The sequence below is a fragment of the Microbacterium sp. BK668 genome, from assembly GCF_004362195.1.
Lineage (GTDB): Bacteria > Actinomycetota > Actinomycetes > Actinomycetales > Microbacteriaceae > Microbacterium.
This window is the reverse complement of sequence record NZ_SNWG01000003.1, coordinates 50,244-106,789: the sequence shown is the minus strand read 5'-3', so window position 1 is coordinate 106,789 and position 56,546 is coordinate 50,244. Positions and strand designations below refer to the sequence as shown.

At 70.8% G+C, this 56,546-nt stretch carries 51 protein-coding genes (1 of these 51 only partly in view); 35 read left to right on the top strand and 16 right to left on the bottom strand.

What is annotated here, in order from left to right; all coding sequences use genetic code 11:
* Together EV279_RS15920 and EV279_RS15915 are read left to right on the top strand one after the other, a co-directional pair.
* On the top strand, positions 1-79 hold the final stretch of the coding sequence (locus EV279_RS15920; RefSeq protein WP_133545776.1) for an AsnC family protein. The gene continues 134 nt to the left of window position 1, outside the view; only the last 79 of its 213 coding nucleotides appear in the window; its start codon lies off the left edge, out of view; its stop codon occupies positions 77-79.
* Positions 80-119: 40 nt separating this feature from the next.
* Positions 120-2,066 carry an ABC transporter ATP-binding protein gene (locus EV279_RS15915; RefSeq protein WP_133545774.1) on the top strand — a complete coding sequence of 649 codons (1,947 nt, stop codon included), beginning with the start codon at positions 120-122 and terminating at the stop codon, positions 2,064-2,066.
* 45 nt (positions 2,067-2,111) lie between these two features.
* Here the strand turns inward: EV279_RS15915 and EV279_RS16885 are convergent, their stop codons facing one another.
* The 3 genes from EV279_RS16885 to EV279_RS15905 are packed head-to-tail and all read right to left on the bottom strand — an operon-like array spanning position 2,112 to position 4,981.
* On the bottom strand, positions 2,112-2,264 hold the full coding sequence (locus tag EV279_RS16885; protein WP_166644544.1) for a hypothetical protein: 153 nt from the start codon (positions 2,262-2,264) through the stop codon (positions 2,112-2,114).
* 42 nt (positions 2,265-2,306) lie between these two features.
* Complete coding sequence (locus EV279_RS15910; protein WP_133545772.1) at positions 2,307-4,049, bottom strand: Dyp-type peroxidase; 1,743 nt, start codon at positions 4,047-4,049, stop codon at positions 2,307-2,309.
* Entirely contained in the window at positions 4,046-4,981 is a 936-nt protein-coding gene (locus tag EV279_RS15905; protein ID WP_133545770.1) for a hypothetical protein, read from the bottom strand. Before EV279_RS15905 ends, EV279_RS15910 begins: the two co-directional genes overlap by 4 nt.
* 111 nt (positions 4,982-5,092) lie before the next feature.
* Between EV279_RS15905 and EV279_RS15900 the strand changes: the two genes are divergently transcribed.
* Positions 5,093-5,386, top strand: a complete 294-nt coding sequence (locus EV279_RS15900) for a DUF3072 domain-containing protein (protein WP_133545768.1) — start codon at positions 5,093-5,095, stop codon at positions 5,384-5,386.
* A 62-nt stretch (positions 5,387-5,448) separates the two neighbouring features.
* Here the strand turns inward: EV279_RS15900 and EV279_RS15895 are convergent, their stop codons facing one another.
* Positions 5,449-7,344 (bottom strand): phosphoenolpyruvate carboxykinase (GTP), encoded by a 1,896-nt coding sequence (locus EV279_RS15895; RefSeq protein WP_133545766.1) that lies wholly within the window; start codon positions 7,342-7,344, stop codon positions 5,449-5,451.
* A gap of 121 nt (positions 7,345-7,465) precedes the next feature.
* Here EV279_RS15895 and EV279_RS15890 point away from each other — a divergent pair, with 121 nt between their 5' ends.
* Entirely contained in the window at positions 7,466-8,908 is a 1,443-nt protein-coding gene (locus EV279_RS15890) for an XRE family transcriptional regulator (protein ID WP_133545764.1), read from the top strand.
* A gap of 183 nt (positions 8,909-9,091) precedes the next feature.
* On the opposite strand, the gene EV279_RS15885 is transcribed toward EV279_RS15890, so the two are convergent.
* The 3 genes from EV279_RS15885 to EV279_RS15875 all read right to left on the bottom strand — a co-directional run bounded on the left by EV279_RS15885 (position 9,092) and on the right by EV279_RS15875 (position 14,000).
* A complete protein-coding gene (locus tag EV279_RS15885) occupies positions 9,092-10,171 on the bottom strand; it encodes a winged helix DNA-binding domain-containing protein (RefSeq protein WP_133545762.1) in 1,080 nt (359 codons plus the stop codon).
* 297 nt (positions 10,172-10,468) lie between these two features.
* Positions 10,469-11,941 carry an NAD-dependent succinate-semialdehyde dehydrogenase gene (locus EV279_RS15880; protein ID WP_133545760.1) on the bottom strand — a complete coding sequence of 491 codons (1,473 nt, stop codon included), beginning with the start codon at positions 11,939-11,941 and terminating at the stop codon, positions 10,469-10,471.
* A 145-nt stretch (positions 11,942-12,086) separates the two neighbouring features.
* Positions 12,087-14,000, bottom strand: coding sequence for an FAD-dependent monooxygenase (locus EV279_RS15875; protein WP_133545758.1), 1,914 nt, complete (start codon positions 13,998-14,000; stop codon positions 12,087-12,089).
* Positions 14,001-14,135: 135 nt separating this feature from the next.
* Here EV279_RS15875 and EV279_RS15870 point away from each other — a divergent pair, with 135 nt between their 5' ends.
* Complete coding sequence (locus tag EV279_RS15870; protein WP_133545756.1) at positions 14,136-14,849, top strand: IclR family transcriptional regulator; 714 nt, start codon at positions 14,136-14,138, stop codon at positions 14,847-14,849.
* Positions 14,850-15,002: 153 nt separating this feature from the next.
* Positions 15,003-16,670, top strand: coding sequence for a thiamine pyrophosphate-binding protein (locus tag EV279_RS15865; RefSeq protein WP_133545754.1), 1,668 nt, complete (start codon positions 15,003-15,005; stop codon positions 16,668-16,670).
* Positions 16,671-16,799: 129 nt separating this feature from the next.
* Here EV279_RS15865 and EV279_RS15860 read toward each other — a convergent pair whose 3' ends face one another.
* Both EV279_RS15860 and EV279_RS15855 read right to left on the bottom strand, forming a co-directional pair.
* On the bottom strand, positions 16,800-17,825 hold the full coding sequence (locus EV279_RS15860) for a class I mannose-6-phosphate isomerase (protein ID WP_133545752.1): 1,026 nt from the start codon (positions 17,823-17,825) through the stop codon (positions 16,800-16,802).
* 92 nt (positions 17,826-17,917) lie between these two features.
* Positions 17,918-19,303 (bottom strand): MFS transporter, encoded by a 1,386-nt coding sequence (locus EV279_RS15855; RefSeq protein ID WP_133545933.1) that lies wholly within the window; start codon positions 19,301-19,303, stop codon positions 17,918-17,920.
* A 116-nt stretch (positions 19,304-19,419) separates the two neighbouring features.
* Here EV279_RS15855 and EV279_RS15850 point away from each other — a divergent pair, with 116 nt between their 5' ends.
* The 6 genes from EV279_RS15850 to EV279_RS15825 all read left to right on the top strand — a co-directional run bounded on the left by EV279_RS15850 (position 19,420) and on the right by EV279_RS15825 (position 26,245).
* Positions 19,420-20,970: a fumarylacetoacetate hydrolase family protein gene (locus tag EV279_RS15850; protein ID WP_133545750.1), complete on the top strand. Its 1,551-nt coding sequence runs from the start codon at positions 19,420-19,422 to the stop codon at positions 20,968-20,970.
* Positions 20,952-21,647, top strand: coding sequence for a GntR family transcriptional regulator (locus EV279_RS15845; protein ID WP_133545748.1), 696 nt, complete (start codon positions 20,952-20,954; stop codon positions 21,645-21,647). The genes EV279_RS15850 and EV279_RS15845 overlap by 19 nt, the downstream gene beginning before the upstream one ends.
* A 26-nt stretch (positions 21,648-21,673) precedes the next feature.
* Positions 21,674-23,209, top strand: a complete 1,536-nt coding sequence (gene hpaE / locus EV279_RS15840; protein ID WP_133545746.1) for a 5-carboxymethyl-2-hydroxymuconate semialdehyde dehydrogenase — start codon at positions 21,674-21,676, stop codon at positions 23,207-23,209.
* Positions 23,210-23,329: 120 nt separating this feature from the next.
* A complete protein-coding gene (gene hpaD / locus EV279_RS15835) occupies positions 23,330-24,490 on the top strand; it encodes a 3,4-dihydroxyphenylacetate 2,3-dioxygenase (RefSeq protein WP_133545744.1) in 1,161 nt (386 codons plus the stop codon).
* A 181-nt stretch (positions 24,491-24,671) separates the two neighbouring features.
* Positions 24,672-25,457: a fumarylacetoacetate hydrolase family protein gene (locus tag EV279_RS15830; protein ID WP_133545742.1), complete on the top strand. Its 786-nt coding sequence runs from the start codon at positions 24,672-24,674 to the stop codon at positions 25,455-25,457.
* Entirely contained in the window at positions 25,442-26,245 is an 804-nt protein-coding gene (locus EV279_RS15825; RefSeq protein WP_133545740.1) for an aldolase/citrate lyase family protein, read from the top strand. Before EV279_RS15830 ends, EV279_RS15825 begins: the two co-directional genes overlap by 16 nt.
* Positions 26,246-26,291: 46 nt before the next feature.
* Here the strand turns inward: EV279_RS15825 and EV279_RS15820 are convergent, their stop codons facing one another.
* A complete protein-coding gene (locus tag EV279_RS15820; RefSeq protein ID WP_243728654.1) occupies positions 26,292-27,305 on the bottom strand; it encodes a helix-turn-helix domain-containing protein in 1,014 nt (337 codons plus the stop codon).
* 75 nt (positions 27,306-27,380) lie between these two features.
* On the opposite strand from EV279_RS15820, the gene EV279_RS15815 reads away from it, so the two are divergent.
* The 10 genes from EV279_RS15815 (at position 27,381) to EV279_RS15770 (ending at position 38,078) form a co-directional block, all read left to right on the top strand.
* Positions 27,381-31,232, top strand: coding sequence for a S8 family serine peptidase (locus EV279_RS15815; protein ID WP_133545738.1), 3,852 nt, complete (start codon positions 27,381-27,383; stop codon positions 31,230-31,232).
* Positions 31,233-31,373: 141 nt separating this feature from the next.
* On the top strand, positions 31,374-32,171 hold the full coding sequence (locus EV279_RS15810; RefSeq protein WP_133545736.1) for a transglutaminase family protein: 798 nt from the start codon (positions 31,374-31,376) through the stop codon (positions 32,169-32,171).
* A 58-nt stretch (positions 32,172-32,229) separates the two neighbouring features.
* A complete protein-coding gene (locus tag EV279_RS15805; protein WP_133545734.1) occupies positions 32,230-32,784 on the top strand; it encodes a hypothetical protein in 555 nt (184 codons plus the stop codon).
* Positions 32,785-32,910: 126 nt separating this feature from the next.
* Positions 32,911-33,294, top strand: a complete 384-nt coding sequence (locus tag EV279_RS15800) for a YciI family protein (RefSeq protein ID WP_133545732.1) — start codon at positions 32,911-32,913, stop codon at positions 33,292-33,294.
* Positions 33,291-34,334, top strand: a complete 1,044-nt coding sequence (locus EV279_RS15795; protein WP_133545730.1) for a DUF6596 domain-containing protein — start codon at positions 33,291-33,293, stop codon at positions 34,332-34,334. The genes EV279_RS15800 and EV279_RS15795 overlap by 4 nt, the downstream gene beginning before the upstream one ends.
* A 77-nt stretch (positions 34,335-34,411) precedes the next feature.
* A complete protein-coding gene (locus EV279_RS15790) occupies positions 34,412-34,741 on the top strand; it encodes a DUF3140 domain-containing protein (protein ID WP_133545728.1) in 330 nt (109 codons plus the stop codon).
* Positions 34,742-34,818: 77 nt separating this feature from the next.
* Positions 34,819-35,448: a LysE family translocator gene (locus EV279_RS15785; protein WP_133545726.1), complete on the top strand. Its 630-nt coding sequence runs from the start codon at positions 34,819-34,821 to the stop codon at positions 35,446-35,448.
* A 119-nt stretch (positions 35,449-35,567) separates the two neighbouring features.
* Complete coding sequence (locus EV279_RS15780; RefSeq protein ID WP_243728653.1) at positions 35,568-36,419, top strand: ABC transporter substrate-binding protein; 852 nt, start codon at positions 35,568-35,570, stop codon at positions 36,417-36,419.
* Between the two features lie 52 nt (positions 36,420-36,471).
* Positions 36,472-37,347, top strand: coding sequence for an amino acid ABC transporter permease (locus tag EV279_RS15775; RefSeq protein WP_133545721.1), 876 nt, complete (start codon positions 36,472-36,474; stop codon positions 37,345-37,347).
* Entirely contained in the window at positions 37,344-38,078 is a 735-nt protein-coding gene (locus EV279_RS15770) for an amino acid ABC transporter ATP-binding protein (protein ID WP_133545719.1), read from the top strand. The genes EV279_RS15775 and EV279_RS15770 overlap by 4 nt, the downstream gene beginning before the upstream one ends.
* 18 nt (positions 38,079-38,096) lie before the next feature.
* Here the strand turns inward: EV279_RS15770 and EV279_RS15765 are convergent, their stop codons facing one another.
* Complete coding sequence (locus EV279_RS15765) at positions 38,097-38,324, bottom strand: DUF1232 domain-containing protein (protein WP_133545717.1); 228 nt, start codon at positions 38,322-38,324, stop codon at positions 38,097-38,099.
* 102 nt (positions 38,325-38,426) lie between these two features.
* Positions 38,427-38,696 carry a hypothetical protein gene (locus EV279_RS15760; RefSeq protein ID WP_133545715.1) on the bottom strand — a complete coding sequence of 90 codons (270 nt, stop codon included), beginning with the start codon at positions 38,694-38,696 and terminating at the stop codon, positions 38,427-38,429.
* 243 nt (positions 38,697-38,939) lie between these two features.
* On the opposite strand from EV279_RS15760, the gene EV279_RS15755 reads away from it, so the two are divergent.
* From EV279_RS15755 to EV279_RS15730, 6 genes are all read left to right on the top strand, one after another.
* The gene (locus tag EV279_RS15755; protein WP_133545713.1) at positions 38,940-39,815 is read left to right on the top strand and encodes a hypothetical protein; all 876 of its coding nucleotides are present in this window, start codon (positions 38,940-38,942) and stop codon (positions 39,813-39,815) included.
* A gap of 10 nt (positions 39,816-39,825) precedes the next feature.
* Positions 39,826-40,671, top strand: a complete 846-nt coding sequence (locus EV279_RS15750) for a MerR family transcriptional regulator (protein WP_243728652.1) — start codon at positions 39,826-39,828, stop codon at positions 40,669-40,671.
* A 180-nt stretch (positions 40,672-40,851) separates the two neighbouring features.
* On the top strand, positions 40,852-42,483 hold the full coding sequence (locus tag EV279_RS15745) for a molybdopterin-dependent oxidoreductase (RefSeq protein WP_243728651.1): 1,632 nt from the start codon (positions 40,852-40,854) through the stop codon (positions 42,481-42,483).
* Between the two features lie 37 nt (positions 42,484-42,520).
* Complete coding sequence (locus tag EV279_RS15740; RefSeq protein ID WP_133545709.1) at positions 42,521-43,201, top strand: DUF2461 domain-containing protein; 681 nt, start codon at positions 42,521-42,523, stop codon at positions 43,199-43,201.
* Between the two features lie 169 nt (positions 43,202-43,370).
* Positions 43,371-43,757 carry a YciI family protein gene (locus EV279_RS15735; protein ID WP_133545707.1) on the top strand — a complete coding sequence of 129 codons (387 nt, stop codon included), beginning with the start codon at positions 43,371-43,373 and terminating at the stop codon, positions 43,755-43,757.
* A gap of 9 nt (positions 43,758-43,766) precedes the next feature.
* Positions 43,767-45,008, top strand: coding sequence for a sigma-70 family RNA polymerase sigma factor (locus EV279_RS15730; protein WP_133545705.1), 1,242 nt, complete (start codon positions 43,767-43,769; stop codon positions 45,006-45,008).
* A 271-nt stretch (positions 45,009-45,279) separates the two neighbouring features.
* Here the strand turns inward: EV279_RS15730 and EV279_RS15725 are convergent, their stop codons facing one another.
* On the bottom strand, positions 45,280-45,663 hold the full coding sequence (locus EV279_RS15725; protein WP_133545927.1) for a hypothetical protein: 384 nt from the start codon (positions 45,661-45,663) through the stop codon (positions 45,280-45,282).
* Between the two features lie 121 nt (positions 45,664-45,784).
* Between EV279_RS15725 and merB the strand changes: the two genes are divergently transcribed.
* On the top strand, positions 45,785-46,450 hold the full coding sequence (merB, locus tag EV279_RS15720) for an organomercurial lyase (protein ID WP_133545703.1): 666 nt from the start codon (positions 45,785-45,787) through the stop codon (positions 46,448-46,450).
* A gap of 68 nt (positions 46,451-46,518) precedes the next feature.
* Here the strand turns inward: merB and EV279_RS15715 are convergent, their stop codons facing one another.
* Positions 46,519-47,604, bottom strand: coding sequence for an alpha-hydroxy acid oxidase (locus tag EV279_RS15715; protein ID WP_133545701.1), 1,086 nt, complete (start codon positions 47,602-47,604; stop codon positions 46,519-46,521).
* A gap of 99 nt (positions 47,605-47,703) precedes the next feature.
* Complete coding sequence (locus EV279_RS15710; RefSeq protein WP_133545699.1) at positions 47,704-48,180, bottom strand: DNA alkylation repair protein; 477 nt, start codon at positions 48,178-48,180, stop codon at positions 47,704-47,706.
* Between the two features lie 634 nt (positions 48,181-48,814).
* Between EV279_RS15710 and EV279_RS15705 the strand changes: the two genes are divergently transcribed.
* On the top strand, positions 48,815-50,512 hold the full coding sequence (locus tag EV279_RS15705; protein ID WP_133545697.1) for a hypothetical protein: 1,698 nt from the start codon (positions 48,815-48,817) through the stop codon (positions 50,510-50,512).
* A 74-nt stretch (positions 50,513-50,586) separates the two neighbouring features.
* On the opposite strand, the gene EV279_RS15700 is transcribed toward EV279_RS15705, so the two are convergent.
* Positions 50,587-51,219, bottom strand: coding sequence for an MBL fold metallo-hydrolase (locus EV279_RS15700; protein ID WP_133545695.1), 633 nt, complete (start codon positions 51,217-51,219; stop codon positions 50,587-50,589).
* 150 nt (positions 51,220-51,369) lie between these two features.
* On the opposite strand from EV279_RS15700, the gene EV279_RS17175 reads away from it, so the two are divergent.
* The 5 genes from EV279_RS17175 to EV279_RS15675 all read left to right on the top strand — a co-directional run.
* A complete protein-coding gene (locus tag EV279_RS17175; RefSeq protein WP_347876865.1) occupies positions 51,370-51,957 on the top strand; it encodes a VOC family protein in 588 nt (195 codons plus the stop codon).
* A gap of 66 nt (positions 51,958-52,023) precedes the next feature.
* The gene (locus EV279_RS15690) at positions 52,024-52,431 is read left to right on the top strand and encodes a nuclear transport factor 2 family protein (RefSeq protein WP_347876864.1); all 408 of its coding nucleotides are present in this window, start codon (positions 52,024-52,026) and stop codon (positions 52,429-52,431) included.
* A 228-nt stretch (positions 52,432-52,659) separates the two neighbouring features.
* Complete coding sequence (locus EV279_RS15685; protein ID WP_133545692.1) at positions 52,660-54,489, top strand: hypothetical protein; 1,830 nt, start codon at positions 52,660-52,662, stop codon at positions 54,487-54,489.
* Positions 54,490-54,511: 22 nt separating this feature from the next.
* Positions 54,512-55,489, top strand: coding sequence for a hypothetical protein (locus EV279_RS15680; protein ID WP_133545691.1), 978 nt, complete (start codon positions 54,512-54,514; stop codon positions 55,487-55,489).
* 169 nt (positions 55,490-55,658) lie between these two features.
* A partial coding sequence (locus EV279_RS15675) for a cell wall-binding repeat-containing protein (protein WP_133545690.1) occupies positions 55,659-56,546 on the top strand: 888 nt, incomplete at its 3' end.

The window sequence follows — 56,546 nt, the reverse complement described above, 5'->3', positions numbered from 1 at the left end:
GGGCTATTCGTGGCTCGCGATCGCCGATGCCCTCGGCGTGAGCAAGCAGGCTGTCCACAAGAAGTACGGTCGAAGATAGGGCGTTCGCCCGCTCCCGAATCAGAACCCAGGGATCCCGCATGTCCACCACGACGTCCCCCGCTCGAGCGCGGAGGGGCCGGCGCGCGCCTCAGGAGGGCCCGCGCGCGAGCCTCGCGCAGCTGCTTCCCTTCCTCTTCGAGCACAAGCGAGTGCTCATCGTCGTCGCGATCCTGAGCATCATCGCCGCCGCGGCCACCCTTGCGCAGCCCCTCTTCGTGGGAGTGCTCATCGGTCGCGTCGAAGCCGGCGAGCCCCTCGGCCTGCTCGTGTGGGGCATCGTCGCGCTCGTCATCATCGCGTCGCTCATCTCCGGCTATCAGCACTACCTCCTGCAGCGCACGGGCACCGCGGTGGTCTACTCGTCGCGCCGCAAGCTCATCTCGCGCATCCTGCACCTCCCGATCAGCGAGTTCGACGCGCGCCGGACGGGCGATCTCGTCTCCCGCGTCGGCACCGACACGACCCTCCTGTACGCCGTGCTGACTCAGGGGCTCGCCGACGCCGTGGGCAACTCGCTCGTCTTCGTCGGCGCGCTCGTCGCGATGGCCCTCATCGACCCCGTCCTCCTCGGGCTCATCGTCGTCGTCATCGGCGTGTCGATCGCGGTCGTGGGACTGCTCAGCGGACGCATCCGCCGCGCGACGAAGGACCAGCAGGAGAGGGTCGGCGAACTGGCCTCCGGCGTGGAGCGGGCGATCGGGTCGATCCGCACGGTGCGCGCCTCGGGCGCCAGCGACCGCGAGGAGGTCGCGATCGCCGGACTCGCCGGCGAAGCATACGGTCAGGGCGTGCGCATCGCGAAGGTGTCGGCGCTCATCGTCCCCGTCGCGGGAATCGCACTGCAGGTCTCGCTCCTCGTCGTGCTCGGCGTCGGCGGTCTGCGCGTCGCCTCGGGCGCCATCACGATTGCGGCGCTGGTGACGTTCGTCATGTTCCTCTTCCTCCTCATCGCCCCGCTCGGCACCTTCTTCGGAGCGATCACGTCGGTCAACCAGGCGCTCGGAGCCCTGGGCCGGATCCAGGAGATCCTCGACCTGCCGACCGAGACGCAGCAGGATGCCGCGATCGCGGCGTCAGTCCGCGCGCGCGAGCCCGAGGCCGCCGCCCCCTCCCCGACGCCCGCGATCGAGTTCCGCGACGTGCACTTCCGCTACCCGGAGGCCGTTGTCGCGGCGCGCCGCCGGGCCGAGGACGCCGCGCTCGCCGCGCTGGACGACGCCCACGTCGACAAGTCCGTCGCCGACGACCTCCGCCGTCTCGCGGAGGGCGACGAGGCGCCTGCGGCCCCGAAGACGCACTCGTCGGCCGACGTCCTCCGGGGTGTGTCGTTCTCCGTTCCGCGCGGCGCCCGCGTCGCGCTCGTCGGTCCGTCGGGTGCGGGCAAGAGCACGACGCTCGCGCTCGTCGAGCGGTTCTACGACCCCACGTCGGGCGCCGTGCTCCTCGGCGGCGAAGACGTCCGCACGCTCGACCGCGAGGCGCTGCGCGCCCAGCTCGGCTACGTCGAGCAGGATGCCCCGACCCTCGCCGGCACGATCGGCGAGAACCTCCGGCTGGCCTCCCCCGAGGCCTCGGATGCGGAGTGCGAGCGCGTGCTGCGCGCGGTCAATCTCGGCGAGGTGCTCGAGCGCAGTCCCCTCGGCGTCGATGCGCCGGTCGGCGAGAGCGGCGTCATGCTCTCGGGCGGCGAGCGCCAGCGTCTCGCGATCGCCCGGGCCCTGCTCCTGGCTCCGCCGATCCTGCTGCTGGACGAGTCCACGTCGTCACTCGACGGGCTCAACGAGCAGCGGATGCGCGATGCGATCGACGCCGTCGCCTCGGGGCGGACCCTCGTGGTGATCGCGCACCGCCTGTCGACCGTCGTCGACAGCGACCACATCGTCGTGATGGACCACGGCCGGGTCGTGGGTCAGGGCACGCACTCGGAGCTCGTCGAGACGACGCCGCTGTATCGCGACCTCGCGCGACACCAGCTCCTGGTCTGACGCCGACCAGCGGGCAACACCGCCCCCGGACGCCGCTGCCGCGGGTCAGCCGTGCCGGGTGTGGTCGGCGGTATCGGGCTTCGCCCGCAGGCGGTCGGCGATCTCCTCCTCGGGGCGCGGCGCGACGGTCTCGTCCTCTTCGAGCTCGGGAACCGTCGGCTCATCGGGCGCCGGAACGTGATCGTGGGGGGACGACATGGCAGCTCCTTCGACGTTGTCCCCACACGTTACCCGTGACGGTCAGCCGGGTGGGGACGCGCCGAGCACGTCCCGCACCGCCGAGATGCCGGGCGCGAAGAAGTAGCCGCCGCCGGTCACCGTCACGAACTCGGAGGGGATCTCCACCCGGCGCATCTCGCCCGCACTCGTCGGCACCTCGACATGCCGCGTGCGGTCGCCGTACACGTCCGCCTGACCGATGATCGGGTCGTGGCCGCCGACGTTCGGCTGCACGGGCGAGTTCGCCCACCGCCGCACGACGAACTCGAACTGATCCTCGATCGAGGTCATGTAGGCGGCGAACAGCAGGCCGCGCTCGGTCTCGACGAGCTCCGCCGACGGATCGTCGACGCCCGCCAGCGGGGGTCCGAAGGGGATGCCGCGGCGGAGCAGCAGGCGCAGGAACGTGTCCGCCGGCGCGCCGAAGTCCGTGCCGCCGTCCCGCGGGTTCATCTTGCGGATGTGACCGGCCAGCGGGCACACCTGCCCGAAGAGGTCCGACCGCGCGCGAGGGTGGCTGTCGCCGGAGTAGCCCGCCTCGGCGAGGGCGGGACTCGGCATCCATTGCCTGGTGTCGTCGTCGAACTGGAAGTGATTGTGGGCGAACTCGTCGCCGGCGAGGGCCAGGTCGTCGCTGTCGGCGGTTCGCGAGACCGGCGCCCCGCTCGGCCAGCGGCCGACGAGCATCGAGGCGAACCGGACGGGGTCGGTGCCGTGGGCCCGTGCGGCGCGGCCGACGAAGTCCCAGAAGGCGAGCACGTCCTGCGTGAGCCGGCGGAAGACGAGGTACGAGCCGTTGCGCGCCCAGGCGGGGAACGCGTCGGCACTCCCGTCCGGCGCGACCGGGTCGGCCGGGCTCTGCCGGGGCCAGCCCGCGACGAACTGACCGGGCCACACGAGCGGCTGCCCCGGCTTGCCGAAGATCCGGGAGTGCGGGTGACGGGGGTCGAGGTACCGCGGGCTCACGTGCTCGCCATCGGCCGTCGTGCCGCGGATGCCCGGCTGCGATACGCCGTCCTTGAAGCCGAAATGCTCGTGCCCCGCGAGATTGCCGGGGAGGTTCTCGCCGGGCTGGTCGAACACGAGGGCGACGCCGTGTCCGGTGGCTTCGAGGATGAGATCGGATGCCGCGTCCTCGAGGTCCGCGGCGGCGTCCGACGCGACGATCACGAGGAACTCGGGCTCAGCGCCCGGTGCGCCGACGCGCCAGCCTTCCCGGTGCCCGGGCACCCCGGGGTCGGCGGGATCGCCGAGGTACGTCGACCGGGCCGCCATCCCCTGCCGGAACGCCTGGTCGCCCATCTGCCGAAGCGCATCCTCGCCGAGCAGCCTGCGCACCGCCGACCCCGACAGCGCGAACGCCGTCCACGTCGCGGTTCTCGTCGGCTCACCGCTTCCCGACGCCAGCCGCTCCCGGCGGAACTCCCGCCGGAAGTCGAGCACCTCCTGCATGCTCGACAGTCGGCCCGCCAGCTGGCGCAGCCACGCGCGGGCGCGGTCGACGTCGGTCGCCGTGAAGAAGAGGAACCGCTGGTGGTCCTTGTTGAACCCCGGGATGACGTTGCCCTGGATGTCGGACGCGGCCGCCGCATCGAAGAGCGGCTCGGCCGAGGCATCCGTCGTCGTCGGGACATCGGGCTCGCCGTCGCCGAGCAGTCCCGACGACGCGCGCTCGGCCGACGGCGGCTCCGGCAGCGTGATCCCCGAGAGGCGCGCCACGGGGGAAGCGCCGAGCCCCGCGAGCGCCTCCGCTCCTCCGCTCATGACCGCCCTCCCGCGACGACGTGGGCGGCCACGGTGATGTGCTCGGCGATCTGCGCGCCGAACTCGACGGGCCGGCCACCGATCGAGAGATCGCCCACCACGAATCCTTCGCTCGCGGGAACGCGATAGACGACGCGAAGGGCGGCACCGCGAACGCCCCGGACGATCGTCCAGTAGTCGCCGACCGGGCGTCCGTCGGGCCGCGTCCAGCCCGAGTCGTCCCAGCCGATCATCGATATCCCCGGCGGGTCGTCGGTGGCGATGCGCAGCCCCTGTCGCGACATCGCCCAGAGGTCGAAGTCGATCCGCGCATCCGCTCCGGTCTTGCGGGAGTACGGCAGGGCGTCGTACCCGTCGTCCGCGTGCTGCGACGGCTCGATCTCCTGCGAGACCCCCAGCAGGTCTCGCATGGAGTTGATGGGCATGACGTAGTGGACGGCCCCGTCGGTGGTGTTCCACCGGTTGCCGGGGTCGTACTCGCCGCCGGGATACAGCTCCTCCCGCCGGACGTCGGGCGACACGAGCTGCCGGTACCGCTCGAGCACCACGTCGGGGTGGATCTCGGCGAGCAGCCGCCAGTACTCCGGTGTCTCGCACGTGAACGTGACGGCCGAGATCTTCCCGTCCCGGCGCTCGACGTGCCACTCGAGGTACTCGATCTGCACCGCCCGGTCCTCGGCGGCCGCGTACGCCGCGCGCCGATGGTCGCGGTGCTCGACGAGCAGTGGCCGCGACAGGCCCGTCCAGGTGAGGGCCCGCTGTCGCTCGCGAGGAATCTCGCCGAGCGCGGGGTTCACGTACGCGCCTCGCCCGCTGAGCTCGGTGCTCGCGGCGATGAGCCCGCTCACCAGCTCGTCCCAGCGTCCCAGGAATTCCGGGTCGCCGCCCGAGTCGTCGATGCCGCCCGGCGGCGAGAACCGTGCGAGTGCCATGCTCGGAAGCTAGCAGCGGCGGCCGGCTTCGCGCGATGACCGGCGGGCGACGGATGCCGCGGCCTGTCAACCCCGCGCCTTCTGTCCGACCCTCCACCTAGCGTCGACGGCATGAGCGATCAGCAGAACAAGCAGGGCGTTCCCGACCAGGACGCAGGAAGCGGCGCGGCGCCCGAGGCATCGGACGAGGTGCTCGGCGCGACCGCGCCGGCCGACGATCCGGCGGTCAAGGACCCATCGGAGTGGGTCACCGGCGACGAGCCCATCACGGCACCTCAGCGCAGCTACCTCGACACCCTCGCGCGCGAAGCGGGCGAGACCATCCCCGCCGACATCACGAAGGCCGAGGCCTCCGAGCACGTCGAGCGCCTGCAGCAGAAGACCGGCCGCGGGCCGTCCTCCTGACGACCGGACGACGGATGCCTCGGCCCGCTGCACAGGCCGGGCCGAGGCATCCGTGAATCAGGTCAGGAGCCCTGCGCGACCTTGAGGCGGTAGCGCAGCGCCGCGAGCTCCGCCTGCAGCGCGGCCGGCACGCGGCCGCCGAACTCCGCGTAGAACTCCTCCGTCAGGTCCGCCTCGCGGCCCCACGAGACGGGGTCGATCGCGAAGAGCTCGGACAGGTCGTCGGACGTGACCTCGGTGCCCTCGAGGTTGAGGTCCTCCGGACGGGGAAGGCGCCCGACCGGGCTGTCGACGGCCGGGACCTCGCCCTCGATACGGCGGATGATCCAGTCGATGACGCGCGAGTTGTCGCCGAAGCCCGGCCACAGGAAGCGGCCGTCGGAGCCCTTGCGGAACCAGTTGACCTGGAAGATGCGCGGCGCCCGGTCGAAGCGGAGCTTCTGTCCCACCTGAAGCCAGTGGCCGAAGTAGTCGGCCATGTTGTAGCCGCAGAACGGGAGCATCGCGAAAGGATCGCGGCGCAGTTCGCCCACCGTGCCTTCGGCCGCCGCCGTCCGCTCCGACGAGATGTTCGAGCCGAGGAAGACGCCGTGCGTCCAGTCCGTCGCCTCGACCACGAGCGGCACGTTCGTCGCGCGGCGGCCGCCGAAGAGGATGGCGTCGAGCGGCACGCCCTGCGGCGCGTCCCAGTCGTCCGCGATCTGCGGGCACTGCGCCGCACTCACCGTGAAGCGCGAGTTCGGGTGCGCGGCCGGCCGCCCCGAGGCGGGCGTCCAGGGGTTGCCCTCCCAGTCGGTGAGCTGAGCTGGCGGCTCGTCGGTGAGCCCCTCCCACCACACATCACCGTCGGGACGGAGGGCGACGTTCGTGAAGATGGTGTTGCCCCACAGCGTCTCGACCGCCGTGACGTTGGTCGACTCGCCCGTGCCCGGAGCGACGCCGAAGAATCCGGCCTCGGGGTTGATCGCCCACAGGCGCCCGTCGTCGCCGGGACGGAGCCACGCGATGTCGTCGCCGAGCGTCTCGACGCGCCATCCCGGAATCGTCGGCCGCAGCATGGCGAGGTTCGTCTTGCCGCACGCCGACGGGAAGGCGGCCGCGATGTGGTACGCCTTGCCCTGCGGGTCGATGACGCGGATGAGGAGCATGTGCTCGGCGAGCCAGCCCTCCTCGCGGCCGAGGACGGAGGCGATGCGCAGCGCGAAGCACTTCTTCGCGAGGATGGCGTTCCCGCCGTACCCGGAGCCGAACGACCAGACCTCGAGCGTGTCGGGGAAGTGGACGATGTACTTCTCGTCGTTGCACGGCCACGCGACATCCTGCTCGCCCGGCGCGAGCGGCGCGCCGACCGAGTGCACCGTCTTGACCCAGTGCGCTCCGGCGGCGATCTCGCGCAGCACCGATGCCCCCACTCGCGTCATGATCCCGATGGAGGTGACGGCGTAGGCGCTGTCGGTGACCTGGACGCCGATGTGCGAGAGAGGGCCGCCGACCGGACCCATCGAGAACGGCACGACGTACATCGTGCGTCCGCGCATGCTGCCGCGGAAGAGGGGGGTGAGGATGCCGCGGATCTCGCTCGGCGCGATCCAGTTGTTGGTGGGACCCGCGTCCTCTTCGTTCTCGGACGCGATGAAGGTGCGGCCCTCGGTGCGCGCGACGTCGCTCGGGTGCGAGCGGGCGAGGTAGGAGCCGGGCCGCCACTCGGGGTTGAGCTTGATGAGCTTGCCCTCGTCGACCTGCTCGCGCAGCAGCGCCTCGTTCTCGGCGCGCGAGCCGTCGACCCAGTGGACGGCGTCCGGCTGCGTGAGGGCGGCGATCTCGTCGACCCACTCGATCAGCGCCTGCATCCCCTCGCCCGCCATCTGCGGGCGAGCGCCGAAGGTCCGCGGGGTGGAGGCCGGCTGTGCGGCGGAGGCGTGAGTCGCGGGGCGGGTGAAGATGTCGGCGAGAGCCATGTCGGGGTTCCTCCTGGACGTCTGGTGCGCTGCTGTGCTCTCTTCCACTTTGCGACCATCCGCGCGAGGTTTCGAGGCTCTCAGTGCTCAAGAACTCGGATTCTTTCGCTATTCTCAAGGAATGCCCCCCACCTCGCTCCAGCTCACGACTCTGGGCCACCGCATCCGTCACCAGCGCGTGTCGCACGGCTTCACCCTGGACGAGCTCGGTGAGCGGGTGGGCGTGGCCGGCAGTCAGCTGAGCCTCATCGAGAACGGCAAGCGCGAGCCCAAGCTCTCCCTCCTGCAGGCGATCGCGCAGGTGACCGGCGTCGAGGTGGGCGACCTGCTTTCCAGTGAGCCGCCCAACCGCCGGGCCGCCTTGGAGATCGAGCTCGACCACGCCCAGTCGAGCCCGGTGTTCCGGCAGCTCGGGATCCCGCCCGTGAAGGTGACGAAGGGCATGAGCGACGACACGCTCGAGGCGATCCTCGGGCTGCATCGCGAACTGCAGCGGCGGGAGCGCGAGGCGATCGCGACCCCCGAGGAGGCCCGGCGCGCCAACACCGACCTGCGGCTGCGCATGCGCGCGCACGACAACTACCTGCCCGACATCGAGAAGCTCGCCGAGAAGCAGCTGAAGTCGGCCGGCCACGTCTCCGGCGCCCTCACCCACCGCACGGTGAGCATCATGGCCGAGCAGCTCGGGTTCGAGCTGATCTACGTCAATGACCTGCCGCACTCGGCGCGGTCGGTGACCGACCTCGAGCACGGCCGGATCTACCTGCCGCCGGCATCGATTCCGGGCGGGCACGGCCTGCGCTCGATGGCGCTGCAGGCGATGGCGCACCGCCTGCTCGGCCACAAGCCGCCCACCGACTACGCGGACTTCCTGCAGCAGCGTCTCGAGATCAACTACTACGCGGCGTGCTGCCTCATGCCCGAGACCAACTCCGTCGCCTTCCTCCAGCAGGCGAAGAAGGATCGCAATCTCGCGGTCGAGGATTTCCGCGACGCCTTCGGCGTGACGCACGAAGCCGCCGGCATGCGCATGACCAACCTGCTGACGAAGCACCTGGGCATCGCCCTGCACTTCCTCCGCGTCGACGGATCGGGGGCGATCTCGCGCGTCTACGAGAACGACGACCTCCCCGTGCCGATGGACGTCACGGGATCCGTCGAAGGGCAGATCGTGTGCCGCCGGTTCCTCGCGCGCTCGGCCTTCGAGGAGCAGAACCGAACGACCGAGCACTACCAGTACACCGACACCCCGGCGGGCACCTTCTGGTGCTCGACGCAGACGGGCACGACGTCGGCCGGGGAGTTCTCGATCACCGTCGGCGTGCCTTTCGACGACGCGAAGTGGTTCCGTGGGCGCGAGACGCAGAAGCGCGACGTCTCGCGCTGCCCCGACGAGTCGTGCTGTCGGCGCCCCCCGGGGGATGTCGCCGAGCGGTGGGGCGGCAAGGCCTGGCCGAGCGCCCGCGTGCACATGCAGATGTTCTCGCCGCTCCCCCGTGGCGCGTTCCCCGGCGTCGACGACAACGAGGTGTACGCCTTCCTCGAGCGGCACGCCGCCGGCTGAGCCGACCGGGCGCGCGTACTCCACGGCCCCGCTCCGCGGCCCCGCTCCGCGGCCCGGCTCCGCGGCGAGCACGCACATCCCCGGCCGAGACTCCACTCCCGCGCACCTTGAGTGTGGGGTCTCGCGCGCGGATGTGCGTGCTCGACTGCCGGACGGGCGACTCCGGGGGACGGATGCCGCGGCTCAGCCCGTGATGAAGCGCTTGTAGCGGTCGAGCGCGGCCGCGACCTCGTCATCCGTCGCCGCGCCCGGGGTGAAGAGCTCCGGCACGGGGTCGTCGGCGTGCCGGCCGACGGCGACGGAGTGCGTCCACACCCCGACGACCTCGCCCCGCGCGACGAGGATCGGCCGCACGATCCCATTCATGCTCGGGCCGATGGCCGCGAGGAACTCCGCCGCGCACGGCACGGTGCGGTCGGCGTAGGAGAGGTAGTACTCCTCGAAGGGCGGCAGCGCGACGACGTCGGGCGCGGAGGAGCTCCGCCGTGGCCGCGGCCCGGACGCCACGTAGAGCGGCTCCGGCGCGTCGGCGATGCGGATGAGGCGATCGGATGCCGCGTCCGCCGCGTACCGCGCATCGCGCAGCGGCAGCCCCGACCACCACGAGAAGTCGCGAGGACCCGCCGGCCCGTGCGAGGCGATGTAGCGGACGAAGAACTCCGCGAGGGGGTCGGCCGGGCTCGCGGAGTCGCCGATCCACTCCTCGGCGAGCACGATGTGCTGCTCCCGCGACGGCCCGGACTCCCGGCGGACGACGGGACCCTGGCACACGACGCCGCGCAGCGACATCGCGACGAGCAGATGGTACCCGCGCTGCTTCGCGGTCGAGTGACCGGCGCCCTCCCAGACCTCGGCGAGCTCCTTGCGGGTCAGCCGGTTGCCGCCGGCGAGCGCGGCCCGCGTCGCGGCCTCGACGCCTGCCAGGACCCCCTCGTCGATCGCCTCGACGCGCCGCACCTGGGCCGCGGCGCGGCCCTGCCGCTCCGCCGTGAGCGACAGCACCCACGCGAGGTCCCGGGCCGGGATCGCGTGGATCGTGCCCCGCATCGTCCACGAGCGCACGATGTCGCCGCGGTCGAAGGCGGCGTCGACATCGCTGAGCCGCGGCGCGCCGCGCGAGCGCGCGGCGAGCGCCCAGCGGCCGCCCCAGAACTCCTGCGCCTGCGTCGCCAGCATGTGCTCGGCGGCCGCCGTCACCGTCGGCGCCGGAGCGCTGAGCCGGTGCGACCGGAGCCGCTCGGCGCGGAGGGATGCCGGATCCATGCCCTCATCCTCACCCCGGTCCCGGTCGTTGAGCGAGCGAAGAGAGACGAAACGCCCCCGCCTGCACGCCCTCACCCCGGTCGCTGAGCGAGCGAAGCGAGACGAAACGCCCCCAGGCCCCGCACGGCCTCACCCCGGTCCCGGTCGTTGAGCGAGCGAAGCGAGACGAAACGCCCCCCTGGCCCTGCACAGCCTCACCCCCGGTCGTTGAGCGAGCGAAGCGAGACGAAACGCGCGCCTCCGCTCGACGACCGGCGCTGCGCCCCTCCGCTCGACGACCGGCGCTGCGCGCCGGGGTCAGACGAACGGGTTCGGCGTCAGCGTGTACTTCGTCTGCAGGTACTCGTGGATGCCCTCGGCGCCGCCCTCACGGCCGAGGCCCGACGACTTCCAGCCACCGAACGGCGCGGCCGCGTTGGAGACGACCCCGACGTTGAGCCCCATCATCCCCGTCTCCAGCCGCTCGATCATCCGCTGCCCGCGTGCGAGGCTCTCGGTGAAGACGTACGACACGAGGCCGTACTCGGTGTCGTTGGCGATGCGGACGGCGTCGTCCTCGGTGTCGAAGGGGATGATCGCGAGCACCGGGCCGAAGATCTCCTCCTGGAGGATCTCGCTGCCCGGGCGGACGTCGGTCACGACGGTGGGCTGGTAGAACGTGCCGGGCCCGTCGACCGCGGCCCCACCCGTCGTCACGACGGCGCCGCGCGAGACGGCGTCCTCGACGAGCGACGAGGCCTTGGCCACCGCGCGGTCGTCGATGAGCGGTCCGATCACGACACCGTCCTCCGTGCCGCGGCCGATCTTGAACCCCTTCACCTTCTCGGTCACGCGCCGGGCGAACTCGTCGGCGACCGACCGGTGCACGATGAAGCGGTTGGCGGCCGTGCACGCCTGGCCGATGTTGCGGAACTTCGCGAGCATCGCGCCATCCACGGCCTTGTCGAGGTCGGCGTCGTCGAAGACGACGAACGGCGCGTTGCCGCCGAGCTCCATCGACGTGCGCAGGATGCCGCCCGCGGCCTGCTCGAGCAGCCGCACGCCGACGGGGGTCGACCCCGTGAACGAGAGCTTCCGCAGGCGCGGGTCGCGGATGATCGGCTCCGACACCGCCCCCGACGTCGAGGTCGTGAACACGTTGACGACGCCCTTGGGGAGCCCCGCGTCTTCCAGGAGCTTCGCGAAGTAGAGGGTCGTGAGAGGCGTCAGCTCGGCCGGCTTGATGACGACCGTGCATCCCGCGGCGAGCGCGGGCGCGATCTTGCGCGTCGCCATCGCGAGCGGGAAGTTCCACGGCGTGATGAGGAAGCACGGCCCGACGGCGTGCTGCGACACGATCATGCGGCCCGTTCCCTCGGGGTTCGCGCCGTAGCGGCCCTGGATGCGCGCGGCCTCCTCGCTGAACCAGCGCAGGAACTCGCCTCCGTAGGCGACCTCCCCGCGCGCCTCGGCGAGCGGCTTGCCCATCTCGATCGTCATGAGGAGCGCGAACTCCTCCTTGCGCTCCTGGAGGAGGTCGAACGCGCGGCGCAGCAGCTCGCCCCGCTCACGCGCGGGCGTCTGCGACCACGAGGGGAACGCGTCGACCGCCGCGTCGAGCGCCGCCATGCCGTCGCCGGGAGACGCGTTCGCGATCTCCTTGACGACGTCGCCCGTCGCCGGGTCGTAGACCTTCAGCGTCTTGCCGCCGTCGGCGGCCAGCCACTCGCCACCGATGAAGAGCCCGTCCGGCACCTTCGCCAGCAGTTCGGTCTCGCGGTTCTGGCTCATGGGACTCCCTCGGAGGTTCGGGATGCAGCGGCCGCGGCATCCTGGCTGCTCAAGTGTGGTTCGTGGTCATTCTGCCCGCGGATCGCGCGGGATCCGATAGACGCCGCGTACATCCGCTGCACCGGCGTCACCGTGACGGATACCGTCATGAGCCGATGGAGGCCAGGTCGCGCTGATCGACGAGCGCGCCGGCGAAGAACGCCGACAGCTCGTCCGTGGCGGTCAGGGGCAGGACGGCCGCGACGTACTGATCGGGTCGCGCGACGACGACGACACCGTCGCGCGACAGCTCCCGCTCCTCGAAGATGTCGACGGTCCGCCATGCGTCGGGGCCCGCGGCGTACACCTTCTCCCAGTCGGTCAGCCCGAGCGGGCCCGAGGTGGGGAGGAAGACGCGGGGCACCCGCGAGATGTCGACGTCCTGGAAGCTCTGCTGGTAGATCGCCTTCACGTCGAACACGGCGTCCACGTCGGCGCCGGCCGGCGTGTGACGCGCGACGGGCGACGCCGGCGAGGCCATCCACTCCGCCCATGCGCTCAGAGCCGAGGGCTCCCCCGCGGCCGGCGCATCGGCGAACGCGTACAAGCGCCAGCGGCCGTCGGCCTTCGCGTGGTGCCCGAGGTGGATGACGTTGCCGTCGCACACGCGGGTCACCTCGACGCTCTTGAAGCGCTTGCCGAGCGGGAATCCGGCCGCGAGCGCCTGATGCGCGGCATCCGTCACGATCTCGGACGGCCCGTACTGAGTCATGAAGCCCGACGGGAACTCCGCCGTGCCGAGGTAGAAGGTCGCGAGCTCCTGGGGGTCGCTGATCTCCTCCGGCTTGCGCGCCATGAGCGACGACCACTGCTTGTCGAAGTCGATCAGCTGCTGGGCGACGGGCTGGCGCTCGGCCGAATAGGTCTCGAGAAGGGATGCCGGGGCGAGCCCGCTGAGCACGTGCCCGAGCTTCCAGCCGAGGTTGAAGCCGTCCTGCATCGAGACGTTCATGCCCTGGCCGGCCTTGGCGCTGTGCGTGTGGCACGCGTCGCCGGTCAGGAAGACGCGCGGCGCGCGTTCCTCCCCGGGGTCGACGTCGTCGAACTTGTCGGTGACGCGGTGGCCGACCTCGTAGACGCTGTGCCACGCGACCTGCCTGACGTCGAGCGTGTAAGGGTGCAGGATCTCGTTCGCTCGACGGATGATCTCTTCGATCGGGGTCTGCCGCACGCGGTGGTCGTCGTCGTCGGCGACCGCCCCGAGATCGATGTACATGCGCGACAGGTAGCCGCCCTCGCGGGGGATGTGCAGGATGTTGCCCGCCTTCGCGTTGATCGCGCATTTGACGCGCCAATCCGGGAAGTCGGTGTTGACGAGCACGTCCATGACGCCCCACGCGTGAGCCGAGAAGCCGCCCACGTGCTTGCGGCCGATCGCCGCGCGCACGCCGCTGCGCGCGCCGTCGCATCCGACGACGTACTTCGCACGGATCGTGCGCTCGCCCGCGGCCGCTGAGCTCGCCGAGGGGCGCACCCGCACCTCGACCGGGTACTCCCCTTCGTCGTGCACCGTCAGCCCGACGAACTCGACGCCGTAATCGGGGACGATCCGGCCGGGCCCGTGCTCGGCGGCTTCGGCGAAGTAGTCGAGCACGCGCGCCTGATTGACGATGAGGTGCGGGAATTCGCTGATCTTGAATGCGTAGTCCTCGGTGCGGGCCGTCCGGATGATGTCGCCCGGGTTCTCGGGGTCGGGGCCCCAGAAGTTCATCCAGGCGATGTTGTACGCCTCGGCGACGATGCGCTCGGCGAAGCCGAAGGCCTGGAAGGTCTCGACGCTGCGCGGCTGGATCCCGTCGGCCTGGCCGAGCACGAGCCGCCCGTCGCGCCGCTCGATGATCCGCGTCACGACGTCGGGGAACTGCGAGAGCTGCGCCGCGAGGAGCATCCCGGCGGGACCTGATCCGACGATCAGCACGTCCATCTCGTCGGGAAGCTCGGCGGGCCGGTCGATGCCCGTGCCCGCGGCGTCCTGGATCCGCGGCTCGCCCGAAACGTACCCGTGGTGGTGGAACTGCATCTTCGTCGATCCCTTCCTCGGACACCGGTGTCGAGGTCTTGTCAGTCGCCGGAGCGTGTTCTATATTCGAACACACCGTTCTACTATTGAACAGATCGTATACGACCATCGTGAGGCTGACAAGAGCCGGGAGGGATGCCGATGCCCGGCGGGACGACGAATGCGGGGTCGCAGACGCTGAGCCGCGGCATCCGGATTCTCGAGATCCTCGCCGACGCGCGCGAGCCGCTCACGATCGACGAGCTCTCGCGGCGCCTCGACGTCCACCGCTCGATCGCCTACCGGCTGCTGCGCACCCTCGAGGAGCACGGACTCGTCGGCCGTGACGGGAACGGGCGCGTCGCGCTCGGGTCGCGCATGGCGGCCCTCGCCGCGGGCGTCGCGCACGACCTGCAGGCCGAGGCGCTTCCCGAGCTCACCGCGGCGGCGAACGAGCTCGGGATGACCTGCTTCCTCTCCGTCCTCGACCGCGATGAGTGCATCACGCTCGCCAGCGTCGAGCCCCGTCACGGCATCGCCTCGGTGGCCCAGCGGCCGGGGACGCGTCATCCTGTGACCGTCGGGGCTCCCGGCAAGGCCATCCTGTCGCTCGTCCCGGAGGCGCGATGGCCGGAGGGCCTCGACGACGAGCACCGCGCGGATGTGCGGGTCGCGCGCGAGCGCGGCTGGGCGACGAGCCACGACGAGGTCATCGCGGGCCTGCGGTCGATCGCGGTGCCGCTGCCGCTGCCCAAGGGCGAGCGCGCCGCCGTCGCCGTCGTCTACCTGTCCGACCCCCATCCCGACGCCGAGATCGCCCACCGGCTCACGCAGGTGGCCTCGGCGATCACGGCGGCCATCGGCGGCTGACCGGGTCTGCCTCCGTGCGTCCCTATACTCGTCATGTCCGGCGGGAAGGCACCCGCCGGTGCTCGAAAAATGGGCACGCAGCCGCCCCGTGAACGGGAGCGCGCGAGACACATACGGCGTTGTCATCCGTTCCTGTCTCCCCGGGAGTAACCCATGCCCTCCGTCTCCGCCCACGTCGCCGTCACCCTCGCCCGCCACATCGACCACGTCTTCGGTGTCATGGGCAACGGCAACGCCTGGTTCCTCGACGCCCTCGCGCGCCAGACCGACGCGACCTACACGGCGGTCCGCCACGAGGCGGGCGCGGTCGTCGCGGCCGACGCCCACTATCGCGCGGGAGGCGGCCTCGCCGCGGCGACGGCGACCTACGGCGCCGGCTTCACCAACACGCTGACGGCCCTCGCCGAGGCAGTGCAGGCGCACGTCCCGCTCGTGCTCGTCGTCGGCGACGAGCCGACGTCGGGGCCGCGGCCCTGGGACGTCGACCAGATCGCCCTCGCCTCGGCGGTCGGCGCCCGCACCTACACGGTGGGGAGGACGGATGCCGCGGCCACGACGGTGATCGCGATCGAGCATGCACTCACCTACCGTGTGCCGACGGTGCTCGCGATCCCGTACGACGTCGCGACGCGCGACGCCGGAGCGGTGCCCGAGGCGCCGATGCCCGCGCTTCCTGCGCCGCTGACCCCCGCGGGCCCCTTCGCCGCGGCGGCGGTCCGTGAGCTCGCCTCCGCGCTGGCGAGCGCCGAGCGCCCGTTCCTGCTGGCCGGGCGCGGCGCCTGGGTGTCGGGGGCGGGCGCCGTCCTCGGCGAGCTCGCCGATGCGACCGGCGCCGTCACGGCAACGACCGCGCTCGGGCGCGGAGTCTTCCCCCGCGCCGAGTTCGACCTCGGCGTCACCGGCGGCTTCGGCGCCGAAGGGGCGATGGAGCTCGTGCGCGAGGCCGACGTCGCGGTCGTGTTCGGGGCATCCCTCAACCAGTTCACGATGCGATTCGGCGAGCTGTTCTCGCCGGGGACGCGGGTCGTGCAGGTGGATGTCGCACCCGCGGCGACCCACCCGCACGTCGGCGGCTACCTGCGCGGCGACGCCCGCCTCGTCGCGGCCGCGCTCGTCGACGAACTGCGGACGCTCGGCGCGTCGCCGTCGGGATGGCGCGAATCGGTGCCGCTCGAGCCGCTGCGGGCCTACGAGCCCGGCGACGACCTCGCCCCCGACGGACGCCTCGACCCCCGCGCGGTCGCGGTCCGGATCGGCGAGCTGCTCGAGGCGCACGAGTCGACGAGGGACCGGGTCGTCGTCTCGGACGGCGGCCACTTCATCGGCTGGGCGAACATGTACTGGCCCGTGGCCTCCCCCGATCGCATGATGATGGTCGGCACCGCCTATCAGTCGATCGGGCTCGGGTTCGCCTCGGTGCCCGGCGCGGCGCTCGCGAAGCCGACGTCGACGATCGTCCTGACGACGGGGGACGGCGGCGGACTCATGGCGCTCGCGGACCTCGAGTCGGCGGTCCGGGTCGCCCGGGGCAGGGGCCTGTGCGTGGTGTGGAACGACGGCGCCTACGGCGCGGAGGTCAACCTGTACGGGCTCAAGGGCGTCGCGGAAGGGCCGATGCTCATTCCCGACGTCGACTTCGCCGGGTTCGCGCGGGCGGTCGGCGCGGAGGGGGTCGTCGTGCGCTCACTGGCCGATCTCGACCGCCTCGCGTCGTGGACGGCCGAGGATGCGGCATCCCGTCCGTTCCTCCTCCTCGACTGCCGCGTCTCGACGTCGGTGATCGCGCCGTATCAGCGCGAGATCATCCGGGTGAACTCCTGACGGACGGGCTCGCGCGGGTCCGGGTCGGCGCCGTCCGCTCGCGCCACGGCGCCGCCCTACCGCCACACTTTCCTGCGAGCGCTGCATCGATCGATGTAGCGCTCGCAGGAAAGTGTCGCGGTCGTCGGCTCAGCTCGGCGACGGCGGCCGGCAGACGACGCCCCGGAGCGTGCCGGTCAAGACCTGGTCGCCGGCGGCGTGCGGCAGGATCACCGTCGCGCCGGCGCGAAGCGGCAGGTCGGTGGTCGCGACCGCGGGATGCGGCAGGTCGCCGATCGCGGATCGCAGCGTGCCCTCGCCCTCGAGGATGACGAGAACGGCGAACCCGGCGGCGATCTCGGGCCGCTCCTCGGCGGATGCGCGCTCGATCCGGAAGAAGGGGTCGGCCTCGCGGACGAGCGCGCGCGCCGCCGAAGCATCGCGCGAGAGGAGCGCGTCGATCTCGGCATCCGTCCACGCCCGGCGATCGACCGCATCGAGCGCCGCGTCGAAGCCGACGCCGAGGTGGCCGTCGGCGCGGCCGTCGATGTCGAATCCGCGCCAATCGAGAAGGATCGAGAGGTCTTCGGGCTGCTGCACCTCGACGAGGAAGACCCCTTCGCCGATGGCGTGCGGAAGTCCCGCCGGGACGAACACCGTGTCGCCCGGCTCCACCGTCCGTGCATGGAGGAGGTTCAGCAGGCGCTCGGTGTCCTGGGCCTCGACGATCGCCTCCAGCTCGACGCGGGGAACGTCCCGGACGAAGCCCAGATGAACGGTGCCGCCCTCGACGAGGAACCAGGCCTCGGTCTTGCCGTGAGCGCGTCCGAGGCGGCCGAGCGCGAACGCGTCGTCGGGATGCGCGTGCACGGGGAGCCGCTCCCCCGCGTCGAGGAGCTTCACGAGGAGACGCGGGTCGGATCCGAATGCGGCGACATGGGCGGCGCCGAGCCATCCCAGCGGATCGGCGTCGACGAGGTCGCGCAGCCGCTCGCCCGCGATCGTGGTGAGGCCGACGTCCGTCTCGCCGGCGAGGGTCGTCGTCGACGCCACCCAGTCCTCGGGCGTGTTCTCCGTCGCCGCCGCCGATCCGCGCCAGCGCGCGATCCGCGCACCTCCGCGGTAGAAGCGCTCGGCGGGCTGGTTGGCGGGAAGAGCGATCGGCCGGAGGTCCATGACGGCATTGTCCACCCCGTCGCGCCCGCATCGCCGACGGCAGGCGAGAGGGCGGCCCCGGGCATCCGGAGCCGCCCTCTGTGCCGGGCGGGTCAGGCCTGGGAGAGGCCGTAGATCGGACTCCGCGCCTGCTCCGCCTCGTGGTCGGGACCGAGCGGGATTCCGGTGCGGTCGCGCAGCAGCAGCGTCGCGAGCAGTCCGAGCACCGTCATGCCGGCGAGGTACCACGTGACCGACATCGTCGTGCCGGTCGCCTGCACCAGCGCCGTCGCGATGGTCGGGGCGAACGCGCCGCCGAGGATCGCGCCGATCGCGTACGAGATCGACACTCCCGAGAAGCGGATGGATGCCGGGAACAGCTCGGAGTACAGCGCGGCCTGCGGCCCGTAGGTGAAGCCGAGCCCGATCGTGAGGATCGCGAGACCGAGGAACAGCATCCAGATGTTCCCGGTGTTCACCAGCGGGAAGAGCGCGAACACGCCGATGAGCTGCAGGATCCAGCCGATGATGTACGTCGTGCGACGGCCGAGGCGGTCCGACACGACACCGGCGGCGAAGGTCGACAGGAGCCACGTGACGGCGGAGGCTGCGACCGCCCAGAGCACCGGCGTGCGGTCGAGTGCGAGGGGACCCTCCGGGTTCGTCGAGTAGTTCTGGATGTAGCCGCCCGTCGTCATGTAGCCGACCGCGTTGTTGCCGGCGAAGACGAGCGCAGCGATGAGCACGAGCAGCGCGTGCTTGCGGAAGAGCTGGACGATCGGCGTGCGCGCCTTCTCCTTGCGCTCGGCGAGCTCGACGAAGACCGGGCTCTCCTCGACGCGGCGGCGCACGTACCAGCCGACGAGGATCAGCACGACGCTGAGGAGGAACGGCACGCGCCAGCCCCACGCGAGGAAGGCATCGCCCGGGGCGATCATGGCCATGAGCGCCATGACGCCCGAGGCGAGGAGGAGGCCGAGCGGCACGCCGATCTGCGGGGAGGCGCCGAAGGCGCCGCGGCGCTTCTTGGGGGCGTGCTCGACGGCCATGAGGACCGCGCCGCCCCACTCGCCGCCCGCCGAGAGGCCCTGCAGTATCCGCAGCAGCACCAGGAGGATCGGCGCGGCGATGCCGATCGCCTCGTACGTCGGGAGCAGTCCGATGAGAGCCGTCGCGACGCCCATCAGGATGAGCGTCCACATGAGCACGACCTTGCGGCCGTACTTGTCACCGAAGTGCCCGGCGAGGAAGGCACCGAGGGGCCGGAAGAGGAAGCTGATGCCGACGGTCGCGAAGGCGACGAGCACGCTGTTGGCCCCGAGGGGCGCGAAGAAGAGCTGGCCGAACACGAGGCCGACGGCCGTCGCGTAGATGAAGAAGTCGTACCACTCGACGGTGGTTCCGACGACGGTGGCGAAGACGACTCTTCGCCGATCGGCGGGGGTGGCGATCGTGCCCGTGGGCGTGAATCCGCTGGGCGCGGACCTTCGGTCTTGCATGCTCATCTCGGTGACTCCCTCGTCGGTTCGGCGTCTTCGTCCGGGTGGATCGGCGTCTTGCCCGATCGAGACCGATGATATACGATTTCGAATACGACGCAAGAGCGAGGGAGCTCATGACCCATCAGACGGATGCCTCGGACCCCCGGTTCTCGGGCCTTCCCGGCCGCCCCGGCAAGATCATCGCGGTGCACCTCAGCTACGCCTCGCGCGCCGACCAGCGCGGGCGCCGGCCGGCCGACCCGTCGTACTTCTTCAAGCCGGCGAGCTCGGTCGCGGCATCCGGCAGCACCATCGAGCGGCCCGCGGGCACCGAGCTCCTCGCCTTCGAGGGCGAGATCGCGCTCGTCATCGGCGCGACGGCACGGCGGGTGCCGCTGGCCGACGCGTGGCGCCACGTGGGCTGGGTCACGGCCGCGAACGACTTCGGCCTCTACGACCTCCGCGCCAACGACAAGGGCTCCAACGTCCGTTCGAAGGGCGGCGACGGCTTCACGCCGATCGGTCCCTCCCTCATGGACGCGCGCGCCATCGACCCGGGCGATCTCCGACTGCGCACCTGGGTCAACGGCGACCTCGTGCAGGACGACAGCACGGCGGGCCTCATCTTCCCGCTCGCGCAGTTCGTCGCCGACCTGTCGCAGCACTTCACGCTCGAGCCGGGCGACGTCATCCTCACCGGGACGCCGGCGGGATCGTCGGTCGTCGAGCCCGGCGACGTCGTCGAGGTCGAGGTCGACGTCCCGGGCGGCCCCTCCACGGGCCGCCTCGTGACGACTGTCGTGGAAGGAGCGGACGTCGCGTTCGACGCGTCGGTCGGCTCGCTCCCCTCCGTCGACGACGCGCAGCGCGCCGAGGCCTGGGGCTCGCGCGAGGCCGCCGGCCTCTCCCCCGCCCCGTCGCCCGCGACAGGCGATGCGCCCGAGGCAGGCGACGAGGGCGGTGATCGGCCTGTTGCGGGCCGATCGCCTGTTCTGAGCCCCGACCTGCGGGCGAAGCTCGAGCGCACGCCCGTCGCGGGCCTGTCGCAGCAGCTGCGCAAGCGCGGACTGGACAACGTCACGATCGACGGCGTCCACGCCCTCACCCCCGGAGCGAGGATCGTCGGAACGGCCCGGACCCTGCGCTTCGTGCCCAACCGCGAAGACCTCTTCGCCTCGCACGGCGGCGGCTACAACGCTCAGAAGCGCGCCTTCGACTCCGTCGGCCAGGGCGAGGTGCTCGTCATCGAGGCACGCGGCGAGACCGGCTCGGGCACGCTCGGCGACATCCTCGCGATCCGGGCCCACGCGCGCGGCGCGGCCGGGATCGTGACGGACGGAGGGGTTCGGGATGCCGAGGCCGTGGCATCCGTCGGCATCCCCGTCTTCTCCAACGGAGCGCACCCCGCCGTGCTCGGGCGCAAGCACGTCCCGTGGGACGTCGACGTGACGATCGGATGCGGCGGCACGGCCGTGCAGCCGGGCGACATCATCGTCGGCGACGCCGACGGCGTCATCGTCATCCCGCCCGGCCTCGCCGAGGAGGTCGCCGACGCGGCCCTCGCGCAGGAGGAGGAGGATGCCTGGATCGCGACGCAGGTGGCGGCGGGGCATCCGGTCGACGGGCTCTTCCCCATGAATGCCGAGTGGAAGGCGAGGTACGACGCATGGCGCCAGGCGAAGTGACCGGGACGGAGCTCAGCAAGTCGCAGCGCGCCTACCACTGGATCAAGGAGCGCATCGCGAACCAGGAGTTCACGCCGGGATACCGGCTCGTCCTCGGGGCGATCGCGAGCGAGCTCGACATGAGCGTCGTGCCCGTTCGCGAGGCGATCCGTCAGCTCGAAGCCGAGGGGCTCGTGATGTTCGAGCGCAACGTCGGAGCCCGCGTGTCGATGGTCGACGACACGCAGTACCGCTTCAGCATGCAGACCCTCGCGATCCTGGAAGGAGCCGCCACGGCCCTCGCGGCGCGCCGGCTCACGGCCGACGACGTCCGCGCGGCACGCGCCGTCAACGAGCTCATGGTGGAGACCCTCGACCACTTCGACCCCCACGCCTTCACGCGGCTCAACCAGGAGTTCCACGCGGCGCTGTACGCCAAGACCGACAATCCGCGTCTGCTCGACCTCGTCCGCGGCGAGTGGGCGCGTCTCGGGCACCTGCGCGACTCGACGTTCGCGTTCGTCCCCGGCCGTGCCCAGGAGTCGGTGCGCGAGCACGAGAACATCCTGCGGCTCATCGAGAGCGGCGCACCCCTCGGCGAGATCGAGAAGGCCGCCCGCCGACACCGGTCGGCGACCCTCGACGCCTACATGATCCACGAGCACCCCGACGAGGCCCTCGGCCTCGCCGCCTTCTGACCACCCCCGAGAACCGGAGGAAACCCATGACCGACACCGCCACCATCGCCCCGGTCCCCGGGCCCGCCGACGGGCGGCACGTCCCCGCCGACCTGCCCGCCCGCATCCAGCACTACATCGACGGCGAGTTCGTCGACTCCGCCGACGGCGACACCTTCGACGTGCTCGACCCCGTCTCGAACGAGGTCTACCTGCAGGCCGCCGCCGGCAAGAAGGCCGACGTCGATCGCGCCGTCGCGGCCGCGCGGCGCGCGTTCACCGAGGGACCGTGGCCCCGGATGCTGCCGCGCGAGCGCTCCCGGATCCTCCACCGCATCGCCGACATCGTCGAGTCGCGTGACGCGCGCCTCGCCGAGCTGGAGAGCTTCGACTCGGGCCTCCCGATCACGCAGGCGCTCGGCCAGGCCCGCCGCGCCGCCGAGAACTTCCGCTTCTTCGCCGACCTGATCGTCGCCCAGGCCGACGACACCTACAAGGTGCCCGGTCGCCAGATCAACTACGTCAACCGCAAGCCCATCGGCGTCGCAGGCCTCATCACGCCGTGGAACACGCCGTTCATGCTCGAATCCTGGAAGCTCGGGCCCGCCCTGGCCACGGGGAACACCGTCGTGCTCAAGCCCGCCGAGTTCACCCCCCTCTCGGCGTCCCTGTGGGCCGGGATCTTCGAGGAGGCGGGGCTTCCGCGGGGCGTCTTCAACCTCGTGAACGGACTGGGCGAGGATGCCGGCGACGCGCTGGTGAAGCATCCCGATGTGCCCCTCATCTCGTTCACGGGCGAGAGCTCGACCGGTCAGCTGATCTTCGGCAACGCCGCTCCCTTCCTCAAGGGCCTGTCGATGGAGCTCGGCGGCAAGTCGCCCGCGGTCGTCTTCGCCGACGCCGACCTCGACGCCGCCGTCGACGCGACGATCTTCGGCGTCTTCTCCCTCAACGGCGAGCGCTGCACCGCCGGCTCGCGGATCCTCGTGGAGCGGGCGATCTACGACGAGTTCGTCGAGAAGTACGCGGCGCAGGCGAAGCGGGTCAAGGTCGGCTACCCGCACGACCCGAAGACCGAGGTGGGCGCGCTCGTGCACCCCGAGCACTACGACAAGGTCGTCTCGTACATCGAGATCGGCAAGACGGAGGGTCGCCTGGTCGCCGGCGGCGGCCGGCCGGAGGGCTTCGACACCGGCAACTTCGTCGAGCCGACCGTCTTCGCCGACGTGCCCGCCGATGCGCGGATCTTCCAGGAGGAGATCTTCGGCCCCGTCGTGGCGATCACGCCCTTCGACACCGAGGAGGAGGCGCTCGCCCTCGCCAACGGCGTGAAGTACGGCCTCGCCGCCTATATCTGGACGAACGATCTGAAGCGCGCACACAACTTCGCGCAGGCGGTCGAGGCCGGCATGGTGTGGCTCAACTCGAACAACGTCCGCGACCTGCGCACCCCGTTCGGCGGCGTCAAGGCCTCCGGGCTGGGGCACGAGGGCGGCTACCGCTCGATCGACTTCTACACCGACTCGCAGGCGGTGCACATCACGCTCGGCGAGGTGCACAATCCGACCTTCGGCAAGCAATAGCGCGTTCCGTCTCGCCTCCCTCGCTCGACGACCGGGCCATACCGGTCGTTGAGCGAGGAAGCGAAGCGACCGAGACGAAACGCCCCCGACCCACGAATCACGCAGAGCAAGGACGCTGACATGACCTCCGACAAGACCCTCACCTCCTCCGGCTTCTTCGTCTCGCAGGAGGCGCCGATCCTCTCCGGCAACCCGATCCCGACTCCGCAGGCGTCGCCGCCCGACATCCTCCGCTGTGCCTACATGGAGCTCGTCGTCACCGACCTCGCGGCATCCCGGACCTTCTACGTCGACGTGCTCGGGCTGTACGTGACAGAGGAGGACGACGAGGCGATCTACCTCCGCTCGACGGAGGAGTTCATCCACCACAATCTCGTCCTCCGACAGGGGCCGGTCGCCGCCGTCGCCGCCTTCTCGTACCGCGTGCGCACGCCGGAGGACCTCGACAGGGCGGTCGCCTTCTACGAGGAGCTGGGATGCCGCATCGAGCGCCGCCCCGAAGGCTTCACGAAGGGCATCGGCGACTCGGTGCGCGTCACCGACCCGCTCGGCTTCCCGTACGAGTTCTTCTTCCAGACCGAGCACGTCGAGCGCCTCTCGTGGCGCTACGACCTGCACACGCCGGGCGAGCTCGTGCGCCTCGACCACTTCAACCAGGTCACGCCCGACGTGCCGCGCGCGGTCAACTTCATGCAGTCGCTCGGCTTCCGCGTCACCGAGGACATCCAGGACGAGGAGGGCACGGTCTACGCCGCCTGGATGCGCCGCAAGCCCACGGTCCACGACACGGCGATGACCGGCGGCGACGGCCCGCGCATGCACCACGTCGCCTTCGCGACGCACGAGAAGCACAACATCCTCGCGATCTGCGACAAGCTCGGCGCCCTCCGCCGCTCGGACGCGATCGAGCGCGGTCCCGGCCGGCATGGTGTGAGCAACGCGTTCTACCTCTACCTGCGCGACCCCGACGGGCACCGGGTCGAGATCTACACGCAGGACTACTACACCGGCGACCCCGACAACCCCGTCGTCACGTGGGACGTCCACGACAACCAGCGCCGCGACTGGTGGGGCAACCCCGTCGTCCCGTCGTGGTACACCGAGGCATCCCTCGTCCTCGACCTCGACGGCAACCCGCAGCCCGTCGTCGCCCGCACCGACACGTCGGAGATGGCGGTCACGATCGGCGCGGACGGCTTCTCGTACACGCGCCCCGGCGATGGGGCCGACGAGCTGCCCAGCTGGAAGCAGGGCGAGTACAAGCTGGGCGCTCAGCTCTAGCCGGTCGGGCGTTTCGTCTCGCTTCGCTCGCTCAACGACCGGTGGCGATCGCCGGTCGTCGAGCGGAGGCGCGAAGCGCCGAAGACGAAACGCCCCGGCCCCGTGGCTCGGTCGTCGAGCGGAGGCGCGAAGCGCCGCAGACGAAACGCCCGGAGCCGACGAACAACAGAAGGAGGAACGGATGCTGTCACCCGAGCAGATCGCCGCGATCGCCGACGAGCTCGCCGAGGCGGACCGCACGCACGGTGTCATCCCCCGGATCACCGCCCGGTACCCCGACGCGACGGTGGAGGACTCGTACGCGATCCAGGGCGTCTGGCGCGACAAGAACCTCGCCGGGGGGCGCACGCTCGTCGGCCGCAAGATCGGCCTCACGAGCAAGGCGATGCAGCAGGCGACGGGCATCACCGAGCCCGACTACGGCGTGATGTTCGACGACACGGTGTACCGCTCTGGCGCCGACATCCCCGTCGACCACTTCTCCAACGTCCGGATCGAGGTCGAGCTCGCCTTCGTCCTGAACACCCCGCTCGAGGGACCGGGCTGCACGCTCGACGACGCTCTCGGCGCGATCGACTACGCGGTCCCCGCGCTCGAGGTGCTGAACTCGCACATCGAGCTCGAGGGCCGCACGATCGTCGACACGATCAGCGACAACGCCGCCTACGGCGCGATGGTGCTCGGCACCGTGCACAAGCGTCCCGACGAGATCGACCTCCGGTGGGTGCCCGCCCTGCTCTACAGGAACGGCGAGATCGAGGAGACCGGGGTGGCCGCCGGCGTGCTCGACCACCCCGCGACGGGCGTCGCGTGGCTCGCGAACAAGTTCGCCCAGCACGGCGCGCGTCTCGAGGCGGGCGAGATCATCCTGGCAGGGTCGTTCACACGCCCGATGTGGGTGTCGCGCGGCGACAGCGTGCGCTGCGACTACGGACCGATGGGAGTCATCGAATGCCGCTTCGTCTGACGCCGACCTTCCGTGCGGCGCTGGCATCAGCATCCCGTCCCCTCGCGGGGATGTGGGTGTGCTCGGGCAGCCCGCTCGTCGCCGAGATCTGCGCGGGCGCCGGGCTGGACTGGGTGCTCATCGACATGGAGCACGCCCCCAACGGCCTCGAGTCGGTCGTTTCACAGCTGCACGCCGTTTCCGCCTACCCCGTGACGGCCGTCGTCCGCGTGCCGATCGGCGATGTCGTCACGATCAAGCAGGTGCTCGACCTCGGCGCGCAGAACCTCCTCGTGCCGATGGTGTCGTCGGCGGAGGAGGCCCGCGCCGTCGTCCGGGCGGTGCGATACCCCCCGCGCGGCATGCGCGGCGTCGGGTCGGCCCTCGCCCGCAGCGGTCGGTGGAATCGTGTCGACGGGTATCTCCAGGATGCCGACGCCCACGTCTCGCTCTTCGTGCAGGTCGAGACCGCGGCCGGCGTCGAGGCGGCGGCGGAGATCGCCGCCGTCGACGGCGTCGACGGCGTCTTCGTCGGGCCGAGCGACCTGGCCGCGTCGATGGGCGTTCTCGGCGAGCAGACGCACCCCGACGTGATGGCGGCGGTCCGCCGCACGTTCGACGCGGTGAAGGGGGCGGGGAAGCCGGTCGGCGTCAACGCCTTCGATCCCGCAGTGGCCGACGGGTATGTCCGCGACGGCGTGGACTTCATCCTCGTCGGCGCGGATGTCGCGCTCCTCGCGCGAGGTTCGGAGGCTCTCGCCGCGCGGTTCATCCCCGGCGGCGCCGACGCCGCCCGCGCCTCCTACTGACCCACCCTCCCGCGGCGGCGGACGCGGGCGCGCGGCGGCGGGCGGCTCAGACCCAGCCGCGCCGCACGGCCTCGGCTCCGAGCTGGATGCGCGTGGCCACCCCCGCCCGCTCCATGAGCTCGGCGACGCGGCGCTGGACGGTGCGCACCGAGATCCCCAGCTGGGTCGCGGCCGCGGCATCCGTCAATCCCAGCAGGAGCAGGTTGAGCAGGTCGCCGTCGACCGGGTCGTCGGCCCGGTCCTGGATCGTGCCGCGGGAGGCGATGAGGGTCGGCGCCTGCTTCCACGCCTCCTCGAACATCGCCATCACGAGATCGAGCAGCCCGCTCGGATGCACGAGCAGCCCGCCGGCGACGCGCCGCTCGCCGCGGGAGTACATGGGGATGAGCGCGAGCGACGAGTCGGCGATGAACAGACGCGTCGGCAGGCTCGGCAGCACCCGCACCTCCTCGCCGAGCGGCTCGAGTTCGCGCACGGCGTCGACGAACCCGGGCCGGTCCAGCACCCCCGCCTCGGCGACGACGCGATAGCGCACGCCGCGCGCGAGGGCGAGGTCCTCCTCGACGTTGTCGGCCCCTGACATGATCGCGACGTCCTCGAGCACGAACACACGCACCTGCTGCTCGGCCGACGCCTGGAGCTGGCCGAGGCGCTGGACCACGGCGTCGGGGCCGAAGACGACCTCGACGACGTCCGGCGCCGCGCGCTGCGCCGCGCCTTCGCGGTAGAGGTCGCTGAGGTGCACGAGCGCCTCGTGGCCCGCCGCAAGCTGCCGCTCGCGCTCGCGCAGGATCGGGCGCATCGCGACGGCGGGAGGGGATGCCACGACCCGGTCCGGCGACGAGGCGAGACGCGCGATGAGTCCCAGCTCCTCGAGGTCGTCGACGACCCGTCGCGCAGCACGGACGGACAGCGACGACTCCGCGGCGATCTGTGCGAGATCGGCCGAGGGCAGCACGAGCAGCAGGCGATAGACGGCGGAGTGGTCCTCGCTCAGTCCGATGGCCTCGAGCATGGGCACCCCCTCGCTGTGCGACGATCTCTGGCGGATGGACGTCATGGCGCTTCTCCGCCATCACTCTAGGCCGCTCGTCGGCGACAGTGGAGAGGACGCTTCTTCGAGAGGTCCCTCCCCATGCATGAACTCCCTCCGTTCACCCTGCGCCGCGCACGCGCCGTCACGGCAGCCGTCGGCTGCGTCGCGATCGCCCTCGCCGGCCTCGGACTCGCCGCCCCCGCGAACGCCGCCCCTGCAAACGGCGCCCCGCCGAGCGAAGCGGCGACGACGACCCCGCCCACCCGCGCCGACGAGCACACCGTCACGCTGATCACCGGCGATCGCGTGCACGTGACGACGCTTCCCGGGGGCGAGCGGGTCGTGGATGTCGAGACCGCCGTCCCGGGTGCGGGCTACCGTACGCTGACGGTCGACGACGAGCTCCTCGTCCTCCCCGACGGCGTCGAGGAGTATCTCGCGGCGGGTCTGGTCGACCGGGATCTCTTCAACGTCAGCCGGCTCATCGAGTACGGCTACGACGACGCCCGCGTCGACGCGACGCCGGTCATCCTCGAGCTCGCCACCGGCCCGAGCACGTTCGCCGCGGAAGAGCCCGTCCCCGGCATCGAGGTCGGGATCCCGCTCGAGAGCATCGGCGGTGCGGCGGCTCAGGCAGCGCACGACGACGCCGCCGCGACCTGGTCGGCGCTCACGCACGCCGACGGCCCGACCCCCTTCGGAGCCGGACCGGCCCTCGGCGGCGGGATCGAGGCGATCCACCTGGACGGCAAGGTCGAGGCGACACTCGACTCGAGCGTGCCATGGACGGGCGCCCCCGAGGCGTGGGCGCAGGGGTTCACGGGCGACGGCGTCACCGTCGCCGTGCTGGACACCGGCTACGACGACACGCACCCCGACCTCGCGGGCCGGGTGCTGCCCGACTCCGCGAGCTTCGTCCCGGGCGAGGAGGTCGCCTGGGACCCCAACGGCCACGGCACCCACGTGGCATCGACGATCGCCGGCACGGGCGCGGCCGGTGGCGGCGCGCAGCGCGGCGTCGCAGACGGCGCCGACCTCCTCGTCGGCAAGATCCTCGACGCGACGGGCGAGGGACAGGACTCCTGGGTCATCGCGGGGATGGAGTGGGCCGCCGAGCGCGCCCCGATCGTGTCGATGAGCATCGGCTCGATGAGCCCGTCCGACGGCGCAGACGTCATGGACGAGGCCCTCAACCGCATCGCCGAGCAGACCGGCGCGCTCTTCGTCGTCGCCGCCGGGAACTTCGGCGCCCCCGAGACCATCGGCTCGCCGGGCGCCGCCCGTGAGGCTTTCACGGTCGCTTCGGTCGACGATCCCAGCGGCTCCCTGTCGTGGTTCTCGAGTCAGGGTCCGCTGACGCGCTCGGGCGTCCTGAAGCCCGACATCGCGGGACCGGGGAACGACGTGACAGCCGCGCGTTCGGCGGATTCGGCCGGCGAGGGCCCCTACATCGCGATGAGCGGCACGTCGATGGCGACCCCGCACGTCTCCGGCGCTGCCGCGATCGTCAAGCAGCAGCATCCCGACTACACGGCAGCGCAGCTGCGCGCGGTGCTGGCGAGCTCCGCGAAGGACCTCGGCCTCACGTCGTATCAGGCCGGCGCCGGCGGACTGGACGTCGCCGCGGCCGTCGACGCCACTGTGGTGGCCGCGGGATCGGGCGACTTCGGCCTGCTCTCGTGGGGTGAGGATGCCTCGCCCATCGAGCGGACGATCGAGTACACCAACCGCGGCGCCGCCGAGGTCACCGTCGATCTCGCACCGACGCTGCAGGACTCGACGCCCGGCGGCGGCGGTGGAGACTCCGCCGGCGCGCTGACGCTCGAGACGACGACGCTGACGATCCCCGCCGGCGAGACCCGGTCGGTCACCGTGACGGCCGATCCCTCCGCGGTCGCCCCCGGAACGCAGCACACCGGTGCGCTCGTCGCATCGATCGGCGGCGCAGCCGTCGCCCGCACCGCTCTGGGCCTCCTCGTCGAGAGCGAGCGCTACGACCTGACGCTGACGGCGACGGGCTTCCACGGCGAGCCGGTCGACACGATCGCCGTCGTCTACAACGCCGACACGGGCGACTACGACTTCGTCTGGGTGTCGGGCGAGCGCACCGTGCGACTGCCCAAGGGGCGCTGGTCGGTCTCGACCTACGCCGAGATCGCGCGCGAGGCCGACACGATGACGAGCGTCTTCCTCGGCGACCCCGACGTCATGCTCGACAGCGATCAGACCGTCGCGCTGGATGCGCGGACCGCCGAGCAGGTGTCGGTGGACGTCGGAAAGACCGGCCTGGAGCAGCTGGTCCGTCGGATGGACTCGTCGGTGATCGGCTTCGAGAACGGGATGCTGGTCGCCACGTGGGTCGACGAGCTGTGGGCGCAGCCGCAGGAGGCGTCGGACGCCGTCGCCTTCGACTTCACGACGCGCTGGCGGCTCGTGCACGACCGGCTGACGGTCACGGTCGGGAAGCACAGGCTCGACGTCATCCCGCAGGCCGGCGCCACCCCGTTCGAGGGCGACCTCAAGGCGACGGTCGTGGACGCGGGGATCGGCACGCCGGAGGCGCTCGCCGCGGCCGGCGTGGCGGGCAGGATCGCGTTCGCGACGCTCTCGCCTGAGCTCACCCCGACGCAGCAGACGGCGAACGCGGCCGCCGCCGGCGCCGTCATGCTCCTCCTCGCGAACGACGCCGACTCCGAGTTCAGCACGTGGGTCGGGGCCGAGGACTTCACGAGCCTCGCGCCCATCCCCGTCGCCGGGATCAGCGGCGTGCAGGGAGGCGTGATCCGGCAGGAGATCGCCCGCCACCCGGCGAAGGCGACCGTGCACGGCGAGCCCTACTCGTCGGAGGTGTGGGACCTCGCGCGCTATGCCACGGACGCCGTGCCCCAGGACCTCCGCTACCGGCCCGGCGACCTCGCCCGCGTCGACACGACCTTCTACGGGCACAAGGGCGACCTCGTCGGCGAGCTGCGCTGGGACCGCAAGCCCACCGGCTCGTACGGGTTCGGTCTGCCGGTCACGACGCAGCGGGGTATGGAGCGCACCGACTGGATCGACCCCTCCCTCGACTGGTACCAGCAGGCTTTCACGGTGCACGGCGGCTGGGAGGTCCGCGACGTCCCGCGCAGCTACGAACCGGGCCAGCACACCGAGACGTCGTACTTCGGGCCGATCGTCCGTCCGTTCGTCGGTGAGGGCTTCTGGGCGCCGGCTCGCGTCTCGGCGGGGCTGTCGATCAACATCCCCGCGTGGGGCGACGGAGGCGACATCCGGCACACGGGGACGATGGATGTCTTCAGCCCGGAGCCGACAGCATCCATCTCCACCGACCTCTACCTGGACGGTCAGCTCGTCAAGACCTCGCCGTTCCCCGACACCAACTACTGGGAGACGCCGGACGGCACCAGCGACGTGCGCGTCGTCACGACCGCGACGCACGACGGCAGCGTTCTGCCGTCCTCGACGAAGACGGTCAGCGACTGGACCTTCCGGACGACCGGAACCGCCGACGACTGGTCCAACCGGTTCCTTCCGATGCTGCAGGCCTGGTACGACGTCGACCTCGACGCGACGGGGCTCGCCGGCGCCGGACGCAAGAAGGGGGCGGGCGTTCCCCTCGCGCTCGAGGTGGGACACGTCGCGGGTGCAGAGGACAGCGCCCCCGTCACCACGACGAAGCTCGAGGTGCGGGTCGCGGGCGGTCAGTGGGCGACCGTCCCGCTCGAGCTCGAGTCGCGCGACACCTCCGGTCCCGGCGAGGCGCCCGACGGCATCTTCGCCGAGGGGCGCGCCTACGTGGCCGCCTACTCCGCGCAGCTGACGGCTCCCGACGCCGGCGGGTGGCTCGACCTCCGGGTCACGACGGCCGACGAGGCCGGCAACACGCTGACGCAGGAGATCGAGCGCGCCCTCGAGATCGCGCCGGCGAAGGGCGCCAAGCCGCGCCGCTGACCCCGGCCGGCCCGCGTTGCCCGGCGATCACCTCCCCCCGGGATCGCCGGGCATCCGTCCCGAGAGGCCGACCGGAGCGGGGCGCCGGCGGACACTGTCAAGTGTCCGCCGGCGCCCCTTCTTCATGACATCGTGGACAGCATGAAGAGGGATGTCTCCGCCCGCATCGTCCTGAGCATCACCCAACCCGCCGACCTCGTCTTCGCCATCGCGGTCGCGCGTCAGTACCAGCCGAGCGAGGAGCGGTTCGCCGCATCCGTCGACGGCAGCCCCGTCGACGTGCACGAGCTCTCCGACGCGCACGGAACGCGATTGCACCGCCTCAGTGCGGGCACGGGAGAGCTCGTCGTCGAGTACTCCGCCTCGGTCGAAGGTCAGGCGCAGACCGATGCCGCGAGCGAGACCGACCTCCTGGTCTACTCCCGCCCCAGCCGGTACGCCGAGTCGGACTCGCTCGCCCCGACCGCCGCAGCAGAGTTCGGCGGCATCACCGGGGCGGCCGAACTGCTCGCGTCGGTCTCGTCGTGGGTCGGGACGCAGCTCGCGTACGTCTCGGGGTCGTCGCTGCCCACCGACGGCGCGGTCCGCACGCTCCTCGCGCGTCAGGGCGTCTGCCGCGACTACTCCCACCTGAGCGTCGCGCTTCTGCGGTCGCTCGGCATCCCCGCCCGCCTCGCGGCGGTGTACGCACCGGGGCTCGCCCCGATGGACTTCCACGCCGTGGCCGAGGCGTGGGTCGACGGCCGCTGGTGCGTCGTCGATGCGACCACTCTCGCCCCGCGCCAGACGCTCGTGCGCATCGCGACGGGGAGGGACGCCGCCGACACGGCGTTCCTCAACGTCATGTCGGGTCGGGCCGACGTCGTCGACATCACCGTCACGGCCATCGCCGACGTGCTGCCGGGCGACGATCTGAACGAGCTCGTGTCGATCGCCTGACCCTCTCGGCGCGCGGGGGCGGTGGCCCCGCCGCCGTCCGGCATGGGAGCCTGGACGTATGAAGAAGTGGATCGTCCGATTCGCGACGCTTTACGTGTTCAACCTCGCCGTGCTGCTCGTCATCGACCTGCTCGTGGCCGGGGTCTCGGTCGGGTGGGGCGTGCTGTGGGCGGCCGTCATCCTGACCGCCGCGGTGCTGTGGGTGAAGCCGCTCATCGCCCGGTGGTTCACCGGCATGGCCGCCAGATCGGCCTCGCAGCGGACGAAGGCGGGAGAGTGGCTCGTGCGAGCGGGGATCGTCTTCCTCGTCGAGCTTCTCGTCTGGATCCTCGTCGTCATGCTGTCGGGGGTCCAGGTGCGGCATCTCGTGCTCGGCTACCTCCTGCCGCCCCTCTTCCTCCTGATCGCGTGGTCGATCTACGCGGCGATCGACGACCGGCTCGAGGCGCGCGCCGGCGACCTCTACGATCGGGCGTCCGTCGGCATCGGCGGCCGGAGGACGGATGCCGCAACCCCCGTCGCTCCCCCGCCGGCCGCGCCGCGCGCCGGCCGCGAGGAGCTGCAGGACGGGCTCACCGCCGAGCAGCGCCGCATGCTCGACGAGCTCGGCTGACCTCGGCACCGTTCCCGAACCCACACCTCGGCCGGTCCCCGACCTCGTCGAACGGTGGGCCTGTCGATCCGGTCGCCCCTCGATCGTCATCACGGTGTCGCAACAGAATCCGGAAGGAATGACACCATGCGCTACACCCTGCTGCTGCACTACCCCGAGATGAGCGCCGCCGACCTCGGCCCCGAGGCGCTCGCCGAGGGCATGCGCGAGTTCGACGAGTACGCCAAGGCGCTCGATGCGGCCGGCGTGCTGCAGTCCGCCGAAGTCCTCCAGCCGTCCGAGCTGACGACCACGGTGACGGCGGCCGACGGCACCCTCCGCGTGCAGGACGGCCCCTACGCCGACACGAAGGAGCAGCTCGGCGGCACGTTCGTCATCGAGGTCGACGACCTGGATGCCGCGATCGGCTGGGCCGGCAGGGCGCCCTCCGTCGGGTGGGGCGCGGTCGAGATCCGTCCCGTCGGCACGCGCTTCGTCGACGGCGCCTGGACGGCGTTCGACTACCGATGACCGACGCCGTGCGGGCGCGGGCGGTCGCCGAGCGCGCCGCCCGCGACTCGTACGGCCGCCTGCTCGCCCTCGTCGCCGCATCGACCCACGACATCGCCCTCGCCGAGGACGCCCTCGCCGAGTCGTTCGAACGGGCGCTGTCGACGTGGCCGGGCAGCGGCATCCCGGATAATCCCGAAGGGTGGCTGCTCACCGTGGCCCGCAACCGGCTCCGTGACCACTTCCGCTCCGCGGCGCAGCGCACGAGCGTCCCGCTGGACGAGGCGCTCGCCGCGAGCCTGTCGGAGGAGACGGATGCCGAGGCGCTCCTCGCCCGCCTGGAGGCCATCCCCGACAAGCGCCTCGAACTGCTCTTCGCCTGCGCGCATCCCGCGATCGACCCCGCGATCCGCCCGCCCCTGATGCTGCAGACGGTGCTCGGCTTCGACGCGGCCCAGGTCGGCCGCGTCTTCGCGGTCGAGCCGGCGGCGATGGCGCAGCGCCTGGTGCGGGCGAAGCGGAAGATCCGCCGGGCCGGGATCCCGTTCGCCGTGCCGACGCGCGCCGAGATGCCTTCGCGACTTCCCGCCGTGCTCGAGGCGATCTACGGCGCCTACGCCATCGACTGGCTCGATCAGGCGGAGGCCCCGCGCGACTCCGCGGCCGACGAGGCGCGGTGGCTCGCGGTGCTGGTCGCGAGCCTCCTCCCCGACGAGCCGGAAGCCTGGGGGCTGGCCGCTCTCCTGACGTTCGCGCAGTCGCGGGCCCCGGCCCGGGTCGTGACTCCGTGGCCGCCGCTCGACCGACAGGATCCGCGCACTTGGGATGCCGACCTCATCGTGGAGGGCCGCCGGCTGCTCGGTCGCGCGTCGGCGCTGGGCCGTCCTCTCGGACGGTTCCAGCTCGAAGCGGCGATCCAGGCGGTTCACTGCGATCGGGCCCGGACCGGCGTGCTCGACCTCGACGCGCTCGTGACGCTCTACCGCGGCCTCGTCGCGATCGCGCCGACCGACGGCGCCCGCGCCGCCCTCGCCGCGGCCGAGGCACGGCGCGACGGCTGACGCCGAGGCATCCTCCTGCCGTTTCGCATCGGCGCAAGCCCCTCCCGGCGACCGCGCCGATCCCGCAGGCTGAGACGATGAGCGACGACGACAAGCAGATCGCAGACGACTTCGACCGCTCGGTCAACATGACGGCGAGCGAGCTGGAGAAGTGGCTCGACACCGACGAGTCGAAATCGGTCGGGCAGAAGGACGGGGGCGGCGAGTCGGTCGGGCACGGATCCGGTCGACGAATCGTGAAGCTGCTTCGCACGAAGAAGGCCGACCTCTCCGATGCGGATTACGACCATATGAAGAAGGTGAACGGCTACATCGCGCGGCACTCGGCGCAGCGGCCCGACGGCGACGTGTCCGACACGCCGTGGCGGTACTCCCTGATGAACTGGGGCCACGATCCGCTGAAGTGAGCGCGGGCCGCCGAGTCCGTCTCGCGAGCCGCCCCGTCAGGATCGCTACACTGGCGCACAGTCCGGAGGGAGCCCCAGTGAACGTCACGACCGTCCTCGCCTTCGCGGTCGCCGCGGCCGTCGCGATCGCCATTCCCGGCCCGACCGTGCTGCTCGCCCTCGCCAACGGATCCCGCTACGGCGTGCTGCGCGCCACGTCCGGGATGCTGGGCGCCGTCGCCTCCGACATCGTGCTCGTCGTCGCGGTCGGCGTGGGCCTCGGAGCCCTCCTCCTCGCGAGCGAGACCGCCTTCACGGTCGTGAAGTGGCTGGGTGTCGCCTACCTCGCATTCCTGGGCGTCAGGATGCTGTTCGCTCGCGGCGCGCTCCTGCACGGCGACCCCGCCGCCGACCCGAGAGGGCGCCCGAGCGCGCTGTTCACGAAGAGCTTCCTGGTCGCGGTGACCAACCCGAAGGGGTACCTCTTCGTCGGCGCGCTCCTGCCGCAGTTCATCGTCGCGGGGGCCCCGCAGCTCCCGCAGTACCTCGTGATCGGCACCGTGTTCTGCGCGCTCGACTTCGCCATCATGTTCGCGTACGCGCTCCTCGGCTCGCAGGCGATCCGCCTGCTCAAGAAGCGCGGAGCCGTGTGGATCGAACGGGTCTGCGGAGGCGTGCTGCTCGCGCTGGCCGCGTGGCTGGCCTCGGCTCGTCGCGCGACGGCGTAGACCGCGGCACGCCGCTCCCCCGTAACAATCCGACGCGCAGGGGCGCGGCATCCATCCCCTCGGAGAGGATGGGGGCACGCCGTCAGCACGGCGTCCCACCCGACCCCTGGAGGCTTCCCGTGTCGCGTTCCTTCCTCCGCTCCGCCCTCGTCGTCTCGACGGTCGTCGCCGCTCTCGCCCTCGCCGGGTGCGCCTCGGGCTCCGGCTCGTCGGACGAGACCGCCGGTGCGGACGAGGGCTGGGTCACGCCCGGCAAGCTGACGATCGCGACCGGCGAGCCGGCGTACTACCCGTGGGTTCTCGACGACGCGCCCGAGAGCGGCGAGGGCTTCGAGGCCGCCGTCGCCTACGCCGTCGCCGAGCAGCTCGGCTTCGCCGAGGACGACGTGGTATGGGTGCGCACGGGCTTCGAAGAGGCCATCGCACCCGGACCCAAGGACTTCGACTTCAACCTGCAGCAGTTCTCCATCACCGACGAGCGCAGGCAGTCCGTCGACTTCAGCTCGCCGTACTACGAGACGACGCAGGTCGTCGTCACGACGGGGTCGTCGCCTGCGGCCGACGCGAGCTCGATCGCCGATCTGAAAGACCTCCTCATCGGAGCGCAGACCGGCACGACGAGCTTCACGACGATCGAGTCCGTCATCGAGCCCACGCAGGGCGCGCAGGCGTTCAACACGAACGAGGACGCGAAGCTCGCGCTCGAGAACGGCCAGGTCGACGCGATCGTCGTCGACCTCCCGACGGCGTTCTACATCGCGGGCGCCGAACTCAGCGACGGCGTCATCGTCGGCCAGCTGCCGAACCCCGAAGGTGTCAGCGGCGATCAGTTCGGTCTTCTCCTCGCGAAGGACTCGTCCCTGACGGAGCAGGTCTCGGCCGCCGTGGACGCCCTCCGCGAAGACGGCACGCTCGATGAGCTCGCGACAGAGTGGCTCGGGGGCGACGACACCGCCCCGCTCCTCGAGTGACGGCGGGAAGACGACGCACGCGCGGCGCCCGGCCGACCGTTAGCCTGGCGCGATGACCGTGGCACCGCCCACCGCAGCCGCCGCCCGCGGCGTGAGCGACATCGAGCTCGAACGTCGCGCCTACCGAAAACGGCAGGGCACGAAGTCCGTCGTGATCAGCCTCGTCTCAACCCTCGTGCTCGCCGTCATCGTGTGGGTGACGCTGCTCAACACACCCGGGTGGGACGCCGTCCGGCAGATGTTCTTCAACGGCGAGATCATGCTCGCCTCGCTGCCCCGCATCTGGCAGGGCTTCCTCCTCAACCTCCAGGTGCTCGCGGTCTCCGCGGTGCTGGTGCTGATCTTCGGCATGCTGCTCGCGACTCTGCGCACCCTTCGCGGGCCGGTGTGGCTGCCGCTGCGCGCCCTCGCCGCCGGGTACACGGATCTCTTCCGCGGGCTGCCGCTGATCATCGTCCTGTACCTCGTGGGCTTCGGCATCCCGGGTCTCGACCTCATCCCCGTGCGCCTGCCGTTCGCTTTCTGGGGCACCGTCGCGCTGACCCTCACCTATTCGGCGTACGTGTCGGAGGTCTTCCGCGCCGGCATCGAGGCGGTGCATCCGTCGCAGCGTCAGGCCGCGCGCTCGCTCGGGCTCAGCCACGCCAAGACCATGCGCCTCATCGTCGTGCCGCAGGCGATCCGCAAGGTCACGCCCGCACTCATGAACGACTTCGTGGCTCTTCAGAAGGACGTCGGCCTCATCTCGGTGCTGGGAGCGGTGGATGCTGTCCGCGCCGCCCAGATCGAGACCGCCAAGTACTTCAACTTCACGCCGTACGTCGTCGCCGGCATCCTGTTCGTGCTCCTCGCCATCCCGACCATCCGCCTCACCGACTGGTACACCGCCCGCGTCCGAGCCCGCGAGCAGATCGGCGGGATCGTGTGAGCGAGGTGCTGCGTCTCGCCGACGTGTGGAAGGCGTTCGACGAGCACGAGGTGCTGCGCGGGATCGATCTCGCCGTGGCGGAGGGCGAGGTCATCGCGCTCATCGGCGCCAGCGGCTCGGGCAAGTCGACCCTCCTCCGCACGGTCAACCTCCTCGAGCCGATCGACGACGGGCGCATCCTGCTGCGCGGCGACGACATCAGCGACCCGCGGGTCGACCCCGACGCCGTCCGTGCCCGCATCGGAGTCGTGTTCCAGCAGTACAACCTCTTCCCGCACCTCACCGTGCTCGGCAACATCACCCTCGCGCTCCGGCACGTGCACCGCCTCTCACGTCGCCAGGCGGATGCGGCGGCCCTGGAGCTCCTCGGGCGCGTCGGTCTCGCCGACAAGGCCGCCTCCCACCCCGACAGGCTCTCGGGCGGTCAGCAGCAGCGGGTCGCGATCGCCCGCGCCATCGCGACGTCGCCGGATCTGCTGCTCCTCGACGAGATCACGTCCGCCCTCGACCCCGAGCTCGTCGGCGAGGTGCTCGATCTCGTCAGGTCGCTCGCCGACGACGGCATGACGATCGTGATGGCGACGCACGAGATGGCGTTCGCACGGGATGTCGCCGATCGCGTCGTCTTCCTCGATGCGGGGCGCATCCTCGAGCAGGGACCGCCCGCCGAGCTGTTCGGCGCTCCCCGCGAGGAGCGGACACGGGCGTTCCTCGCCCGATTCACGGCCTGAGGGCTGGGGCGGGCGCGGTCACGCCCGGACGGCGGCCTGCCAGCGACGGTGCTCGCGCACCGCGAGAACGGCGAGGATCCCCCAGACGCCGATGTCGTCGGTCAGTCCGAGGGGTCCGAGGACCACCTCGGGAATGAGATCGATCGGGGCGAACGTGTAGACGACGGCTGCGATCGCAGCGATCCACGTCGTCGGCGCGACGTGGTGCTCGCGGTGCGTGACCGCCTTGAGGAATTTCCACCACATGCGTCCAGTGTGCGTGCCGGCTGCGGCAGGCGGGCCGTCGATACCGAGCCGTGACCAACCGCTCGGTCCACTCTCAGGGTCCGGCGCGCCGGTGAGCCCGAGTCAGCAGTCAGACCACTCGATGACATCGTCGCGCGGCGCGGCGAAGACTTCGGGGACGGCTTCGTCCTCGATCAGCGTCCGCTCGACGAAGACCGGAACGCCCGGGCTGATGAGCACGGCGACCGATGACGTGGGGCGGTAGGTGGGGAGGTCGACGATGCCGCCGCCCGCGTGGACGGCCTCCTTCAACTCCGTGAGAACGGCATTCTCGTCGGCGTCCTTCGGCAGGCGATGGACATACTCTCCGATGATCAGATCGATGGCGTGCACCTGGTCCTCCTCTCCGAAATGCAGGACCCGTTTGCTCCGGCGCCTCCGACGCTACGCCGGGGCGGGTTACGGCCAGGCCACGGGCGGACCTCGCCCGATCCACAGTTCGGAAAGCGAGCGGCCACGTCGCCTCCGATCCGGGTCCGCCGCGTCGCCGACCGGCCGCTCAGAGCTCCGCGGGACCAAGTGCCCTGGTCATGTGCGCGCACGGCAGCAGGCTCGAAGGGAACGAAGGAGCCGCCGATGCTCGAGAAGTCTGTTCCGGACGCCCTCACCACGCCGTCCGGCCCGCCCGAGAGTCGTCGTCGGACGCTGGTCGTCGTGGCGGCGTTCGCCGTCGGAGGGCTGGTCGCGTTCGCGAGCCTCCTGGGGCTGTTCGCACCGTGGCCGTATCGGCAGGAGACGGCGGACTGGGTGCTGCAGGGCCGAGGACAGGACCTCGGCAACCTGCTCGCCGTCGCGGTGCTCATCGTCGGCGCGCTTCGGATGCGCTCCGGTTCGGCTGCGGCGCGGCAGGTCGTCGTCGGGAGCCTCCTCTACTTCCTGTACGCCTACATCGTCTACGCCTTCGCGCTCCACTTCGGGCGCCTGTTCCTCGTCTACGTCGCCGTGCTGGGACTCACCGTCTACACCCTCATCGTCGTGCTGGTGGGAGAGCGCGGCCGCCCGGTCCTCCCGTCCGGCGTCGCCAGGACCTTCGCCGCGTGGGTGCTGATCTGCACCGGGGCCGCCTTCGCGCTGCTGTGGCTGAGCGAGGTGCTTCCGGCGACGATCACCGGAGAGGCGCCGCCGAACCTGCAGGTCGCCGGGCTGATCGTCAACCCGATCCACGTGATCGACCTGTCCGTCGTGCTGCCGGGCATGATCCTCGTCGGCGTGCTCGCTCTGCGGGGCAGCGAGATCGGCTCGTTCTGGCTCCTGCCGATCCTGGTCTTCTCCGTCCTGATGGGAACCAGCATCGTGGCCACGATGGTGCTCACGCTGCTGTCCGGGAACACGGCCGCGATCGCGCCCCTGATCCTGGTGACCGCCGTGGTGGGGGTCAGTCTGGGCGCGGCGATCGGCTGCGTCCGGGGATCGCGCGCCGGCGCTGTCGACCCGACGAAGACGAGGCATTGACCCTCACACTGTGTCATCGTCGAGCGTGGTCTCCACCATGTACACCATCGGAGAGTTCGCGGCACTCGGGCGCGTGAGCGTGCGGATGCTGCGGCACTACGACGCGATCGGACTCCTCGTGCCGGCCGACGTCGACGCGCGCACGGGATACCGCCGCTATGCGCCGCAGCAGCTCGCGCCGTTGCTGCGGATCGCGCAGCTGCGCGACCTCGGGTGCGGGCTCGACGACGCCGCAGAAGTGCTCCGATCGGCCGACGAGAGGGATGCGCTCAGGCGCGTCCTGGAGCGTCGCCGCGCGGATCTGCTCGCGTCGCTCGCCGTGGAGTCCGCCCGCCTCGCCCGGGTCGACGAACAGCTCCGAGACCTCGAAGAAGGAGAGCACAAGATGACCACTGTCACCTACCGCCGGCTCGAGCCCGTCACGGTCTACGCCGCGTCGGGCGTCGCACCGGGCGGGGAGAACATCCCGGCGACGATCGACAGCATCCTCCCGCCGCTCCAGGCCGCGCTCGAGGCGTCGGGAGTCGACTATCGCGAGCCGGGGATCTTCTGGTACGACGCGATCGAGGGCACCGAAGACCTGCGCGTCTGGGTGTCGTGGATCGCGGGCGGCGACCCGGTGCCCGGCGACGGCTGGGAGGTCGTCGCGCTGCCGGGAGTGGAACGAGCAGCCGTCAGCGAGTACCGGGGCGAGATGGCCGGGATCGGGGAGGCCTGGCACCGGTTCATGCAGGACGTCGTCGGCGACGGAGCCACGTTCGCCGGGCCATGCCGGGAGGTGTACCTGCAGGCCGACGGTCCCCAGTCCACCTGGGTCACCGAGCTGCAGCAGCCGGTCGCCTCCGGCTCTCGCTGATCGTCTGAGCCCCGGGGCGGGGGGTTCCCGCGTCGTGAAAGAGCGATGGATGCCGTCGCCCCGAGCGCTCCCGAGCGCTCGGGGGACGCCCCGCACAGCGCGATCGCCCTCCCGCGCCGATCCGATCGCGTCCTGACTCCGAACAAACCCTCGAGCCCTCGGCTCGCGGAGGGGGGCAGCGTGACCAGGACTGTCGGACGGTGGAAGTTCCTCGCGCTGTCGGCGCTCGCCGGCGTGATCAGCGGCGTCGCGTTCCTCGCAGCCGCCGAGCTCGTCGCCCTCCTCGTCGCGCGCGAGGCCAGTCCGATCCTCGCGGTCGGCTCGTTCGTGATCGACGTCGTGCCGCAGCCGCTCAAGGAGTTCGCGATCTCGACCTTCGGCGAGTACGACAAAGCGGCTCTGCTGGCGGGCCTCGGCCTCGCCGTGGTGATCGCGTCGGCGATCGCCGGCGTGCTGCAGTTCCTCCGGCCGCCGCTCGGACCGGTCGCGCTGGCCGTCGCCGGGGCGCTGTCGCTCGCGGCGATCGTCACCCGGGCGGGAGCGAGCCCGCTCGCCTTCCTCGCCCCGGTCGCCGGCACCGTCGTCGGGTCGTTCCTCCTCGTGGCGCTCTGCCGCCGGCTGCGGCGGTGGGAGCGGTCCGCGGCGCCGCGAGCCGGGGCGGCTCACTTCCTGGACGCCAGGGACGACGACGCTTCCGACGCCGCCCACGACGCCGACCCCGGTGGGGAGCGTTCTCCGCGCGGGATCGATCGGCGCGGATTCTTCCTGCTCGCGGGCATCGCCGCGGCATCCGCCGTCGTGGTCGGCGTGACCGCGCGAGCGGTGAGCATGGCGACCTCGTCGGTCGAGGCGATCCGCGGCGCCCTGCGCCTGCCCGCTCCGCGGACGACCGTCGCGGTGCCGGAGGGCGCCGAGCTCGGCATCCCGGGAATCACGCCGCTGTTCACGCCGAACGAGGATTTCTACCGGGTCGACACAGCGCTCACGGTCCCGACGATCGATCCCGGCACCTGGCGGCTCGTCGTCGACGGCATGGTCGACGAGCGGGTCGAGATCGGTTTCGACGAACTCGTCGCCATGGGGCTCGACGAGTACGCGATCACCCTGACCTGCGTGTCGAACGTCGTGGGCGGTGAGCTCGTCGGCAACGCCCGGTGGCTCGGCGTGCCCGTGCGCGACATCCTCCGTCTGGCGGGCCCGCAGTCGGGCGCCGACATGGTGCTCTCCCGCAGCGTCGACGGGTACACCGCGTCGACGCCCCTCTCGGCGCTCACCGATGACGGGCTGGACGCGATCCTGGCGGTCGCGATGAACGGCGAGCCGCTCCCCCTCGAGCACGGGTTCCCGGTGCGGATGGTCGTGCCCGGCCTCTACGGATACGTGTCGGCCACCAAGTGGCTCACCGAGCTGAAGGTCACGACGTTCGCGCAGGACGAGGCGTACTGGACGCCGCGAGGCTACAGCGCCGAGGCGCCCATCAAGTTCTCCTCCCGGATCGACACCCCGAAGATCAGCAAGCCCGTCTCCGCGGGCCGGATTCCGATCGCCGGCGTGGCGTGGGCGCAATCGGTCGGCATCGAGCGCGTCGAGGTCAGCATCGACGACGGCGACTGGCAGGTCGCGACGCTCTCGAACCCCATCAACGCCGACACGTGGGTGCAGTGGTTTCTCGAGTGGGACGCGACGCCCGGCACGCATTACGTCACCGTGCGGGCGGTGAACAAGAAGGGGGAGCTTCAGATCCAGGAGTCGGCCCCGATCGCCCCGGATGGATCGACCGGCTGGCAGCGCTCCCTGATCTCCGTTACGTGATCGGGATGCCGCGGCATCCACTCGCTACGATCGGCGGGTGGGATTCGAAGGACTCGACCGCGACGCCGTCTCGTTCTACGCCGAGCTTCGCGGCGACAACACGAAGGCGTGGTGGCAGGCCAACAAGGCGCGCTACGACTCGGCGGTCCGCGGGCCTTTCGAAGCTCTCGGCGCGGAACTCGAGCCGGAGTTCGGCGCGGTGAAGATCTTCCGTCCGTATCGAGACGTCCGGTTCAGCGCCGACAAGACCCCGTACAAGCTGCACATCGGCATGGTCACGCAGGCGACCCCGGCGCACTATGTCCAGCTGAGCGAGGACGGGCTCATGCTGGGCGGCGGCGTCTACGACGTGCCGCCCGTGGCGCTGGCTCGCTTCCGCGAGGCCGTCGACGACCCGCGCACCGCCGAGGACCTCGATGCGCTGCTCGCGGAGCTCGGCGGCGCAGGCTTCGCGCTCTCGCGCGAGGACGCCCTGAAGACCGCGCCCCGCGGCTACCGTGCCGATCACCCGCGCCTGGACCTGCTGCAGCTCAGACGACTCGCGATCGGCAGACGCGAGGCCCCCGCCGAGTGGATGTGGACGCCGGACGCGTACGACATCATCGCCGACGACTGGCGGACCATCTCCACGTGGTGCGCCTGGCTGGCCGACACCCTGGGCGCCGAGCTGTTCGAGGCCGCACAGGCGTCCAGGCGCGGCCGCGGCGACCAGCGGTGACGCCCTCTACGCTGTCGCTCGCACGGAAACCTCGATGAGATCCGCGGAAATCCTCGGCGATAGTGTCCTCTTCGAAGGGCGCCGTTCGTTGATCACGTGAGCGACCCGCTCGGGCCGCGACAACCGAGGAGCCACGATCTGGCCCTCGCCCCGACAAGAGGAGACGCACGTGCCGAAGTATCTGATCGCATTCAACGACGAGTGGGTGCCGCCGCACACTGCCGACCAGCTGACGGCGAAGAGCGAAGCCTCGCGCGCCGTGCTCGCCGACATGGAGGAGGCAGGCGTCTTCCTCTTCGCCGAGGGCGGGATCGACGCATCCACGGCGGTCTTCAGCGTCGTGAACAGGGACGGGCAGCCGGTCTTCACCGATGGACCGTTCGTCGAGACCAAGGAGCACCTCGGCGGGTTCACCGTCGTGGAGGTGGCCGACGACGAGGCCGCGCGCTACTGGGCCGGCCGTCTGGCCGTTGCCCTGGACTGGCCCCAGGAGGTGCACCGGTTCCCCTCCGGCCTCGACGACATCATCGAGAGGCACGCGGCTGAGAGCGAGTGACGCGGGGCCGTGGCGGAATCGGCCGTAGACGAGGCGATCGCCCGTGCTCACCGCGAGGAGTGGGCGCGGCTGGTGTCGGGGCTGGCCCGTCGCTTCGGTGACCTCGATGTCGCCGAAGACGCAGCGGCCGAGGCCATGGTCGCCGCCGTGGAGCGGTGGCCGCGCGACGGCATCCCACCCAACCCGGGCGCGTGGCTCACCACGACGGCGACACGCAAGGCGATCGATCGACTGCGTCGCGAGTCGCACCGCGATGTCAAGCAACAGGCGGCATGGATGCTGTCAGACGACTCTCCCCCCGAGCCGACCGGCCCCGTCGAGGACGACCGGCTCCGGCTTGTCTTCACCTGCTGCCACCCCACGCTGGCGGTGGAGGGCCGGGTCGCGCTGACCCTGCGCCTCCTGGGCGGACTGACCGTCGCTCAGATCGCGAACGCGTTCCTGGTGCCCGAGGCCACGATGGCGAAACGGATCACTCGGGCGAAGGCGAAGCTCAAGGCCGAGCGCGTTCCCTTCCGCGTGCCGTCGGCTGCCGACGTCCGCGATCGCCTGTCCGGCGTGCTCGCCGTGCTGTACCTGATCTTCAACGAGGGCTACCTCGCCACCGCCGGCGACGACGCCCTCCGCGTCGACCTCACCGAGGAAGCCATCCGCCTGTGTCGCCTCCTGCGCGAGCTCCTTCCGGATGAGGGCGAGGTGACCGGGCTCCTCGCGCTCATGCTGCTCATCGACGCCCGGCGTCCCGCGCGGGTCTCCCGCTCCGGCGAGCTCGTGACCCTCGAGGAGCAGGACCGCGGCGCATGGAACCGCGCCCTGATCGACGAGGGCCGCAGCCTCGTTCGCGAACGGATCGCCGCCGTCGCCGCCGGCGCGCGGGCACCCGGGCCGTATCAGCTGCTGGCCGCGATCAACGCGGTCCACACCGCATCCCCGTCGGCGCGCGACACGGACTGGTCGCAGATCGCCGCCCTCTACGACCGGCTGATGGCGATCGACCCCTCCCCGATCGTGCGGCTCAACCGCGCGATCGCGATCGCCGAGCTGGACGGCCCCGAGGTCGCGCTCGCCGACCTCGATCGTCTCGGCGAGCCGCTCGACGGGTATCACGCCTACCACGCCGCGCGGGCCGATCTGCTTCGACGGGTGGGGCGAGGGGATGCCTCGCGCGCGGCCTATGACCGCGCCATCCAGCTCGCCGGCAACACCGCGGAGCGGGCCTATCTGACCCGCCGTCGCGACCAGCTCGCGTGACGCTCGCGCCGAGGGCGCACCTATTCGTGGCGCTCGGCGGGTCTGATCGTGTGGGTCGGGTAGTCCCAGCGACGGACGACGCGCGGCGGCTCGGGTTCGTCAGCCCTGCCTTCCTGCTCGACCACGCCGGGGCGTGGCGCCGGGACCCGCACGGCCTTACTGCTCTTCCCAGGAGACTGCATCATCGCTCTACCTCCTGAGGCGACGATGCGCCGCCCGGCGGGCCATGTCAAGGGAGCTCCTCGTGGCTCCGCCCGGAGGCCGGGAGCCGCTACCCCGTCGCCCAGACGGCCCAGACGATCAGGACCGGCTGGAGGAACAGCCGTACGAGCCGGGCGCGGTCGGTCCGGAGCATCGGCGCCGGGCGACCCGTCCGCCACTGGTGGACATTCCCCGGGAAGACCGCGGCGAAGAACGCGGCGACGAGCCAGCCGACGCTCCGCTGGCGCGGGATGGTCGCCACCGCGCCCGCCAGCATCAGCTCGGCGACGCCGGAGCCGACGACGATCGCGTCTTTGTCGAGACCGGTGACGCGGGTCGACCAGTCGGGCACGACGATGCGGTAGCCGCGCCTCCCCCACGTCAGGTGCGACAAGCCCGCGGCCGCGAGCAGCGTCACGAGCAGCCATCGCGCCACGGCGCGCCAGGGTGCCATCGGATCCGCGGGCGCCTTCACGCCTCGACGCTACCCCCGGAACGCCGGGCACGTGGAGGTGATGGAGCAGTACGATCAGCCACGTCTGGGACATCTCGCGATCGCAAGAAGGAGGAAGCGGATGTCAGAACGCGACGAGGCGGTTCGGCTCGCCATCTACCACGGCTTCGCGGAGTCGGGTGCAGCGCCGTCGCGGACGCAGCTAGCCGAGTCGCTCGACCTCACCCATGAGGAGGTGGATGCCGCGATCCGCGCGCTCGCGGCCGCTCGCCACCTCGCGCTCGGCGCCGGCGGCGCCATCGTTCTCGCGCACCCGTTCGCCACCCGCAACTTCGGCTTCTCCGTCATGGGTGAGAACGTCATGTGGTGGGGCGGCTGCGCCTGGGACTCGTTCGCGATCCCGAACCTCGTCACCGCAGAGCCCTCCGTACTCGTCGCGACCACGTGCCCGGGCTGCGGGAGTCCGCACGCCTGGACCGTGACGAACCAGGGTCCGCCCGAGGGCGACCAGGTCGCGCACTTCCTCACCGATGTGCACCACATCTGGGACGACGTCATCCACGCGTGCGACAACCAGCGCATCTTCTGCTCGCACTACTGCGTCGACCGCTGGCTCGAAGCGACCGGCAACGTCAAGGGCGCCGTGTTCGACCTCGCCACGCTCTGGCGGCTGGCGGCGCACTGGTACGACGGCCGGCTCGACTCGCCCTACCGCCGCCGCGAGCCGGACGAGGCATCCGCCTACTTCGCCTCGGTCGGCCTGACCGGCCCGTTCTGGGGCAACTGACGTCGGCCTGAACCGCGACCGACGCTGCTCGATCTCTCGGGCCTCGGGGTGCGGTTGACGTCGACCGACTATGACGCGCGGGGCGCGAGCACGGACGCATCGATGTCCTCGATCGTCGCCGCCCCGGTGATGGCCATGACCTCCGCGAGCTCATCCCGCAGAATCCGCAAGACGCGCTCCACCCCATCCGCGCCGCCGGCGGCCAGACCCCACAGCACAGGGCGACCGACCAGCACGCTTCTGGCCCCGAGCGCCAGCGCGCGCAGCACATCGGCGCCTGAGCGGATGCCGCTGTCGGCATAGATCTCGATTTCCGACCCCACCGCATCGACGATCGAGGGAAGCGCGTGAGCAACCGGCTGAGACGATCGGAGACCCTGACCGGCGTGGTTCGAGACGATGATGGCGGCCGCACCGCTGTCGCGAGCGAGGAGTGCATCCTCCGGCCGAATGACCCCCTTCAGGATGAGCGGCAGGTCGGAGAGTCCACGGAGCCATTCCAGATCCGCCCACGTGACGCCGGCGTCGGGAAAGGTGGAGCCGAACGGCTTATCCCGGTAGTCGCGCACCACGTACATCGCATGCTCGTCCGAGCTCCATCGCTGGAAGAGCTCCGCCATCGCCTCTCTCATGGGCCGAGGGAAGGCGGGCATGACCGGGAGATCGACGGTCAGGCACAGCGCGGAGGCGCCCGACGCGACGGCCCGCGCGACCACGTCACGCACGACCTCCCGATCCCGTACGCAGTAGAGCTGTTGCCAGTAGTGACCGGGGGCGACCGCTCCCACCTCTTCGGGCGTGCAAGTGCCGTTCATGCTCAAGGTCGTGATGGTGCCGGCGGCCATCGCCCCGCGCGCGGTCGCGACCTCCCCTTCCGGATGCACGAAGCTCGAACCGACGAACGGCGCGGTGATGATCGGCATCGAGATGCGATCACCGAGAACCGTGACGGACGTGTCGACATCGCGTACGTCGACGAGCGCCCGCGGGCGAAGGTGGATGCTGCTCCACGCGCCGATGTCATCGTGAAGCGTCTTCTCCATGCCCTTGTTGTTGACGAAGTCGCGGTAGGGCGCCGGCATCACCTGCTCGGCGACGGCGCGGACCTCGTCGACGTCGAAGAGATCGTCAACACTCGTCATCGTTGTCGTCATCGGTGGTCTCCTTCGAGCTCGCCGGCAGCCATTGCGCCGACGCGTCGGAGTGTAGCCACGACCGGCGGATCGCCGTAAGCGAATTTTCCGCGCCGAGACTCAGAGAAGCGCAGCCGCAGCTCGGAGGCCCTCGGCATCCGCCGAAGCCCAGCGCGTCACGATGCGTCGGGCGCGCTCGGCCTCCACGCCGGTCAGCCGGGCGAGGAGCGGTCGCACGACGTCCACGGTGAGCGGCTCGATGAGCTCTGGGATGCGGGCGTCGCGGAGGAACCCCTCCATGCGCGTCAGGTCGTTTCCGCTGAGTGTGTCCACCTGGCCCTGAAGGAGCACGATCGCGGCGAGGCGGCGCTCGAAGACCGGTGTCGCCCACAGCTCCGACGCGAGCGCGGTGATCTCATCGTGCTGGAGTCCGCGATGTCGACGGAGCGCGTCGCGCACAGTACCGCGGACCGCGCCGACGGAGGCGCCGTAGACCCGCAGCCCGCCCACCGACGCATCCCCGTCCGCCCAGGTGCGCCACTCCGATGCCTCGGACCGCAGCGTGCGGTCGATGAAGGCAGCGGCCGGTGAATCCACGTCACCATCCTCGCTCTCCGGGCCGTGACGTCGGCACGGACAGCTGACACGGCGGCCGGGCGATGGCCTCGGGCAGTACCCGATGCCCCATGGGGCACCACCTTCCGCGCCCTCGCATGAAACGCTCTAGCATCTGGTTATGGAGGCTTCCGACGGGAGCGACGTCCGGCTGATCTGCCTGAAGTGCGGCGAGAAGAACCCGCAGACGGCGGACTTCTGCTGGAAATGCGACTCCTATCTGGGATGGGACCGCGGCGGGACCACCCTCGACGGCGTACCGCTTGCGGCCGATGCACCCCACGTCCTCGAAGCGGCGCCGATCGCAGACGACCGCGCCGGCACCGGCGCGGCCGGCCCGGGCGGCGAGTCGGATCCACGGGAGCCCGCGGACGAGGCATCCGCTCTCCTACCGCCACCGCCACCGCCGCCGCCACCACCGCCGCCGCCACCGCCACCGCTCCCAGCTTCCGCCGAGAGGGTCGCGGCGGATGCTGGACCTCCGCCTCAACCGGTGTCCGGCGCCGATCACGGGGCGTCGCGGGCAGATCCGAGTCGCGCGGCGCCGGCGTCGCCCCAGCCGTGGCAGCCTGAGGCTCTGCAGCCCGAAGTCGGAAGCCGTGGGCTCACGATCGAGGTGATCCCCGGATCGACCGCGACCGCAACGCTCGAGGTGCGCAATCCGTCGACCGTCGTGGATGGGTACGTCTTCGCTCCCGTGGACCCGCCGCCGTGGCTTCTCGTCACTCATGACGACGCCCACCTGATGCCGGGTGAAGCCCGCACCGTCACCGTCGCGTTCGGCACCCGTCCCGGCGGGATGATCGTCGCGCAGCGCCTGCAGATGACCCTGGCCGTGCGGTCCGAGGACAACCCGGCCATGGCGACCGAGGTCGAGGTCGCGATCACGGTGCCGCCGCAGGGTCCGACGGCATCGATGGAGGTGACGCCGAGCCTCCTTCGGCTCGACGATGTCGCACTCGGCTCGTTCCGGGTCCGACTGGACAACCGGCTGGCGAACTACCCTCAGCGCTTCGCTCTGCGCGGTCGCGATCCGGAGAAGGCGGTGCAGTTCTCCTTCTCGCCCTCGATCGTCGAGGTGGGACCCGGACAGCTCGTCGAGGTGGACGGGTTGTTCACGGTCCCGCCGATCCGGCACGGTGAGGAACTCAGCCGTCAGCTCACGATCCTCGCGGTCAACGACGCTACGGAGATCACCGCGATCGTCACGCTGTTGCAGCGCCGATCTCCCGCCGAGCCGTTCGTGCCGATCGGCCTGGAACTCGCGCCGAGTCGTCTCTCGATGATCGACGACAGCATCGCGGATTTCGACGTGCGGATAGACAACCGCAACGGAAGCACGCCCCGGACGCTCGACCTGCACGGGCGGGACCCCGAGGATCGGGCACGCTTCGCGTTCACGCCCGCCCACGTCGTCGTGCCGGCCCGCGGAGAGGTCGTCGTGCGGGGAAGGATCAGCGTGACGCCTCCGCCCGCCGGCGAGTCGAGGTCGGTGTCGTTCTCCGTGGTCACGTCGGACGAAGGGCGCGACGTCGAGGCCCCGGGGACCGTGGAGGTGACGTCGTCGCCTCCCGCACTGCGCACGGCCACTCTGCAGATGGAGCCCGCAGTGTTGAACATCCGCGGCGCTCGGAGCGGGGCGTTCCGCTTGCAGATCGACAACCGCCGGAGCGCACGTCCGCTCGACGTCGCCCTGGCGGGTCATTCGTCGGACGGCGCGGTCGAGTTCCGCTTCGTCCCCCCTCACACGCGGGTGGAGCCGCACTCCGTCGGCTCGGTCCGCGTGGAGGTCGAGGCCGCCCGCACACCCGCCTCGGAGACGAGGGCCGCACAGCTCGTCATCACCGCCCGGACCGACGAGGGCGCGATCGAGGCGTCGGCGACCCTCGTGCAGTCGCGAACCGACCGCCGTCCGATTGCCAAGGTGATCCTCGTGCTCCTTGGCTCCGCGCTGATGGCGATCGGGACGTTCTCGCCCTGGATCGCCGGCGACAGATACGGCGAATTCATCGGGATGCTGTCGTCCCCGAACTGGTCGGATGTCCCGCTCCTCGTCGCCGCGGGAGCGCACGTGCTGATCCTGCTGGTCGTGCTCGGGGCGCTGTTCGGCCTCACGGGGAGATCCGGGAGGCTCATCCGCGTCTCGGCGGTGTTCGGACTTCTTGTGGCCGTCGGCTTCGCCGTCTACACGTTCGTCGCGAGCGGAGGCCCGGAGAACGGGGGCTCGGTGGAGCTCGTGACGGGATTCTTCCTCGTGTGCGCCGGCGCCGTGCTGGCGTACATCGGCGGCCTCTTCGCCCGACCGCGTCACTGAGGCGTCCGCCGGGAGGTCCCGGGCTCCCGCCGTCCGAGCGAGGTCGCCGGGTGACGCCGGCCGCGGCCGCCGCCCTACTCGACGGGCAGCCGCTCGCTGGGCCCGAGCCTCAGGGGTCGGCCGTGCCCGAAGAGGACGAGCCGCGGTCGGAGCTCCGCCAATCGGCGGCGCGAGTCGTCGTTCAGCCGCGGATCCAAGGTGGACAACGTCGGCGGCCCGGTCACCCGCCGGATGTGGAAGAAGACGTCCCCGCATAGGAGCACTCGGTCCTCCTCTCGCCACAACGCGATATGCCCAGGGCTGTGGCCGGGCACTTCGAGGACGGTGAACCCTGCCACTTCCTCGCCCTCGCGCAACGCGCGTTGAACAGCGCACGCCTGGGGTTTCGGCATCGTTCGGCCCATAAGGCGCGACAAGACCCCGGGCTTCATCTGCGGCTTACCCGTCTCGATGGCCCGCCGGTCGGCGGCACCGGCCCACAACGGAATGGACAGGGCATCGCAGATCGCCCTGCTGGATCCGAAGTGATCAGGGTGCGCATGAGTCACCACATGTGCCTGCACAACTCGGTTCGCGACCTGCCGCAAGATCCGCTTGCGCGCCCAGACGGTGCCCGCATCGACGAGGAGATCCTCGACGAGATAGACGTTGAACAGGTGTGCCGGATGGCCGTGCAGCTGGTAGACCCCCGGAGCGACTTCGCGCATGACGGCATCCCTTCCGTTTCTGCCAACCCGCTTCGGCGATGTCCGGCGTGTGCGTTCTGAACGTGCGGGGCTGATCTCACAGCCCCTGAACAATCGGCAACGACTCCCGCTGGGACGAATATCCGCCTCAGTTCCGCCCGAGGTCAAGGCATGGGCGCGCCGGCGAGCGGCGGATGCGATGCCGAGGTGCTCGGCGCGCTCGTGGCCTCGGGCGGCGCTTCGGGCGCGTCGGCCGCAATGCCCTGTCGGGCGGCGGCTGGTCACGAGCACCGGGAGTCGAGGTCTCTACCGAGCGCCTCGCCACCGGAGTACCGTCTGGCAGGGGCCGGCGAACAGCGACAGGAGGACGAGATCATATTCGAGAATGCACGAGGCGCTGCGGTGGTCGCCGCGTCCGATCTGGCCCGGGCCCGGTCCTTCTATGAAGGAGTGCTGGGGTTGACGGCGAACGACGAGTTCCCGGATCAAGACGAGGCGGTGTTCTACGAGCTGGCAGGGACGCCGCTCATGGTCTACGCGACGTCGTATGCGGGAACGGCGAAGAACACCGTCTTCGTCATCGAGACCGACGATCTGGCCCGAGACATGGCGGCCCTGCGCGGCAAAGGTGTGGAGTTTCTGGAGTACGACTTCCCCGGACTCAAGACCGTCGACGGGGTCGCCGAGCTCAGCGGAGAGAGGTCCGCGTGGTTCGCGGACAGCGAGGGCAACATCCTCGCGCTCAGCGAGCGCACCTGAGTCGGAAGGTCACGCACGTTTCAGCGTCGACCACGATGGTGCGCGCGCGACGCCCAGAGGATTGACGTGCGGCTTCACGCGGGATTACCTGTCGGTGTGACGGAAAACGTGCGTGAGTGGATGGACCGATACCTTCAGGCATGGAACACGAATGATCCCGACGACATCCGCGCCCTCTTCACCGAGAACGCGACGTATGCGGGTGGTCCATTCGATCCGGAGCCGTGGATCGGCCGCGAGGGCATCGTCACCGCGTGGCTCGAGCACCGCGACGAGCAGGGCGAGTGGACGTTCGAGGGAGAACCGCTCGTCGCCGCGGACGGAGTCGGCATCGTCCAAGGGCGGACCGAGTATGCCGATGGCCATGTCTACGCGAATCTGTGGGTGATCCGGTTCGCCGAGGACGGGCGGGCGACCTCCTTCCTCGAGTGGTACATGGAACCCGGTCCGGTCCGCAGCGATCAGAGCGACTGACGCCGTCCCCCCTCGACCCGCGGACACCGCTCATAACTGCGGACCTCGAAGTCCTCGGGTCGACCTACGCGAGCACGAGGCCGTCTTCACGGTCGGTCGCGACGCCCCTTGTGCGGCAACGGAGCGAGTGGAATAGTTCGCGCTGGGGGAAAGAGATCTTCGCCGGCGCACCGGGAGGATGCGGGCCTGGGCGCGACGACGAGCGGGAAGACCTGGGGGTCTGTCGATATGCCCGGTCCTATCGTCCATCTGCAGAACGTGCTCGCGCTGCCGTCGTATCTCCGCGAACTGGGCGGCGATCGCGGCGGAGAGATCGCGCAGCTGCTCCAGAGTGATCCATGCAGTCCTTACGCGAACTTCGGCGCGCAGGGCCCGGACTTCCTCGTCTTCTCGCTCAAGGAGTACGGCACTCCGCTCGATGAGTTCGCCAACTTCCTCTTCGGCGTGTACGACGCGCTCGAACCGCTCATCGACTTCTACGAGGCGGTGATCGAGCCGGTCGAGGATGCGATCGACGATGCGATCACCGCCGTCGACCAGGCCCTGTTCGACGGGCTGCTGACGCAGATCGGCGACACCGGGACGCTTCTGACGTCGGCTCTGCAGACGCAGCTCGCGGCCATCGTGACGAACAACGTCGACCTCTTCTACGGCTTCTACCCCAAGGTGCAGCAGGGGAAGCCCGAGAACGAGTGGTACTGGTTCGACACGTGGCACTACCGCAAGACCGGTGAGTTCGCCTCGACGATGTGGAAGATGGCGCAGGGCGACGACGATCTCATGCGCTACGCCGTCGGCTACGCGAGCCATATCGGCGGCGATGTGGCGGGGCATCCCTTCGTCAACGCGATCGTCGGCGGTCCCTATCGCTCTCACTGGCACCGTCATCACCTCGTCGAGAACTGGATCGACGCCTACGCGCGCAAGACCGTGCCGGACTCGAAGCGGACGAAGAAGTGCCTGCGCCTCACCTCCGACGACACCTACCTCGGCGACGCCATCTCGGGCAGCTACTACTACCGGCTGTGCGAGTTCCCCGACGGTGAGCTGCCGGGCAAGCTCGCCGATCTGCTCGTGAAGGCGGTGGATGCTGTCTACACCGGCCCAGACGTGCCTCCCGCCCTCAACCAGACGGACTTCGACACGACCTACCGGCTGTGGCTGCTGTGGTTCGAGCGCGCCACGACGATCGGCTCTGCCCAGAAGCCCACGCCCGTACCACCGCCGGGATCGGCGAGCGTCTCGCTCTTCAACGACTACGCCAGCGGAGTGCCGTCGTTCCCTGGCGGAGGCGGCGGAGGCGGCGGCGGTGGCTTCAGCGTGCTGGACATCTTCGCGGCGATCTTCGGCTTCATCGGCTGGCTCATCGAGACGCTCGCCTACACGGTCACCTGGATCATCACGCACTCGATCGACATCCTGACCCTCCCGGTCACCGAGGCGCTCGCTCTCGTGAAGTGGCTGCTGTACCAGATCCAGAAGCTCGTCTGGCAGGTCTACGAGGAGGGCCGCTTCATGCTCGTCCTCGGTGCGTACCTGTCACCGGAGCCGCGCGACTTCGCCCGCGTGCCCTTCGGGACGGCGTTCATCAACACCGCCGGCGCGCACCTCACCGGCGGGCCGGCGCCGTCGTTCGCGAACTACCCCCTCAAGCAGGAGTCGCACGGCCTCTTCGGGCCGATCGAGCACCATCTCACCTACCCCGGCACGCCGCGCGAGTTCGAGGCGACGGAGGCAGCCCCGACTGTGTTCTTCGGCCAGAACCCTGACGTCGTGCTGCACGGATTCCATCCCTGGAATCCGCAGGTCGAAGACCTGTACACGGCGAAAGAGCCGTACGGCGTAGGTCCGCAGTTCACGCATTGGACCGACAGCCAGACGTGGAATGCGCACCAGTTCGGCAGCATCCCGGCCTTCAGTGCTCGGCTCATCAGCGAACGCATCGACGATCTGCCGAACTTCAACCTCGACGCCGACCGCGGCCACGGCTGGAAGACGTGGCGAGCACGCAAACCCGACATCGACGTCCAGAACCCCGTCGACGTCGACTACATCTGAGTGACGGAATCGAGGTGACGTGATGCCTGACGACCCCAAGCCAGGACAGCCCGGCCACGGCGGCGAGCCGGGGGACGACGGTCCGTTCGACGCCGTGACCCGGCTGTACATCCGCACGAACGCAGCCGACAACGGCACCGAGCCCCTGCCCGCGATCCTGACGTTCTGGACGAGCCCCGACATCCAGATCGTGAAGCCCGGTGGCGGAGTCGGCGGTGAAGCGGTCCCGCTGCAGCTCAACCACATCAAGGTGACGGTCACGAACGGCGGCGGCATCCCCGCGATCGATGCGTACGTCGACGCATGGGTGGCGGATCCCTCGACGGGCATCTCGCCCGCGACCGCGTTCCTCGTCGGCGGCGACTACGTCACCGTGCAGGCGTATTCGACGGCGAATGTGCTGCTGCCCTGGACCCCCCAGGCGACGGATGCCGGGCACCGCTGCGTGGTCGCGCGGGTCTCGCTCATCGCGCCGTTCGACAGCTACGTCGACGGCACGGTCTTCGACGTCGTGGGCGACCGGCATGTCGCGCAGCGGAACATCCAGGTGCTGGAGGTCGCGCCCGGCGAGAGGATGTCGTTCCGGTTCCTCGTCAACGCCGGCGACGGCGGCCGCGCCCTCGTGCGGGCCCGCGAGACGACGTTCGAGATGGATGCCCGCGCCCTTGCGAAGCTCGGCGGCTGCGAGGGCGGGCTGCCCGCGACGATCCCGCTCGCCGACCTCGGCGTCCGCATGCTGACCTCCCGCGAGACCCTCGCCCGCCCCAGCCTCGCAACGGATGTCCGCGTCCCGCTCGGAGTGGCCCGGGCGGTCGACCGTGCGTCCCTCGCGGCCGAGGTCGGGGCCCGGCTCGACCCCGAGAAGGCTCGGTACGCCTCCGTGACGTTCGCCGTGTCACCGGATGACGAGGTCGGGCGACTGCACGCGTTCGACGTCGTGCAGCTCGATGAGCAGGGGACTGCCCTCGGCGGGCTCTCGTTCGTCGTCCGGGTGGTGTGACAGCTCAGTCACACGTCGGCTGCGGCCTGCGTGACTGCGGGGCGAACGTCGACGACGCGGATGAAATCTGATACCGTCCGCGGAAGGAGCCGGGGGACTCCTACTGCTCTGCGATCTTCTGCCGTCCACTCGGACGGAACTCCGTGCCCCTGCCGGAAAGGATCCAGCCTTGCCTTTGCGACATGACCTGCACCGGGCCTTGGTGCTCTCCGCCGCCACACTCCTGCTGGGCGGCCTACTCGCCGGCTCGACGCTTCCAGCGAGCGCCGCAGATCTGACTTCCGCATCCATCGAATTCAGCGCGCCGCCCGTTTTCTCTTTCGACTGCGACGCCGGCACAGCGGAGATCGATGGATTCCTCGTCGGTGGGAAGCAAGGCGACCTCGACGTCACCGTCCAGGTCTTTCGGGATGAGACCTTCCCGTCAGACGCCTTCATCTATACGCCGCCGGTGTCGCAACCTTTCCGTGTCCAGATGAGCATCCCGACGGATCGGCCGTCAGAGATCAGCGTGGTGGCGAACGATGTCACAATCTGGGGACCCGAAGACACTGACTGCACCTCACCGACGCCGGCTCCGGGAAGCTACTTCGGACTTGCGACATGCGGCCCGAACGGCACCGCGCAGGCCAGAGTCGGCTACCTCAGCGATGCCACGGACATCACTTCTGTCATGGTCAGTTACGGCGACGCAAGCGACGACGGGTACGACCTCCAACTGGGGCCCTTGATCAACGGCCAATTCTGGGCGACGGTTCCGATCCAGCGCGAAGGATTGACGCCGGTCTTCGTCAACGTTCAGCGCGAAGGCGGCGTCTACATGTATGAAGGCGACCGAGACTATTCGTTTCCCGAGAGGTGCGCCGTGTCTCGCCTTTCGGGACCGGACCGGTTCGCGACCTCGGCCGCGATCAGCAAAGCCTCGTTCGACCCCGGCGTGCCCGTCGCCTACGTCACCTACGGCCGCAACTTCCCCGACGCACTGTCGGTCGCGCCGGTCGCCGGAATCCAGGGCGGCCCCATCCTCCTGACCGAGACCGACACCATCCCCGACGTC

What these genes read in the sequence shown, in the direction of transcription:
- EV279_RS15795 (WP_133545730.1), top strand. Translation starts at nt 33,291, where the DNA reads ATGACCGACGCCGTGCGGGCGCGGGCGGTCGCCGAGCGCGCCGCCCGC.
- EV279_RS15810 (WP_133545736.1), top strand. Translation starts at nt 31,374, where the DNA reads ATGAAGAGGGATGTCTCCGCCCGCATCGTCCTGAGCATCACCCAACCC.
- EV279_RS15805 (WP_133545734.1), top strand. Translation starts at nt 32,230, where the DNA reads ATGAAGAAGTGGATCGTCCGATTCGCGACGCTTTACGTGTTCAACCTC.
- EV279_RS15875 (WP_133545758.1), bottom strand. Translation starts at nt 14,000, where the DNA reads ATGCAGTTCCACCACCACGGGTACGTTTCGGGCGAGCCGCGGATCCAG.
- EV279_RS17175 (WP_347876865.1), top strand. Translation starts at nt 51,370, where the DNA reads ATGGGCGCGCCGGCGAGCGGCGGATGCGATGCCGAGGTGCTCGGCGCG.
- EV279_RS15765 (WP_133545717.1), bottom strand. Translation starts at nt 38,324, where the DNA reads ATGTGGTGGAAATTCCTCAAGGCGGTCACGCACCGCGAGCACCACGTC.
- EV279_RS15910 (WP_133545772.1), bottom strand. Translation starts at nt 4,049, where the DNA reads ATGAGCGGAGGAGCGGAGGCGCTCGCGGGGCTCGGCGCTTCCCCCGTG.
- EV279_RS15815 (WP_133545738.1), top strand. Translation starts at nt 27,381, where the DNA reads ATGCATGAACTCCCTCCGTTCACCCTGCGCCGCGCACGCGCCGTCACG.
- EV279_RS15870 (WP_133545756.1), top strand. Translation starts at nt 14,136, where the DNA reads ATGCCGATGCCCGGCGGGACGACGAATGCGGGGTCGCAGACGCTGAGC.
- EV279_RS15855 (WP_133545933.1), bottom strand. Translation starts at nt 19,303, where the DNA reads ATGCAAGACCGAAGGTCCGCGCCCAGCGGATTCACGCCCACGGGCACG.
- EV279_RS15725 (WP_133545927.1), bottom strand. Translation starts at nt 45,663, where the DNA reads ATGGCACCCTGGCGCGCCGTGGCGCGATGGCTGCTCGTGACGCTGCTC.
- EV279_RS15700 (WP_133545695.1), bottom strand. Translation starts at nt 51,219, where the DNA reads ATGCGCGAAGTCGCTCCGGGGGTCTACCAGCTGCACGGCCATCCGGCA.
- EV279_RS15820 (WP_243728654.1), bottom strand. Translation starts at nt 27,305, where the DNA reads ATGACGTCCATCCGCCAGAGATCGTCGCACAGCGAGGGGGTGCCCATG.
- EV279_RS15890 (WP_133545764.1), top strand. Translation starts at nt 7,466, where the DNA reads ATGCCCCCCACCTCGCTCCAGCTCACGACTCTGGGCCACCGCATCCGT.
- EV279_RS15685 (WP_133545692.1), top strand. Translation starts at nt 52,660, where the DNA reads ATGCCCGGTCCTATCGTCCATCTGCAGAACGTGCTCGCGCTGCCGTCG.
- EV279_RS15865 (WP_133545754.1), top strand. Translation starts at nt 15,003, where the DNA reads ATGCCCTCCGTCTCCGCCCACGTCGCCGTCACCCTCGCCCGCCACATC.
- EV279_RS15775 (WP_133545721.1), top strand. Translation starts at nt 36,472, where the DNA reads ATGACCGTGGCACCGCCCACCGCAGCCGCCGCCCGCGGCGTGAGCGAC.
- EV279_RS15715 (WP_133545701.1), bottom strand. Translation starts at nt 47,604, where the DNA reads ATGACGACAACGATGACGAGTGTTGACGATCTCTTCGACGTCGACGAG.
- EV279_RS15755 (WP_133545713.1), top strand. Translation starts at nt 38,940, where the DNA reads ATGCTCGAGAAGTCTGTTCCGGACGCCCTCACCACGCCGTCCGGCCCG.
- hpaD (WP_133545744.1), top strand. Translation starts at nt 23,330, where the DNA reads ATGACCTCCGACAAGACCCTCACCTCCTCCGGCTTCTTCGTCTCGCAG.
- merB (WP_133545703.1), top strand. Translation starts at nt 45,785, where the DNA reads ATGTCAGAACGCGACGAGGCGGTTCGGCTCGCCATCTACCACGGCTTC.
- EV279_RS15830 (WP_133545742.1), top strand. Translation starts at nt 24,672, where the DNA reads ATGCTGTCACCCGAGCAGATCGCCGCGATCGCCGACGAGCTCGCCGAG.
- EV279_RS15790 (WP_133545728.1), top strand. Translation starts at nt 34,412, where the DNA reads ATGAGCGACGACGACAAGCAGATCGCAGACGACTTCGACCGCTCGGTC.
- EV279_RS15905 (WP_133545770.1), bottom strand. Translation starts at nt 4,981, where the DNA reads ATGGCACTCGCACGGTTCTCGCCGCCGGGCGGCATCGACGACTCGGGC.
- EV279_RS15860 (WP_133545752.1), bottom strand. Translation starts at nt 17,825, where the DNA reads ATGGACCTCCGGCCGATCGCTCTTCCCGCCAACCAGCCCGCCGAGCGC.
- EV279_RS15850 (WP_133545750.1), top strand. Translation starts at nt 19,420, where the DNA reads ATGACCCATCAGACGGATGCCTCGGACCCCCGGTTCTCGGGCCTTCCC.
- EV279_RS15885 (WP_133545762.1), bottom strand. Translation starts at nt 10,171, where the DNA reads ATGGATCCGGCATCCCTCCGCGCCGAGCGGCTCCGGTCGCACCGGCTC.
- hpaE (WP_133545746.1), top strand. Translation starts at nt 21,674, where the DNA reads ATGACCGACACCGCCACCATCGCCCCGGTCCCCGGGCCCGCCGACGGG.
- EV279_RS15680 (WP_133545691.1), top strand. Translation starts at nt 54,512, where the DNA reads ATGCCTGACGACCCCAAGCCAGGACAGCCCGGCCACGGCGGCGAGCCG.
- EV279_RS15880 (WP_133545760.1), bottom strand. Translation starts at nt 11,941, where the DNA reads ATGAGCCAGAACCGCGAGACCGAACTGCTGGCGAAGGTGCCGGACGGG.
- EV279_RS15895 (WP_133545766.1), bottom strand. Translation starts at nt 7,344, where the DNA reads ATGGCTCTCGCCGACATCTTCACCCGCCCCGCGACTCACGCCTCCGCC.
- EV279_RS15825 (WP_133545740.1), top strand. Translation starts at nt 25,442, where the DNA reads ATGCCGCTTCGTCTGACGCCGACCTTCCGTGCGGCGCTGGCATCAGCA.
- EV279_RS15915 (WP_133545774.1), top strand. Translation starts at nt 120, where the DNA reads ATGTCCACCACGACGTCCCCCGCTCGAGCGCGGAGGGGCCGGCGCGCG.
- EV279_RS15900 (WP_133545768.1), top strand. Translation starts at nt 5,093, where the DNA reads ATGAGCGATCAGCAGAACAAGCAGGGCGTTCCCGACCAGGACGCAGGA.
- EV279_RS16885 (WP_166644544.1), bottom strand. Translation starts at nt 2,264, where the DNA reads ATGTCGTCCCCCCACGATCACGTTCCGGCGCCCGATGAGCCGACGGTT.
- EV279_RS15800 (WP_133545732.1), top strand. Translation starts at nt 32,911, where the DNA reads ATGCGCTACACCCTGCTGCTGCACTACCCCGAGATGAGCGCCGCCGAC.
- EV279_RS15845 (WP_133545748.1), top strand. Translation starts at nt 20,952, where the DNA reads ATGGCGCCAGGCGAAGTGACCGGGACGGAGCTCAGCAAGTCGCAGCGC.